This is a genomic window from Geodermatophilus sp. SYSU D00697 (assembly GCF_054050175.1).
In genome coordinates, this window is the sequence record NZ_JBJGYV010000015.1 from 56,493 (window position 1) to 113,064 (window position 56,572).

The 56,572-nt window shown below is 75.4% G+C and carries 57 protein-coding genes and 1 pseudogene (1 of these 58 running past the window's edge); 19 read left to right on the forward strand and 39 right to left on the reverse strand.

Annotated elements, in window-relative coordinates:
• Positions 1-87: 87 nt before the first annotated feature.
• The 5 genes and pseudogenes from ACI79C_RS14455 to rpsP form a co-directional block, all read right to left on the reverse strand.
• Positions 88-609: pseudogene (locus tag ACI79C_RS14455) on the reverse strand (NUDIX hydrolase); the annotation flags it as partial.
• The gene (gene trmD / locus ACI79C_RS14460) at positions 581-1,312 is read right to left on the reverse strand and encodes a tRNA (guanosine(37)-N1)-methyltransferase TrmD (RefSeq protein WP_456946357.1); all 732 of its coding nucleotides are present in this window, start codon (positions 1,310-1,312) and stop codon (positions 581-583) included. The pseudogene ACI79C_RS14455 and the gene trmD, both read right to left, overlap by 29 nt.
• 4 nt (positions 1,313-1,316) lie before the next feature.
• The gene (gene rimM / locus ACI79C_RS14465) at positions 1,317-1,865 is read right to left on the reverse strand and encodes a ribosome maturation factor RimM (RefSeq protein ID WP_456946358.1); all 549 of its coding nucleotides are present in this window, start codon (positions 1,863-1,865) and stop codon (positions 1,317-1,319) included.
• Positions 1,866-1,892: 27 nt separating this feature from the next.
• Complete coding sequence (locus ACI79C_RS14470; protein ID WP_012949998.1) at positions 1,893-2,129, reverse strand: RNA-binding protein; 237 nt, start codon at positions 2,127-2,129, stop codon at positions 1,893-1,895.
• Positions 2,130-2,132: 3 nt separating this feature from the next.
• A complete protein-coding gene (gene rpsP, locus ACI79C_RS14475; protein WP_456946359.1) occupies positions 2,133-2,567 on the reverse strand; it encodes a 30S ribosomal protein S16 in 435 nt (144 codons plus the stop codon).
• Between the two features lie 158 nt (positions 2,568-2,725).
• Between rpsP and ACI79C_RS14480 the strand changes: the two genes are divergently transcribed.
• On the forward strand, positions 2,726-3,124 hold the full coding sequence (locus ACI79C_RS14480; RefSeq protein WP_456946360.1) for a VOC family protein: 399 nt from the start codon (positions 2,726-2,728) through the stop codon (positions 3,122-3,124).
• A gap of 98 nt (positions 3,125-3,222) precedes the next feature.
• Here ACI79C_RS14480 and ACI79C_RS14485 read toward each other — a convergent pair whose 3' ends face one another.
• The 3 genes from ACI79C_RS14485 to ffh all read right to left on the reverse strand — a co-directional run bounded on the left by ACI79C_RS14485 (position 3,223) and on the right by ffh (position 7,749).
• On the reverse strand, positions 3,223-4,980 hold the full coding sequence (locus ACI79C_RS14485) for a proline--tRNA ligase (RefSeq protein WP_456946361.1): 1,758 nt from the start codon (positions 4,978-4,980) through the stop codon (positions 3,223-3,225).
• A gap of 92 nt (positions 4,981-5,072) precedes the next feature.
• Positions 5,073-6,155 carry an amidohydrolase family protein gene (locus ACI79C_RS14490; protein ID WP_456946362.1) on the reverse strand — a complete coding sequence of 361 codons (1,083 nt, stop codon included), beginning with the start codon at positions 6,153-6,155 and terminating at the stop codon, positions 5,073-5,075.
• 19 nt (positions 6,156-6,174) lie between these two features.
• On the reverse strand, positions 6,175-7,749 hold the full coding sequence (gene ffh, locus ACI79C_RS14495; protein ID WP_456946363.1) for a signal recognition particle protein: 1,575 nt from the start codon (positions 7,747-7,749) through the stop codon (positions 6,175-6,177).
• A gap of 313 nt (positions 7,750-8,062) precedes the next feature.
• On the opposite strand from ffh, the gene ACI79C_RS14500 reads away from it, so the two are divergent.
• A complete protein-coding gene (locus ACI79C_RS14500; protein ID WP_456946364.1) occupies positions 8,063-8,497 on the forward strand; it encodes a hypothetical protein in 435 nt (144 codons plus the stop codon).
• A complete protein-coding gene (locus tag ACI79C_RS14505) occupies positions 8,494-9,543 on the forward strand; it encodes a baeRF3 domain-containing protein (RefSeq protein WP_456946365.1) in 1,050 nt (349 codons plus the stop codon). Before ACI79C_RS14500 ends, ACI79C_RS14505 begins: the two co-directional genes overlap by 4 nt.
• A 6-nt stretch (positions 9,544-9,549) precedes the next feature.
• Here ACI79C_RS14505 and ACI79C_RS14510 read toward each other — a convergent pair whose 3' ends face one another.
• From ACI79C_RS14510 to ACI79C_RS14525, 4 genes are all read right to left on the reverse strand, one after another.
• Entirely contained in the window at positions 9,550-9,771 is a 222-nt protein-coding gene (locus ACI79C_RS14510; protein ID WP_456946366.1) for a hypothetical protein, read from the reverse strand.
• A gap of 83 nt (positions 9,772-9,854) precedes the next feature.
• Positions 9,855-12,239, reverse strand: coding sequence for a [protein-PII] uridylyltransferase (locus tag ACI79C_RS14515; protein ID WP_456946367.1), 2,385 nt, complete (start codon positions 12,237-12,239; stop codon positions 9,855-9,857).
• Positions 12,240-12,387: 148 nt separating this feature from the next.
• The gene (locus ACI79C_RS14520; protein WP_097208882.1) at positions 12,388-12,726 is read right to left on the reverse strand and encodes a P-II family nitrogen regulator; all 339 of its coding nucleotides are present in this window, start codon (positions 12,724-12,726) and stop codon (positions 12,388-12,390) included.
• Positions 12,723-14,108 (reverse strand): ammonium transporter, encoded by a 1,386-nt coding sequence (locus ACI79C_RS14525; protein ID WP_456946368.1) that lies wholly within the window; start codon positions 14,106-14,108, stop codon positions 12,723-12,725. Before ACI79C_RS14525 ends, ACI79C_RS14520 begins: the two co-directional genes overlap by 4 nt.
• 337 nt (positions 14,109-14,445) lie before the next feature.
• Here ACI79C_RS14525 and ACI79C_RS14530 point away from each other — a divergent pair, with 337 nt between their 5' ends.
• The 5 genes from ACI79C_RS14530 to ACI79C_RS14550 are packed head-to-tail and all read left to right on the forward strand — an operon-like array spanning position 14,446 to position 18,092.
• Positions 14,446-15,147 carry an energy-coupling factor ABC transporter permease gene (locus ACI79C_RS14530; RefSeq protein WP_456946369.1) on the forward strand — a complete coding sequence of 234 codons (702 nt, stop codon included), beginning with the start codon at positions 14,446-14,448 and terminating at the stop codon, positions 15,145-15,147.
• Complete coding sequence (locus ACI79C_RS14535; protein WP_456946370.1) at positions 15,144-15,470, forward strand: PDGLE domain-containing protein; 327 nt, start codon at positions 15,144-15,146, stop codon at positions 15,468-15,470. Before ACI79C_RS14530 ends, ACI79C_RS14535 begins: the two co-directional genes overlap by 4 nt.
• Position 15,471: 1 nt before the next feature.
• Entirely contained in the window at positions 15,472-16,254 is a 783-nt protein-coding gene (gene cbiQ / locus ACI79C_RS14540; protein ID WP_456946371.1) for a cobalt ECF transporter T component CbiQ, read from the forward strand.
• Positions 16,251-16,997: an energy-coupling factor ABC transporter ATP-binding protein gene (locus ACI79C_RS14545; protein ID WP_456946372.1), complete on the forward strand. Its 747-nt coding sequence runs from the start codon at positions 16,251-16,253 to the stop codon at positions 16,995-16,997. The genes cbiQ and ACI79C_RS14545 overlap by 4 nt, the downstream gene beginning before the upstream one ends.
• A 30-nt stretch (positions 16,998-17,027) precedes the next feature.
• Positions 17,028-18,092, forward strand: a complete 1,065-nt coding sequence (locus ACI79C_RS14550) for a threonine aldolase family protein (protein ID WP_456946373.1) — start codon at positions 17,028-17,030, stop codon at positions 18,090-18,092.
• Between the two features lie 129 nt (positions 18,093-18,221).
• Here ACI79C_RS14550 and ftsY read toward each other — a convergent pair whose 3' ends face one another.
• Positions 18,222-19,433 (reverse strand): signal recognition particle-docking protein FtsY, encoded by a 1,212-nt coding sequence (gene ftsY / locus ACI79C_RS14555; RefSeq protein WP_456946374.1) that lies wholly within the window; start codon positions 19,431-19,433, stop codon positions 18,222-18,224.
• 72 nt (positions 19,434-19,505) lie between these two features.
• On the opposite strand from ftsY, the gene ACI79C_RS14560 reads away from it, so the two are divergent.
• Entirely contained in the window at positions 19,506-21,185 is a 1,680-nt protein-coding gene (locus ACI79C_RS14560) for an alkaline phosphatase D family protein (protein WP_456946375.1), read from the forward strand.
• A gap of 4 nt (positions 21,186-21,189) precedes the next feature.
• On the forward strand, positions 21,190-21,993 hold the full coding sequence (locus tag ACI79C_RS14565) for an endonuclease/exonuclease/phosphatase family protein (protein ID WP_456946376.1): 804 nt from the start codon (positions 21,190-21,192) through the stop codon (positions 21,991-21,993).
• A gap of 26 nt (positions 21,994-22,019) precedes the next feature.
• Here ACI79C_RS14565 and smc read toward each other — a convergent pair whose 3' ends face one another.
• The 12 genes from smc to ACI79C_RS14625 form a co-directional block, all read right to left on the reverse strand.
• Positions 22,020-25,592: a chromosome segregation protein SMC gene (gene smc / locus ACI79C_RS14570; RefSeq protein WP_456946377.1), complete on the reverse strand. Its 3,573-nt coding sequence runs from the start codon at positions 25,590-25,592 to the stop codon at positions 22,020-22,022.
• A gap of 80 nt (positions 25,593-25,672) precedes the next feature.
• Positions 25,673-25,864 (reverse strand): hypothetical protein, encoded by a 192-nt coding sequence (locus ACI79C_RS14575; protein ID WP_456946378.1) that lies wholly within the window; start codon positions 25,862-25,864, stop codon positions 25,673-25,675.
• Positions 25,865-26,013: 149 nt separating this feature from the next.
• Positions 26,014-26,283, reverse strand: coding sequence for an acylphosphatase (locus tag ACI79C_RS14580; RefSeq protein ID WP_456946379.1), 270 nt, complete (start codon positions 26,281-26,283; stop codon positions 26,014-26,016).
• Entirely contained in the window at positions 26,280-27,191 is a 912-nt protein-coding gene (mutM, locus tag ACI79C_RS14585) for a bifunctional DNA-formamidopyrimidine glycosylase/DNA-(apurinic or apyrimidinic site) lyase (RefSeq protein ID WP_456946380.1), read from the reverse strand. Before mutM ends, ACI79C_RS14580 begins: the two co-directional genes overlap by 4 nt.
• Positions 27,192-27,197: 6 nt before the next feature.
• Positions 27,198-28,007, reverse strand: a complete 810-nt coding sequence (gene rnc, locus ACI79C_RS14590; protein WP_456946381.1) for a ribonuclease III — start codon at positions 28,005-28,007, stop codon at positions 27,198-27,200.
• Positions 28,008-28,027: 20 nt separating this feature from the next.
• Entirely contained in the window at positions 28,028-28,207 is a 180-nt protein-coding gene (gene rpmF, locus ACI79C_RS14595; RefSeq protein ID WP_456922146.1) for a 50S ribosomal protein L32, read from the reverse strand.
• A 2-nt stretch (positions 28,208-28,209) separates the two neighbouring features.
• The gene (locus ACI79C_RS14600) at positions 28,210-28,857 is read right to left on the reverse strand and encodes a YceD family protein (RefSeq protein WP_456946382.1); all 648 of its coding nucleotides are present in this window, start codon (positions 28,855-28,857) and stop codon (positions 28,210-28,212) included.
• A gap of 144 nt (positions 28,858-29,001) precedes the next feature.
• Positions 29,002-29,694 carry a hypothetical protein gene (locus ACI79C_RS14605; RefSeq protein WP_456946383.1) on the reverse strand — a complete coding sequence of 231 codons (693 nt, stop codon included), beginning with the start codon at positions 29,692-29,694 and terminating at the stop codon, positions 29,002-29,004.
• Complete coding sequence (gene coaD, locus ACI79C_RS14610) at positions 29,691-30,176, reverse strand: pantetheine-phosphate adenylyltransferase (protein ID WP_456946384.1); 486 nt, start codon at positions 30,174-30,176, stop codon at positions 29,691-29,693. The genes ACI79C_RS14605 and coaD overlap by 4 nt, the downstream gene beginning before the upstream one ends.
• On the reverse strand, positions 30,173-30,727 hold the full coding sequence (rsmD, locus tag ACI79C_RS14615; RefSeq protein WP_456946385.1) for a 16S rRNA (guanine(966)-N(2))-methyltransferase RsmD: 555 nt from the start codon (positions 30,725-30,727) through the stop codon (positions 30,173-30,175). Before rsmD ends, coaD begins: the two co-directional genes overlap by 4 nt.
• Before the next feature lie 58 nt (positions 30,728-30,785).
• Positions 30,786-32,969: an ATP-dependent DNA helicase RecG gene (gene recG / locus ACI79C_RS14620; protein WP_456946386.1), complete on the reverse strand. Its 2,184-nt coding sequence runs from the start codon at positions 32,967-32,969 to the stop codon at positions 30,786-30,788.
• Entirely contained in the window at positions 32,969-34,567 is a 1,599-nt protein-coding gene (locus ACI79C_RS14625; protein WP_456946387.1) for a DAK2 domain-containing protein, read from the reverse strand. The genes recG and ACI79C_RS14625 overlap by 1 nt, the downstream gene beginning before the upstream one ends.
• A gap of 194 nt (positions 34,568-34,761) precedes the next feature.
• Between ACI79C_RS14625 and rpmB the strand changes: the two genes are divergently transcribed.
• Positions 34,762-34,944 carry a 50S ribosomal protein L28 gene (gene rpmB / locus ACI79C_RS14630; RefSeq protein WP_425283681.1) on the forward strand — a complete coding sequence of 61 codons (183 nt, stop codon included), beginning with the start codon at positions 34,762-34,764 and terminating at the stop codon, positions 34,942-34,944.
• Positions 34,945-35,172: 228 nt separating this feature from the next.
• Here rpmB and ACI79C_RS14635 read toward each other — a convergent pair whose 3' ends face one another.
• Genes ACI79C_RS14635 through ACI79C_RS14645 form a run of 3 tightly spaced genes read right to left on the reverse strand, consistent with a single transcriptional unit; the run spans position 35,173 to position 37,311 of the window.
• Positions 35,173-35,793, reverse strand: a complete 621-nt coding sequence (locus tag ACI79C_RS14635; protein WP_456946388.1) for a cytidylate kinase-like family protein — start codon at positions 35,791-35,793, stop codon at positions 35,173-35,175.
• The gene (locus tag ACI79C_RS14640) at positions 35,781-36,287 is read right to left on the reverse strand and encodes a GNAT family N-acetyltransferase (RefSeq protein ID WP_456946389.1); all 507 of its coding nucleotides are present in this window, start codon (positions 36,285-36,287) and stop codon (positions 35,781-35,783) included. The genes ACI79C_RS14635 and ACI79C_RS14640 overlap by 13 nt, the downstream gene beginning before the upstream one ends.
• Positions 36,271-37,311, reverse strand: coding sequence for a thiamine-phosphate kinase (locus tag ACI79C_RS14645; RefSeq protein ID WP_456946390.1), 1,041 nt, complete (start codon positions 37,309-37,311; stop codon positions 36,271-36,273). The genes ACI79C_RS14640 and ACI79C_RS14645 overlap by 17 nt, the downstream gene beginning before the upstream one ends.
• Before the next feature lie 92 nt (positions 37,312-37,403).
• On the opposite strand from ACI79C_RS14645, the gene ACI79C_RS14650 reads away from it, so the two are divergent.
• Together ACI79C_RS14650 and ACI79C_RS14655 are read left to right on the forward strand one after the other, a co-directional pair.
• Entirely contained in the window at positions 37,404-37,637 is a 234-nt protein-coding gene (locus ACI79C_RS14650) for an Lrp/AsnC ligand binding domain-containing protein (RefSeq protein WP_135140864.1), read from the forward strand.
• A gap of 92 nt (positions 37,638-37,729) precedes the next feature.
• Entirely contained in the window at positions 37,730-38,257 is a 528-nt protein-coding gene (locus ACI79C_RS14655) for a DUF3515 domain-containing protein (protein WP_456946391.1), read from the forward strand.
• Positions 38,258-38,261: 4 nt separating this feature from the next.
• Here ACI79C_RS14655 and ACI79C_RS14660 read toward each other — a convergent pair whose 3' ends face one another.
• On the reverse strand, positions 38,262-38,981 hold the full coding sequence (locus ACI79C_RS14660) for a hypothetical protein (protein ID WP_456946392.1): 720 nt from the start codon (positions 38,979-38,981) through the stop codon (positions 38,262-38,264).
• Positions 38,978-40,129: a D-alanine--D-alanine ligase family protein gene (locus ACI79C_RS14665; protein ID WP_456946393.1), complete on the reverse strand. Its 1,152-nt coding sequence runs from the start codon at positions 40,127-40,129 to the stop codon at positions 38,978-38,980. Before ACI79C_RS14665 ends, ACI79C_RS14660 begins: the two co-directional genes overlap by 4 nt.
• 98 nt (positions 40,130-40,227) lie before the next feature.
• On the opposite strand from ACI79C_RS14665, the gene ACI79C_RS14670 reads away from it, so the two are divergent.
• Positions 40,228-41,046: a CDP-alcohol phosphatidyltransferase family protein gene (locus ACI79C_RS14670; RefSeq protein ID WP_456946394.1), complete on the forward strand. Its 819-nt coding sequence runs from the start codon at positions 40,228-40,230 to the stop codon at positions 41,044-41,046.
• 3 nt (positions 41,047-41,049) lie between these two features.
• Here ACI79C_RS14670 and ACI79C_RS14675 read toward each other — a convergent pair whose 3' ends face one another.
• The 4 genes from ACI79C_RS14675 to ACI79C_RS14690 are packed head-to-tail and all read right to left on the reverse strand — an operon-like array spanning position 41,050 to position 45,717.
• Positions 41,050-42,705, reverse strand: coding sequence for a TIGR03767 family metallophosphoesterase (locus ACI79C_RS14675; protein WP_456946395.1), 1,656 nt, complete (start codon positions 42,703-42,705; stop codon positions 41,050-41,052).
• Entirely contained in the window at positions 42,702-43,895 is a 1,194-nt protein-coding gene (locus ACI79C_RS14680) for a cystathionine gamma-lyase (protein ID WP_456946396.1), read from the reverse strand. The genes ACI79C_RS14675 and ACI79C_RS14680 overlap by 4 nt, the downstream gene beginning before the upstream one ends.
• Positions 43,892-44,911 (reverse strand): NAD(P)H-dependent glycerol-3-phosphate dehydrogenase, encoded by a 1,020-nt coding sequence (locus ACI79C_RS14685; protein ID WP_456946397.1) that lies wholly within the window; start codon positions 44,909-44,911, stop codon positions 43,892-43,894. The genes ACI79C_RS14680 and ACI79C_RS14685 overlap by 4 nt, the downstream gene beginning before the upstream one ends.
• Complete coding sequence (locus ACI79C_RS14690; RefSeq protein ID WP_456946398.1) at positions 44,908-45,717, reverse strand: lysophospholipid acyltransferase family protein; 810 nt, start codon at positions 45,715-45,717, stop codon at positions 44,908-44,910. The genes ACI79C_RS14685 and ACI79C_RS14690 overlap by 4 nt, the downstream gene beginning before the upstream one ends.
• Positions 45,718-45,858: 141 nt before the next feature.
• Between ACI79C_RS14690 and cofC the strand changes: the two genes are divergently transcribed.
• The 3 genes from cofC to ACI79C_RS14705 are packed head-to-tail and all read left to right on the forward strand — an operon-like array spanning position 45,859 to position 49,533.
• A complete protein-coding gene (gene cofC, locus ACI79C_RS14695; RefSeq protein ID WP_456946399.1) occupies positions 45,859-46,506 on the forward strand; it encodes a 2-phospho-L-lactate guanylyltransferase in 648 nt (215 codons plus the stop codon).
• Positions 46,507-46,546: 40 nt separating this feature from the next.
• On the forward strand, positions 46,547-48,616 hold the full coding sequence (locus tag ACI79C_RS14700; protein WP_456946400.1) for an RNA degradosome polyphosphate kinase: 2,070 nt from the start codon (positions 46,547-46,549) through the stop codon (positions 48,614-48,616).
• Positions 48,616-49,533: an NUDIX hydrolase gene (locus ACI79C_RS14705; RefSeq protein WP_456946401.1), complete on the forward strand. Its 918-nt coding sequence runs from the start codon at positions 48,616-48,618 to the stop codon at positions 49,531-49,533. The genes ACI79C_RS14700 and ACI79C_RS14705 overlap by 1 nt, the downstream gene beginning before the upstream one ends.
• Before the next feature lie 101 nt (positions 49,534-49,634).
• On the opposite strand, the gene leuD is transcribed toward ACI79C_RS14705, so the two are convergent.
• Together leuD and leuC are read right to left on the reverse strand one after the other, a co-directional pair.
• Positions 49,635-50,240 (reverse strand): 3-isopropylmalate dehydratase small subunit, encoded by a 606-nt coding sequence (gene leuD / locus ACI79C_RS14710; RefSeq protein WP_456946402.1) that lies wholly within the window; start codon positions 50,238-50,240, stop codon positions 49,635-49,637.
• A 39-nt stretch (positions 50,241-50,279) separates the two neighbouring features.
• Positions 50,280-51,704 carry a 3-isopropylmalate dehydratase large subunit gene (gene leuC / locus ACI79C_RS14715; protein ID WP_456946403.1) on the reverse strand — a complete coding sequence of 475 codons (1,425 nt, stop codon included), beginning with the start codon at positions 51,702-51,704 and terminating at the stop codon, positions 50,280-50,282.
• A 99-nt stretch (positions 51,705-51,803) separates the two neighbouring features.
• Between leuC and ACI79C_RS14720 the strand changes: the two genes are divergently transcribed.
• Together ACI79C_RS14720 and ACI79C_RS14725 are read left to right on the forward strand one after the other, a co-directional pair.
• Positions 51,804-52,481, forward strand: coding sequence for an IclR family transcriptional regulator (locus ACI79C_RS14720; RefSeq protein ID WP_456946404.1), 678 nt, complete (start codon positions 51,804-51,806; stop codon positions 52,479-52,481).
• Positions 52,482-52,523: 42 nt separating this feature from the next.
• Positions 52,524-53,636, forward strand: coding sequence for a sulfite oxidase (locus ACI79C_RS14725; RefSeq protein ID WP_456946405.1), 1,113 nt, complete (start codon positions 52,524-52,526; stop codon positions 53,634-53,636).
• On the opposite strand, the gene ACI79C_RS14730 is transcribed toward ACI79C_RS14725, so the two are convergent.
• The 3 genes in view from ACI79C_RS14730 to galK are tightly spaced (at most 38 nt apart) and all read right to left on the reverse strand, a layout consistent with a single transcriptional unit that may run on beyond the window.
• Entirely contained in the window at positions 53,637-53,915 is a 279-nt protein-coding gene (locus ACI79C_RS14730) for a hypothetical protein (protein ID WP_456946406.1), read from the reverse strand. It abuts the gene before it with no gap.
• Positions 53,916-53,941: 26 nt separating this feature from the next.
• On the reverse strand, positions 53,942-55,624 hold the full coding sequence (locus tag ACI79C_RS14735) for a sodium:solute symporter family protein (RefSeq protein ID WP_456946407.1): 1,683 nt from the start codon (positions 55,622-55,624) through the stop codon (positions 53,942-53,944).
• Positions 55,625-55,662: 38 nt separating this feature from the next.
• Positions 55,663-56,572, reverse strand: partial view of a galactokinase gene (gene galK, locus ACI79C_RS14740; RefSeq protein WP_456946408.1) — the 3' portion only. 260 nt of this gene lie beyond the right edge of the window; the window shows 910 of its 1,170 coding nt (coding positions 261-1,170); its start codon lies off the right edge, out of view; the stop codon is at positions 55,663-55,665.

The following is a 56,572-nucleotide window of genomic DNA, read 5'->3' on the forward strand; positions in this document are numbered from 1 at the left end:
GGCTGTCCGATCCGGGGAGCTGCACTCCGGGAGGAGCTCCCGTCGAGGGACCGACGGTCCGCAGCAGCACTCTATGGTGCCACATCTTCAGCCGACGAAGCGCGGCGGCCCCGACCACGGCCCGGCCAGCAGCTCCGGCAGGAGGGTGGCCAGCTCCCGCGGCGCGAACGCCACGGCCTCCCCGGCGACCTCCGCGGCGCTCCACCAGCGGTGCGGCTCCTCGCCGAGGAGCTCCAGCTCCGTACGCCCCCGGGGGTCCACCTCGTGGACGACGTCGCGCAGCACGAAGAAGGTCTCGCGGGAGTCGATCTGGACCCCGGCGAAGGGGCCCACGTGTCGCCGGAACCACACCGGTCCCTCGAGCGCGGCGGGATCCACGTGCAGCCCGATCTCCTCGGCCAGCTCCCGGACGGCGGCGTCCCGGACGCTCTCCCCCGGCTCGACTCCGCCACCCGGCGTGTACCAGAACAACACCTCACCCGGCGGCACCGCGGGGTCGGTCAGCCGGGCACCGAGCAACAGCACCCGCCCCCCGGGGTCCAGCACGACCACCCGGGCCGTCGGGCGCACCCAGGGACGCTCAGCCACCGTCGAGGACGGCGCGCTCGCCGGGGGTCAGCGCGTCCTCGGGCAGGGCGGCCAGCAGGTCCGGACGACGGGTCGCGGTGCGCCGCAGCGACTCCGCGCGCCGCCACCGGGCGATGGCGGCGTGGTCGCCGGAGAGCAGCACCGGGGGGACGTCGTGGCCCCGCCAGGAGGCCGGCCGCGTGTAGGACGGCCCCTCCAGCAGGCCGTCGGCGTGCGAGTCGTACTCGACCGACTCCCGGTTGCCCACGACGCCGGGCAGGAGCCGGGTCACCGCCTCGACCATGACCAGCACCGCGGACTCCCCACCGGCGAGCACGTAGTCGCCGATGGAGACCTCCGACACCGGCCCGGCGTCGGCGGCCCAGTCGGCGACCCGCTGGTCGATGCCCTCGTACCGGCCGCAGGCGAAGACCAGGCCGGGTTCGGTGGCCCACTGCGCCGCCAGCGCCTGCGTGAACGGGCGCCCGGCGGGCGTGGGCACGACCAGCCGAGTGCCCGGTGGCCGGACGGCGTCCAGGGCGCGGCCCCACGGCTCGGGGCGCATGACCATGCCGGGTCCGCCGCCGTAGGGCGCGTCGTCGACGGTGCGGTGGACGTCGTCGGTCCACTGCCGCAGGTCGTGCACGCCGATGCTGACCAGCCCCCGCTCGGCGGCCTTGCCCAGCAGCGACTGGCGCAGCGGCGCCAGGTACTCGGGGAAGATCGTGATGACGTCGATCCGCATGGGTCTACAGCTCCAGCAGGCCCTCGGGCGGGTCGACCACGACGAACCCGCCGGCCAGGTCCACGGTGGGCACGATCGCCGCCACGAACGGGACCAGCAGCTCCCCGCCCTCGTCCCGGCGGACGACGAGCAGGTCGGCGCCCTCGTGCCGCACGGCGCTCACCTCGCCGAGGACGGTCTCGTCGGTCAGTCGGGCGGTGAGTCCGACCAGTTGGTGGTCGTAGTAGGCGTCGGGGTCCTCGAGCTGCGGCAGGTCGGCGACCGGGACGTGCAGCTCGGTGTTGCGCAGCTCCTCGGCCGCCTCGCGGCTGTCGACGACCCGGCCGTCGGGGCCCTCGAGGAGCAGCAGGAGGACGTCGCGGTGCCAGCGGCGGCCGGCGACGGTGAGCGGCCCGCGCGCGGCGGGCTCGGTGAGCAGGACGGCGCCGTCGGCGAACCGGAGGTCGGGGTCGTCGGTGCGGACCTCGACGGTCACCTCACCACGGACACCGTGGGGCCGGCCGATGCGGCCGACCACCACGGTGTCGGTGGGGTCGTTGGCGGCTGGGTCCATCGAAGAGCGAGCCCTCCGAGGGAGGGCTCAGCGCCCGTCGGTGTCGACGACGTCGACCCGCAGGCCCCGGCCGCCGACGCCGGTCATCACGGTGCGCAGCGCCTTGGCGGTGCGACCGCCGCGGCCGATGACCTTGCCGAGGTCGTCGGGGTGCACCCGCACCTCCAGGGTCTTGCCGCGCCGGTTGCTGAGCAGGTCGACCGTGACGTCCTCGGGGTGGTCGACGATGCCCTTGACCAGGTGCTCGAGCGCCTCTTCGAGCACGTCTTACTCGGCGGGCGTCTCGGCGGCGGCAGCCGCGTCGTCGGCCTGGGGAGCGGCCTTCTTCTTGGGGGTGGTCGCACCGGCGGCCGGCTCCTCGGCGCCGGCGTTGCGGACGGCCTCCTCGTAGAGGGCCTTCTTGTCCGGCTTCGGGGCGGCGACCTTCATGGGCGGCGGGGCCGGCTCGCCCTTGAACTTCTGCCAGTCACCGGTCACCCGGAAGATGGCGGCGACGGCCTCGGTCGGCTGCGCGCCGACACCCAGCCAGTACTGGGCGCGCTCGGAGTCGACCTCGATGAAGGACGGGTCCTCCTTCGGGTGGTACTTGCCGATCGTCTCGATCGAGCGGCCGTCCCGCTTGGTGCGGGCGTCGGCGACGACGATCCGGTAGTACGGCGCGCGCATCTTGCCCAGGCGCATGAGCTTGATCTTGGTGGCCACGGTGGCTCGTGTTCTCCTCGAACGCTTTCGTCGGTTGCTCGCCGGACGGACGCGTGGGGTACGCCGGGGCGGAGCCAGGGACACGGCCGGCAACGGTGAGAGGGCCGCCCACCGCCGTGTTCGACCGACCATCATGCCAGATCCCGCAGGATGGCCCCATGCCGAGGCGAGGCCTGCTGCACCACATCGAGGTCTGGGTCCCCGACCTGCCCCGCGCCGAGCGCTCCTGGGGCTGGCTGCTGACCGCGCTGGGGGCGCAGCCGTACCAGTCCTGGGTGCACGGCCGGTCATGGCGGTCGGGCGACGTCTACGTCGTGGTCGAGCAGTCCCCGGACCTGGGCGGGGCCGTCCACGAGCGCCGCTCCCCCGGCCTGAACCACCTCGCGTTCTGGGCCGGGACGGCAGCCGAGCTCGACGACCTGGTCGCGGAGGCGCCGTCCCACGGCTGGCGGCTGCTCTTCCCCGACCGGCACCCGTTCGCCGGCGGCCCGGAGCACCGCGCCGCCTACCTCGAGGACGCCGACGGGTACGAGGTGGAACTGGTCGCCGCCGAGTAGCTGCGGACGTCCTCCCCCACCGCAGCGCGTCCTCCCCCACCGCCCGCCGTGAGGGAGGACGCGCTGCGATCAGGTCACCTGATCCGAGCCGGGGTCCTTCAGCCGCGGACGGCGGCCAGCACGCGGGCCGCCGCCTCCCCGACCGGCACCTCCTCGCGCTGCCCGGTCGCGCGGTCCCGCAGCTCGAGCACGCCGTCGGCCAGGCCGCGGCCGACCGTGACGATCGTCGGCATCCCCAGCAGCTCGGCGTCCTTGAACTTCACCCCGGGCGAGACCTTCGGCCGGTCGTCGTAGAGGACGGTCAGCCCGGCGGCCTGCAGCTCCTGGGCGAGGGACTCGGCGGCCTCGAAGACCGCGGCGTCCTTGCCCGTGGCGACGAGGTGCACGTCGGCCGGAGCGATCTCGCGCGGCCAGACCAGGCCGAGCTCGTCGTGCGTGGACTCGGCGATCGCCGCCACGGCCCGCGAGACGCCGATGCCGTAGGAACCCATGGTGACCGTGACCAGCTTGCCGTTCTCGTCGAGCACCTTCAGCTCCAGCGCTTCGGCGTACTTGCGGCCGAGCTGGAAGATGTGGCCGATCTCGACGCCGCGGGCCAGTTCCAGCGGGCCGGAGCCGTCCGGGGCGAGGTCGCCGGGCAGCACCTCGGCGGCCTCGATCACGCCGTCCCAGGTGAAGTCCCGGCCGGCGACGAGGTCGAACACGTGCTTGCCCGGCTCGTTGGCCCCGGTGATCCAGCGGCTGCCGGGCACCACCCGCGGATCGACCAGGTAGCGGATGCCCGACTCGCTGTCGGCGCCGAGCACCTGCGGGCCGATGTAGCCCTTGACCAGCCGCGGGTGCTGCTCGAACTCGGTGAACGGCTCGACCTCCGCCGGCGCGACCTGGGCCTCCAGGCGCTTGGCGTCCAGCTCCCGGTCGCCGGGGATGCCGACGATCAGCGGCTCGCGCGTCCCGTCGGGGTGGACGAGGGTGACGACGACGTTCTTCAGCGTCGACGCGGCGGTGTACCCGGCGTCCGGGAACAGCTGCTGGCCGACGGCGACGAGGGTCTCGATGGTCGGGGTGTCCGGGGTGTCCTCGACGTGCGCCTCGGGCAGCCCGTCGAGGGGGATCTCGTCGGGGGCGACGGTGGTGACCGCCTCCACGTTGGCCGCGTAGCCGCCGGCCGAGCGGACGAAGGTGTCCTCGCCGATCTCGGTCGGGTGCAGGAACTCCTCGCTCCTGGACCCGCCCATCGCCCCGGACATCGCCGAGACGATCACGTACTCCAGCCCCAGCCGGTCGAAGATCCGGATGTAGGCGTCGCGGTGGGCGGCGTAGCTCTTGTCCAGGCCGGCGTCGTCGACGTCGAAGGAGTAGCTGTCCTTCATGGTGAACTCGCGGCCGCGCAGCAGGCCCGCCCGCGGCCGCGCCTCGTCGCGGTACTTGGTCTGGATCTGGTACAGCGACAGCGGGAGGTCCTTGTACGACGAGTACAGGTCCTTGACCAGGAGGGTGAACATCTCCTCGTGCGTGGGGCCGAGCAGGTGGTCGACGCCGCGACGGTCCTTGAGGCGGAAGAGGTTGTCGCCGTACTCGGTCCAGCGGCCGGTGGCCTCGTAGGGCTCGCGGGGCAGCAGCGCCGGGAAGTGCACCTCCTGCGCGCCCATCCGGTCCATCTCCTCGCGGATGACCCGCTCGACGTTGCGGAAGACCCGGTAGCCCAGCGGCAACCAGGTGAACCCGCCCGGCGCGGCCCGCCGGATGTAGCCCGCCCGGACCAGGAGGCGGTGGCTGGGGACCTCGGCGTCGGCCGGGTCGTCACGCAGGGTGCGCAGGAACAGGGTGGACATCCGCAGGAGCACGGAGCGCATTGTCGCCCTCCGGGCTCCACCCGCGGCCAGGTGCCCTCCCGCAGTCGCGCCGAGCCCGCTCCCGGTCCCCGTCGGCAGGGGTCCCGGACGGGTCAGTGGACGCGGCCGCGCAGGACGGTGAGCTGCGGGCGGGCGAGGGTGTCGAGGTCCGCGCGGGGGTCGCTGTCGTAGACCACCAGGTCGGCCGGCGCGCCCTCCTCGAGGCAGGGCAGGCCGAGCCAGTCCCGGGCCGACCACGACGCCGCGGCCAGCGCCGCCTCGGCCGGCAGGCCCGCCTCGGCCAGGGCGCGCACCTCGTCGGCGATGCGGCCGTGGTCGATCCCGCCGCCGGCGTCGGTGCCGGCGAAGACCGGGACACCGGCCTCGAACGCCGCCCGGACCACCGCCCCCGACGACGCGTACAGCCGCCGCATCGTGCTGGCGTAGGCCGGGAACTTCGCCTCACCCGCAGCGGCGAAGGACGGGAAGTTCTCCACGTTGACCAGCGTCGGGACGACGGCGGTGCCCCGCGCGGCCATCTCGCCGATGAGCTCCTCGGTCAGGCCGGTGCCGTGCTCGATGCAGTCGATGCCCGCGCGGACCAGGTCGGGCAGCGCGTCGGTGCCGAAGGTGTGCGCGGTGACCCGGGCACCCTCCTCGTGCGCGACCGCGATCGCGGCGGCGACCGCGTCGGCCGGCCACTCGGGTGCCAGGTCGCCGGCACCGCGGTCGATCCAGTCGCCGACGAGCTTCACCCAGCCGTCGCCGCGGCGGGCCTGCACGCGCACCTCGGCGGCGAGGTCTCCGGGCGCCAGCTCGACCGCCAGCCCGGGGATGTAGCGCCGCGGTGCCGCCAGGTGCCGACCGGCCCGGATGATCCGCGGCAGGTCCGGTTCGTCGTCCAGCGCGCGGGTGTCCACCGGTGAGCCGCAGTCGCGCAGCGCCAGCACGCCGGCGTCCCGCTCGGCGAGGGCCTGCTCGCGCAGCCCGGCGAGGTCCTCGACGTGCACGCCGCCGCGGCCGATGCCCACGTGGCAGTGGGCGTCGACCAGCCCCGGGACCAGCCACCCGCCGCGGCTGACGGTCTCCGCACCCGGGACCGACTCGAAGGTCAGCCGCCCGTCGCGGACCCACACGTCCCGGTGCTCGGCGTCGGGCAGCAGGACGCCGGCGAGGTGGAGCGCCGGGGTGCTCACCGCCCTGCGGGAGCCGGGGTCACGACCGGTCGTCCTTGAACTGGTCGAAGTTCAGCTTGGTGAGGTCGGGCAGGGCCTGGCCGGGCGGCAGCGTCGGCATGCCGCCGGGCATCCCACCGGGCAGGCCACCGCCGGGGAAGCCCGCGCCGGGTGGGAGGCCCGGGGCGCCCATCGGCCGGCGGGCGGGGCCGCCCTTGCCCTTCCCCTTGCCCTTCTTGCCCTTCTTCGACTGTGCCTGCATCTGGCGCCCGCGGGCCTTCTTCGACATCGGGCCCATGCCGGGCAGCCCCATGCTGCCGGCCATCTGGCCCATCATCTTCTGGGCCTGCGCGAAGCGCTCAAGGAGCTGGTTGACCTCGGTGACGGTCACGCCGGAGCCGTTGGCGATGCGCACCCGCCGCGACGCGTTGATGATCTTGGAGTTGACCCGCTCCTCCGGGGTCATCGACCGGATGATCGCCGCGGTGCGGTCCAGGTCGCGGTCGTCGACCTGCTTGAGCTGCTCCTTCATCGCGCCCGCCCCGGGCAGCATGCCCAGCAGGTTGGCGATCGGCCCCATCTTGCGGATGGCCATCATCTGCTCGAGGAAGTCCTCGAGGGTGAAGCCCTCCCGGGAGGCGAGCTTGCCGGCCATCTTCTCGGCCTGCTCGGCGTCGAAGGCCTGCTCGGCCTGCTCGATGAGGGTGAGCACGTCGCCCATCCCGAGGATGCGCGAGGCCATCCGCTCGGGGTGGAAGACGTCGAAGTCGGTGAGCTTCTCGCCGGTGGAGGCGAACATGATCGGCTGGCCGGTCACGTACCGCACCGACAGCGCGGCACCACCGCGGGCGTCGCCGTCGAGCTTGGTGAGGACGACGCCGGAGAAGCCGACCCCGTCGCGGAAGGCCTCGGCGGTCGTGACGGCGTCCTGACCGATCATCGCGTCGACGACGAACAGCGTCTCGTCCGGCTGCACGGCGTCGCGGATGCCGGCGGCCTGGGCCATCAGCTCCGCGTCGATGCCGAGCCGGCCGGCGGTGTCGACCACCACGACGTCGTGCATGGTGCGGCGGGCGTGCTCGATGGAGTCGGCCGCGACCCGGATGGGGTCGCCGATGCCGTTGCCCGGCTCGGGGGCGAAGACGTCGACCCCCGCCTGGCCGGCGACGATCGAGAGCTGGTTGACCGCGTTGGGCCGCTGCAGGTCGGCGGCCACCAGCAGCGGGGTGTGGCCCTGGCCCTTGAGCCAGCGGCCGAGCTTGCCGGCGAGCGTCGTCTTACCGGAGCCCTGCAGACCGGCCAGCATGATGACCGTCGGCGACTGCTTGGCGTAGCGCAGCCGGCGGGTCTCGCCGCCGAGGATCTCGATGAGCTCCTCGTTGACGATCTTGATGACCTGCTGGGCCGGGTTCAGGGCCTGCGAGACGTCGGCGCCGCGCGCCCGCTCCTTGACCGCGGTGATGAAGGCCCGCACCACCGGCAGCGCGACGTCGGCCTCCAGCAGCGCGATGCGGATCTCGCGCGCGGTGGCGTCGATGTCGGCGTCGGTGAGCCGGCCCTTGCCGCGCAGGCCGCTGAACACCTTGTCGAGGCGGTCGGAGAGGGTCTCGAACACAGCACGTCCTCAGCAGTTCTCGCGGGCGCGGCCGGCCGGTCGGACCGACCGGCTGCTCGGCTCCGGCACCGGGGGACCCCGGCACCGTCGCGCCACCTCCCGACCAGCCTAACGAGCGCCGGCCGGGTGCCGGCCGCACGAACGGCGGGACCCCCACGTGACAGGTGAAGCCTTTTTCACCTATGCTCGGTGGCGCGAGGGGAGTACCCACCCGCAGCAGCGATGCCGCCGCCCGTCAGTCCCGGCTCCGGCCCGGGCGCGGCCGGTCCTGACCGGACCGAGGGGAGACCTCGCCGCACCGCGGGAGACCCGCATGACCCTGCTCAGCCCCACCGTCCCGGCCCGCGTGCCCTCACCGGCGCCTCCGCCCCGGATGTCGAAGGGCGGCGCACCCCGCCTGCTCGCCGTCGTCCTCGACCGGGAGAGCGCCGTCGCCACCCTCGACGCGGCCTACGCCGCCGCGCGCGAGACCGGCCGCGAGGTGCACACCGCCCTGCTCCTGCCCCGGACGCCGTTCACGCTCGACGCGGCCCTGCTGGCACTCCTCGCCGAGGAGGCCGACCGCGAGGCCTGCGACCTCGTCACGCTGGCCGCACACCGCGCGGCCGCGGCCGGGGTACAGGCACGGATCAGCATCCACCGGCTCAGCGGGCTCCGCGGCCGGCGCCGGCAGCGGGTCCTCGACCGCGCGGTCGCCCGTCTGGCGCGGCGGCTCGACGCCGTCCCGGTGGGCTGGACGGCCCGGTGACCACCACAGCGGAGCGGATCGGCTGGCCCTCGCCCGAGCAGGTCGTCCTGCTGCAGTCGGTGCGCGACGACCCCTGCGTCTCCCTGCTGGCCACGACCACCCCGGCCTCCCGCATGACCGACACGGATGCCCAGCGGCTGCGCCGGCTGGCCGACGACGCCGCGGCCCGCCTCGTCGACGACGGCGCCCCCGGCGCCGCATCGCTGGTGGCCGCGCTGGACGAGGTGGTCGCGCGAGTGCGCACCGAGCCGACGGGGACGGGGATCGCGCTGTTCGTCAACCGCGCGGTCCGTGAGGTGGTGCGGCTGCCCGTGCCGGTGACCGACCGCGTCGTGGTCGACCCCACGTTCGCCACCCGCGACCTGGTGCGGGCCATGCACCGGACCCCCCGGCACGTGGTCCTGTTGCTGTCGGAGCGTGAGGCCCGGCTGCTCGAGGGCGTGGCCGACGACCTGCGCCCGCCGCCGCGCTCGGCCTTCCCGCTGAGGGCGGAGGACGTCCCGGGCGACGGTTTCCTGCGTCGCGTGGACCAGGCGCTGGGGACCTTCCTGCGGCTGCACCCGGCTCCACTGGTGCTCGTCGGCGCCGAGCGGACGCTGGCCCGCTTCCGTCGGGTGTCACGCAACACCGGGCGGTTGGCCGGGTCCGTCGCCGGCAACCTCACGCGATCGCCACTGGCGACGCTGGCCCCCAGGATCCGGCAGGTGCTGGAGGCCCATCTGCGCTCCCGTCAGGACGAGGCGCTGGCGCACCTGGACCGGCGCCGCTCCCGCCAGGCGGTGGTCGAGGGCATCGACGCGGCCTGGCTGGCCGCCCGCCGTGAGCGGCCCGAGATGCTGGCGGTCGAGGAGGGGTTCACCCACCCGGCGCGGCTGAGCCCCGACGGGGACTTCCTCACCCGTGCCGACGACGTGGACCACCCCGATGTGGTGGACGACGTGGTGGACGAGTTGATCGAGACGGTGCTGGTGCGTGGCGGATGGGTCGCGTTCGTACCCGACGGCGCGCTCGCCGAGCACGGCCGGGTGGCGCTCACCCTCCGGTGAGGGGACTCAGGCGGCGCGGCGCTGCGGGACGACCGCGGCGGTGACCGACGGAGCGGCGGAGAAGACCGCCGTCCCGCAGTCGGCGCAGGCCCACTCGGGGCACTCGCCCCCGTCGTCGGTGTGGCCGTCGACGCAGGGGGGCTGCACGAACTCCCGGTCGTCGCCACAGGCCGCACAGGGCCACACGCGCCCCTCGGCCGTCGCGATCTCCTCGGACCGGTTGCGCATGCGGGTCCCTCCCCCGGACGACGGGACCGTTCCGTCCCACTCCCCTCCGACGGTGCCACGGGGGTCCGACGGTCCCGGGGACCTCAGCCCGGCGTGTCCCCCGGCGCGGGCACCGGATCGGGCACCGCACCCCGCACCGCGGCCGCCAGCGCGGCGTCCACGCGGGCCCGCTGCTCGCCGTCGATGGGCACGCCCGAGGGGTTGCACACGTAGAAGTGGTCGGCCGCGTCGGCGCCGAGGGTCTCGATCCGCGCCGACGTCACGTCCAGCCCCTCGGCGGCGATCGCGGCGGTGAGCCGGTACAGCAGCCCCGCCCGGTCCCCGGCCCGCACCTCGACGATCCCGGTGGCGTCGCCGGTCACCTCTCCGTTGTGCCACGCGATGCGCGGCGGGGTCGCCCGGACGGCGTCCTGCCGGTAGTCGGCCTCGCGCTGCCGCAGCCGGTCGGCCAGCGGGAGCGTGCCCTCCAGGGCCGCCCGCACCGCGTCGGCCAGGATCGACGGGACCGGGACCCGCCCGAACCGCGGCCGGACGGCGAAGACCGCGGTCGCCCGCCCGCCGACCACGTTGACCTTCGCGGCCCGGACGTCGAGCTGGTTGAGCGCCAGCACCCCCGCCAGGCTGCTGAACAGCCCGTGCCGGTCCGGGGAGGTGAAGGTGACCTGCTGGCCGTCGGCGACGTCCTCCACGCCGACGCTCACCCCGCCGGCTCCCTCCAGCGGTGCGGACCACTGCGGTTCGGCGGCCTGCAGCACCGGCTCCGGGTCGCGGGCCGGCGTCCCGCCCAGCCGGGCCTGCACGCGGGCGACGAGGGCGGCGACGAGGTGGGCCTTCCACGGGCTCCACGCCGAGCTGCTGGTGGCCGCGCCGTCGGCCTGGGCCAGGGCGTGCAGCAGCTGCAGCAACGCCGGGTCGTGCCCGATGGTCGCCGCGACCCGGTCGATGGTGGCGCCGTCGTCGATGTCGCGGCGGGTGGCGGTGTCGGGCAGCAGCAGGTGGTGGCGCACCATCGCGGCCAGGGTCGCGACGTCGGCCTCGGAGAACCCCATCCGGGTGGCGATCCGCGCCGCGACCGGCTCCCCGACCTCGCTGTGGTCGCCGGGCCAGCCCTTGCCGATGTCGTGCAGCAGCGCGCCGACCAGCAGCAGGTCGGGCCGGTCGACGTCGCGGGTGAGTTCGGCCGCCGCGGCGGCGGCCTCCACCAGGTGCCGGTCGACGGTGAACCGGTGCCACGGGTGCCGCTGCGGCAGGGAGCGCACCCGGTCCCACTCGGGCAGCAGCCGCGACAGCAGCCCCTCCTGGTCCAGCTGCTCGAGCACCGCGACGGCGGAGCGGCCGCTGGCCAGCAGCCGGAGGAACGACCAGCGCACCTCGGCCGGCCACGGCTCCGGGAGCGGCGGCGCGTGCACCGCGAGGACCTTGAGCGTGTAGGGCGACAGCATCAGGTCCGCGCGGGCGGCGGCCGCCGCGCCGCGCAGCACCAGACCCGGGTCGGCGGCCGGGCGGGCGTCGCGGGCGAGGACGACCTCGTCCCCCTGGCGGACGACGCCCTCGGCCAGGGGCTCCCGGCGCACCCGGCGGTAGCGGCCGCGGGGACGGCGGACCAGGGAGGCCTCCACCCGCCGCCAGGTCTCGTCCGCGACGAAGGCCAGCCGGCGCCCGGCCAGGCTCACCTCGCGCAGCAGCGCGTCCTCGTCGGACAGCCCGAGCGCGACCGCGACCGGCCGCTGCTCCTGGCGGACGAGCACGTCGCCGGGTCGGCCCAGCCGCCGGCGCAGCTCGTCGCGGACGTCGAGCAGCAGCGCGTAGGCCTCCTCGGCCTCGGGGGAGGGCTCGTCGGCCAGCTGGGCCGCGGCCACCGCGCGCAGCACCTGCCCCTCGCGCAGTCCGCCGTAGGCCTCCTTGAGGTCGGGCTCGAGCAGGAAGGCGAGCTCGCCGACCTGCCGCGCGCGGCCGCGGCGCAGGTCGCGCAGCTGGGGCAGCAGCCGGGACGCCGACTGCCGCCAGCTGGCCAGCGTCGCCGTGCGCAGCGCGGCCGCGAGGTCGGCGTCGCCGGCCACCAGGCGCGCGTCGAGCAGGCCCAGGCCGGCCTTGACGTCGGTGGAGGCCACGCCGACGGCCTCGGCGACGGTGCGCACCGAGTGGTCCAGGCGCAGGCCCGCGTCCCAGATCGGGTACCAGATCGCGTCGGCGAGGGCGGCGATCTCCGGCCGGCCGTCGTGCACCAGCACCAGGTCGAGGTCCCCGTGCGGCGGGAACTCCCGGCGCCCCAGGCTGCCGACCGCGACGAGGGCGACCCCGTCGGTGCCGGTGCGGGGCTGGTCCCCTCCCCGCCCGCCCGAGCCGCGGCGCGGGCGGGACGGCGGCGTCCCGGTCACGGCCTCGTCCAGGAGGCCGGTCAGCCAGGCGTCGAGGACCTCCCCCCGCTCCGCCCGCGACAGTGCGGGCAGCGACCCGGTGTCCAGCACGACTCCCCCTCTCCTCGTGACTCGTCCGGGAACGGCACCGGCCGGGGTGGCGGGACCTCCCACCACCCCGGCCGGCGAGAGAGGACCTCCCTGCCCCCCACCGCCCGCAGGCTCGCGGCGGGCCCCTGCGGGGAGGCCGCCGACGCCCCTACAGGGCGTCGGCGCCGCGCTCACCGGTGCGGACCCGGACGATCTCGTCGATCGTCGTGACCCACACCTTCCCGTCGCCGATCTGGCCGGTGGACGCGGCCTCGACGATCGCGTCCACGACCCGGGCGGCGTCGATCTCGCCGACGACCACCTCGATCCGGACCTTGGGCACGAAGTCCACCTGGTACTCGGCCCCGCGGTAGACCTCGGTGTGACCCCGCTGGCGGCCGAAGCCCTGGACCTCGCTGACGGTCAGTCCCGCGATCCCGATCAGCTCGAGGGCGTTCTTGACGTCGTCGAGCTTGAACGGCTTGACGATGGCGGTGACGAGCTTCATGCCCGGATCCCTTCCGTGTTGCGAGCCACGGTCCGGTGCGCCGGGTCCTGCGCCGTGGCGTGGGCCTGAGTGGTGAGTGTCGCAGCGCCGCCGCCCCCGCCCCCGAGCGAGGCGAGGTCGTAGCCGGTCTCAGCGTGCACGGCGCCGTCGATGCCGCTGACCTCCTCCTCCTCAGTGATCCGGAAGCGCATCGTCTTGGCGACGGCGAACCCGATGACCAGGGTGAGGACGAAGGAGTAGACGAGCACCGCGAGGGCGCCGATGGCCTGCCGCCACAGCTGGTCGACACCGCCACCGTAGAAGAGGCCGTCGACACCGGCCGTGGTGGCCGAGGAGGCGAACAGGCCGACGGCGAGGGTGCCCCAGAGGCCGCCGACGAGGTGGACGCCGACGACGTCCAGGGAGTCGTCGTAGCCCAGCTTGTACTTCAGGCCGACCGCCAGGGCGCACACGACGCCGGCGACGAGCCCGACGACGATCGCCCCCAGCGGGGTGACCGACGAGCAGGCCGGGGTGATCGCCACCAGCCCCGCGACGACGCCGGAGGCCGCACCCAGGGAGGTGGCGTGCCCGTCGCGCAGCTTCTCCGTGAGCAGCCAGCCGAGGGTGGCCGCACCCGTGGCCGCCAGCGTGGTCACGAAGACCTCCGCGGCCTGGCCGTTGGCCGACAGGGCCGAGCCGGCGTTGAACCCGAACCAGCCGAACCACAGGATCCCGGCGCCGATCATGACCAGCGGCAGGTTGTGCGGACGCATCGGGTCGCGGCCGAAGCCCCGCCGCCTGCCCAGCACGAGGGCCAGCGCCAGGCCGGCGGCACCGGCGTTGATGTGCACCGCGGTGCCACCGGCGAAGTCGATGGCCAGCAGGTTGTTGGCGATCCAGCCACCGGTCTCGGACTCCGCCCCGTTGAAGGCGAAGACCCAGTGGGCCACCGGGAAGTAGACGACCGTCGCCCAGATGCCGGCGAAGACCATCCAGGGGCCGAAGCGGGCCCGGTCGGCGATGGCGCCGGAGATCAGCGCGACGGTGATGATCGCGAAGACCGCCTGGAAGGCGACGAAGGCCAGCGACGGGACGGTGAAGACGAGGTTCTCGGGCGCGAAGGCGGCGTCGAGTCCACCCGTGCCGATCAGCGAGGACAGGCCGAAGAACTCGAAGGGGTCACCCAGGAGGCCACCGCCGACGTCGTCGCCGAAGGCCATCGAGTAGCCGTAGAGCACCCAGAGCACGCCGATGAGGGCGAGTGCGCCGAAGCTCATCATCATCATGTTGAGGACGCTCTTCGCGCGGACCATGCCGCCGTAGAAGAGCGCCAGGCCGGGGGTCATGAACAGCACCAGGGCGGCGCTGGCGAGAACCCAGGCGGTGTCGCCGGTGTCCACGGCAACCTCCTGACGGATCGGTGTGGCGGAGCCACGGGAGCGGCCGGGACTGACGACCCGGGCCGAGGGTCTGGACCGTCCCCCTCGGGCGAGGGGCGACGTGGCGTTCACCGTGCCGCCCGCCTGTTTCGCCAGGCGGCACGCCGCTGTTTCCGGACGGTGAACTCCGGCCCGCGTGTCCGGCGCCCGTGTTCCAGTCGTGTTGCACGGGCCCGGCGGGTGACCCCGGTCACGGACCCGGCCGCTTGTTGCAAGCCATGTGCAATTGCCAACCGACTGCAATAAGGTCGGTCCCGGTCGCCCGATGGCGGGTGGCCGGAGTCTGCGAGGAGGCAGCGTGCACGTTCCCGACGGGTTCCTCGACGCCCCGACGTCGGTCGCGACCGGCGCGGTTGCCGCCGGGGCCGTGGCGGTGGCCCTCAAGGGCGCCCGGCGTGAGCTCGACGAGCGCACCGCCCCCCTGGCCGGCCTCACCGCCGCCTTCGTCTTCGCCGTGCAGATGATGAACTTCCCGGTCGGCGCCGGGACCAGCGGGCACCTCATCGGCGGCGCGCTCACCGCCGTCCTCGTCGGCCCCTGGACGGCGGTGCTGTGCATGACCGTCGTCCTGCTGGTGCAAGCGGTCCTCTTCGCCGACGGCGGGCTGACGGCGCTGGGCACCAACGTGACGCTGATGGCGGTCGTCGCGGTCGGCGCCGCGTACGGCGTCTTCCGCCTGCTGACCGCCGTCCTGCCGCGGACCCGCACCGGGGTGCTGGCCGCCGCGGGCGCGGGCGCCTTCCTCTCGGTGCCCGTGGCGGCGCTGGCGTTCGTGGCCCTGTTCGCCGTGGGCGGTGTCGCCGACGTCCCGGTCGGCACGGTGGCCGCCACGATGGGCGGCATCCACGTGCTCATCGGCATCGGCGAGGCGGTGATCACCGTCGCGGTGCTCGCCGCCGTCCTCACCGTCCGGCCGGACCTCGTGTGGGGTGCCCGACGGCTGCGCACCGCCGCCGACCTCGCCCCGCGTCCCACCGCTCCCGTGGGAGGTGCCCGGTGACCACGTCCCGGCGGAGCCGCGGCTTCCTGCTCGTCGGCGTCCTGGTCGCCCTCCTGGTGGCCGGGGTCGGCAGCTACTACGCGAGCGCGCACCCCGACGGCCTGGAGTGGTCGGCCGAGCAGGAGGGCTTCCTGGACACGGCCCGCGACAGCGCCACAGCCGACTCCCCGCTGGCCGACTACGCCGTCGCAGGCATCGACGACGGCCGGCTCTCCGGCGGGCTGGCCGGGATCGCCGGGGTCGCGGTCACGCTCGTGCTGGCCGGCGGGCTGACCCTGCTGGTGCGCCGGCGCGGCCGCGACACCGCCGACGCGACCGACTGAGGTGGGCGCCGGGCACGGCGGCGCGCTGGGTGCCGCCTACGTGGCAGGGACGACCCCGGCCCACCGGCTCGAGCCGCACCTGAAGCTGGTCGCGGTCCTCGGCTTCGCCGTCGTGGTGGTGGCGACCCCGGTGCACGCGCCGTGGGCGTGGGCCGCCTACGGCGGCTACCTGGCGCTCGTCCTCGGTGCGGCGGCCGTGGCCCGCGTCCCGCCGGGCCGGCTGGCCCGCAGCCTGGCCGTGGAGACCCCCTTCGTCCTGTTCGCGCTGCTGCTGCCGGTGGTCGCGCAGGGACCGCGGATCGAGGTCGCCGGGCTCTCCCTGTCCCAGAGCGGACTCGTCGCCGCCGGCGGGCTGCTGGCCAAGGCGACGCTGTCGGTGCTGGCCGCCACCGTGCTGGCGGCCACCACCGAGCCGCGGGCCCTGCTGCGCGGTCTGGAGCGGCTGCGGCTGCCGTCGGTCCTCGTGCAGATCCTCATGTTCATGTTCCGCTACGCCGACGTCGTCGGCGGCGAGTTGCGGCGGATGCGCGTGGCGCGGGAGTCCCGCGGGTTCCGCGGTCGCCACCTGGGGGCGCTGCGGGTGCTGGGCCCGGCCGCCGGGTCGCTGTTCATCCGCTCCTACGAGCGGGGTGAGCGGGTGCACCTGGCGATGCTGTCGCGCGGCTACACCGGCCGGATGCCCTCCGCCCCGGCGCCCGCCGTGGCCGCGCAGTCCTGGCTCGCCGCCCTCGCCCTCCCGGTGGCTGCCGGCGCCGTCCTGGCGTCTGGTCTGCTTCTCGGGTGAGCGCCCCGCCCTCCCTGGACGTCGAGGACCTCGCCTACGCCTACCCCGACGGGCACCAGGCCCTGTTCGGGGTGGACCTGCGCATCGAGCGCGGCGAGCGGGTGGCCCTGCTCGGGCCCAACGGTGCCGGCAAGACCACGCTGGTGCTGCACCTCAACGGCATCCTGCGGGGCGGGCGTGGCACGGTGACCGTCGCCGGGCTGCCGGTCGACCAGCGGCACCTGCAGGAGATCCGCCGGCGGGTCGGCGTGGTCTTCCAGGACCCCGACGACCAGCTGTTCATGCCCACCGTCGGCGAGGACGTGGCCTTCGGCCCGCGCAACCTCGGGCTGCCCGAGGCGGAGGTCGCCGCCCGCGTGGCCGCGGCCCTGGAGCAGGTCGGCATGGCCGGCGTCGCCGACCGCCCGCCGCACCACCTCTCCTTCGGGCAGCGCCGCCGGGTCGCCGTCGCGACGGTCCTGTCGATGCACCCGGAGATCCTGGTGCTGGACGAACCGTCGTCCAACCTGGACCCGGCGGGCCGCCGCGAGCTGGCCGAGGTCCTGGAGGCCCTGCCGGTGACGATGCTGATGGTCACCCACGACCTGCCCTACGCCCTGCAGCTGTGCCCGCGCTCGGTCGTGCTCGACGGCGGGGTCGTGGTCGCCGACGGGCCGACCCGCGAGCTGCTCGCCGACACCGAGCTGCTGCACCGCCACCGGCTGGAGCTGCCCTTCGGGTTCGACCCGAAGGCGGTGCCCTGACCCGACCGCGGCCTCGGCGAGACTGACCCGGTGGACGACGACCTCCTCGCCCTGCGCGCCTCCTGCGACCGGTCCCTGAGCGGCCACGGCGAGTGGCGGGCCCGGGACCTGATGGCCACGATCCCGGCGGACACGGCGCTGGACCGCTACGGCGACGGCGGCGTGGTCGCCGACCTGGAGGCGGAGGTGGCCGGGGTGCTCGGCCTGCCGGCGGCCGTCTACGTGCCCAGCGGCGTGATGGCCCAGCAGGCGGTGCTGCGCGTGCACGCCGACCGGCGCGGCCGGCGCACCGTGGTCTTCCACCCCGAGTGCCACCTCGCCCGCCACGAGGAGCAGGCGCTCGAGCGCCTGCACGGCATGGTCGGCCGCCCCGTCGGCGACCGGGACCGGCCGCTGCTGCGGGCCGACCTCGACGGGGTCGCCGAGCACCCGGCCGCGCTGCTGGTCGAGCTGCCCCAGCGCGACCTCGGCGGCCGCCTCCCCGCGTGGGACGACGTCGTGGCGCAGGCCGCCTGGGCGCGGGAGCGCGGCGCGGCCGCCCACCTCGACGGCGCCCGGCTCTGGGAGGCCTCGGCCGGGTACGACCGCTCCCCCACCGAGATCGCCGCCCTGTTCGACACCGTCTACGTCAGCTTCTACAAGGGGCTCGGCGCGCTGGCCGGCTGCTGCCTGGCGGGGCCGGCCGACGTCGTGGCCGAGGTGCGGGAGTGGCGGCGCCGGATGGGCGGCACGGTGTTCGGCATGTGGCCCGGGGCGGCGTCGGCCCTGACCTGCCTGCGCCGCCGGCTGCCGCTGATGCCCGCCTACCTGCGCCGTGCGCGCGAGGTCGCCGACGCGGTGCGCGACCTGCCCGGCGTCACCGTCGTCCCCGACCCGCCGGAGACGCCGATGCTGCACCTGCTGCTGCGCACGACGCCGGAGGCGTTCGCGGCGGCCGCCCGGGTCCTGGCGGTCGAGCACGGGCTGTGGACCTGGCCGCGGGCGACCCCCACGGGCGACCCCGGCGTCGTGCGGGTGGAGCTGTCGGTCGGCGACGCGACGACGGCGCTGCGCGACGAGGAGGTCCGCACCGCGGTGGCGGCGCTGACCCGCTGAAGGAGGACCCCCTCCTTCTCAGCCCTCGCACGCTCGGGCCGAGCCGCGGGAGGGGGCCGGGGAGGACGGGCGGCCCCGTCCAGGGCACCGCCCCGAGCCTGCCGGCGGTGGCGAGGACGGGGTCCTCTCTCAGTCCGCCCCGCCGACCAGCGCCTCGGCGAAGGCCTCCGGCTCGAACGGCGCCAGGTCGTCGGCTCCCTCGCCGAGCCCGACGAGCTTCACCGGGATGCCGAGCTCCCGCTGCACGGAGACGACGATGCCGCCCTTGGCGGTGCCGTCGAGCTTGGTGAGGACGACGCCGGTGACGTCGACGGCGTCGGTGAACACGCGGGCCTGCACGACACCGTTCTGGCCGGTCGTCGCGTCGAGCACGAGCAGCACCTCGGTCACCGGGGACTGCTTCTCCACGACCCGCTTGATCTTGCCGAGCTCGTCCATGAGCCCGCCCTTGGTGTGCAGCCGCCCCGCGGTGTCGACCACCACGGTGTCCACCTCGGCCTCCACGCCGGTGCGCACGGCCTCGAAGGCGACCGACGCCGGGTCCGCGCCCTCGCGGCCCCGCACGGTCAGGACGCCGACCCGCTCACCCCACGTCTCCAGCTGGTCGGCCGCCGCGGCGCGGAAGGTGTCGGCCGCGCCGAGCACCACGCTCTTCCCGTCGCCGACGAGCGCCCGGGCGATCTTGCCGACCGTCGTCGTCTTGCCCGCCCCGTTGACGCCGACGACCAGGACGACGCCGGGGCGGCCCTCGCGCCGGTCGACGCCCAGGTGGCGGTCGAGGTCCGGGCCGAGGACGGCGGTGAGCTCCCGCACCAGCAGCCGGCGCAGGTCGGCCCCGGAGGCGGTGGCCAGCACCATCGACTGGGTCCGCAGCCGGTCGACGATCTGCTGCGTGGCGGCCACGCCGACGTCGGCGGCCAGCAGCGTCTCCTCGACCTCCTCCCAGTCGTCCTCGGTGAGCTTCTCGCGGGCGAGGACGGTCAGCAGGCCGCGACCGAGCGAGGACTGCGAACGGGCCAGCCGCGAGCGCAGCCGGACCAGGCGGCCCGCCGACGGCGGCGGGGTCTCGAAGACCAGCCCCGGCTCGGGCTCGGCGGGCGGCAGCGGGGCGGGCGGCGCAGCCGGCGCCTCCGGTGGCTCGACCGTCCCCTGCCCGCTGGCCGTCGCGCCGGACGGGCGCGGTTCCTCGGTCGGCGCCGGCGGGCGCGGACGGGTCAGCGTCGTACCGGCGGCGGCGTCGTCGTCCAGGCGGGTGGTCCGCCGGCCGCGACCGACGAGGAGGCTGACCCCGAGGACCAGGGCGACGACGAGGATCGCGACCGCGATCAGCACGAACTCCATGGCCGACAGTCTCCCAGCACCCGGCTCGCCGGGACTGGGCGATACACAGGTCCGTGGGCCAGGCTGTGCGGCATGCCCCTGCCCGGCCGGGAGTCCCCGGTCCTCCTCCTCGGTCCGCTGCTGCGGCACGTCGACCCGGTGTCGGCCACCGTCTGGGTCGAGACCGACCGCCCCTGCGAGGTCGAGGTGCTCGGCCGGCGGGCCCGCACCTTCACCGTGGCCGGCCACTGCTACGCCCTGGTCGTCGTGGAGGGACTCGAGCCGGGCAGCACCACGCCGTACGAGGTGCACCTCGACGGCGAGCGGGTGTGGCCGGAGGCGACCTCGCGCTCCCCCACCAGCCGGATCCGCACCCCGGGCCGCCCCGGACCCTTCCGGATCGCCTTCGGCTCCTGCCGCTACGCCACCCCCAGCACCGTGGACGCGGCCGAGGCCATCCCGCCCGACGCGCTGGACACCTACGCCGCGCACCTGGCCGGGCAGCCGGAGCACACCTGGCCCGACGCCCTCGTGCTGCTCGGCGACCAGGTGTACGCCGACGAGCTGACGACGGCGACCCGCTCCTGGCTGGCGCTGCGCCGCGAGGAGCACACCCCCGAGGGCGCCCAGGTCGCGGACTTCGAGGAGTACACCCGCCTCTACGCGGAGTCCTGGAGCGATCCCCAGGTCCGCTGGCTGCTGTCGACGATCCCGTCCTCGATGATCTTCGACGACCACGAGATGATCGACGACTGGAACACCTCGGCGGCCTGGCGCCGGGAGACCACCGGGGAGGACTGGTGGGAGGGCCGGATCGACGGCGGGCTGGTCAGCTACTGGGTCTACCAGCACCTGGGGAACCTCAGCCCGCAGGAGCTGGCCGAGAACCGGACCTGGCAGGCGGTCGGCGAGTCCCCCGACGACGCCGAGCCGGTGCTGCGGGCGATGGCCCGGGCGGCCGACAGCGACCCGCGGTCGGTCCGCTGGAGCTACGTGCGCCACTGGGGTGAGGCGCGGATGGTGATGATCGACAGCCGCGCCGGCCGGGTCCTCGACGAGCACGACCGCAAGATGCTCGACGACGACGAGTTCGCCTGGGTGGAGGCGGCGATGCACCGCGCGGTCGAGGAGGGCGTCGAGCACCTGATCCTGGGCACGTCCCTGCCCTGGCTGCTGCCCCATGCCATCCACGAGATCGAGCGGTGGAACGAGACACTCAACCGGCGCCACCTCGGCGGACCGGTCGGCTGGCTGTCGGAGAAGCTGCGCCAGGCCGCCGACCTCGAGCACTGGGCCGCGTTCGGGGACTCCTTCGAGCGGCTGGGGAGGGCCCTGGCCGCGATCGCCCGCGGTGAGCACGGCCGGGCACCGGCGACCGCGCTGGTCCTCTCCGGCGACGTCCACCACGCCTACGCCGCCGAGCTGGTGCGGCCCACCGGCCTCACCACCCGGGTGCACCAGCTGACCGTCTCCCCGCTGCACAACCAGGCGCCACACCCCATCAAGGTCGGGTTCCGGATCGGCTGGAGCCGCTGGGCGCGGCGGCTGACGACCGGGATCGCCCGGCTGGGCCGGGTCCAGCCCTCCGAGCTGGACTGGGCCAAGGTCACCGGCCCGTGGTTCGGCAACCAGCTGGGTGAGCTGGTGCTCCACGACCGCGAGGCCCGCTTCCGGTTGTTCGTCTGCGAACGCGACCGGCTCGGGGAGGAGTCCCTGCGGGAGGTCGCCGACCTGCCGCTGTCCGACCCCGTCTCCGCGGAGGTGACAGGCTGAACGGGTGACGCGACCCGCTCCCACCCCGGGGCAGCCGCCGATCCACGTGCGGCTGGCCACCTTCAACACCCACCACGCCGTCGGGGACGACGGCCGCCACGACCTCGCCCGGCTGGCCAAGGTGATCGCCGCGGTCGACGCCGACGTCGTCTGCCTGCAGGAGGTGGACCGGCGCTTCGGCGACCGCAGCGAGGACGTCGACCAGGCGCTGCTCCTCTCCCGGGCGCTGGAGATGCACCTGGCGTGGGGGCCGGCGATCGACGAGCCGCGCGGCGGCGAGGACGCCGTGCGGCGCCAGTACGGCAACGCGCTGCTGTCGCGGCGGCCGATCCGGGGCGACGCCGTCCACCGGCTCCCCGGCGACGGCGAGCCGCGCAGCGCCCTGCGCGTGCGGGTCGAGCTCGACGGCGGGGCGCTGTGGGTGACCACCACCCACCTGTCCACGCGCCCGCCCGAGCAGCGGGCGGCGCAGGCCGAGACGCTCGCGGACCTGCACGCCGACCCGGCCGAGGCCGCTGTCCTGGTCGGCGACTTCAACGCCGAGCCCGGCTCCCCGGAGCTGGCCGTGCTGCAGGCGCGGTTCGCCGACGCCTGGGAGCTCGCCCGCGAGCGCGACGACCGGGCCGGGTGGCGGTTCTGGCAGCACGCCCAGGGCCGCACCCACCCCGCCCGGCGCCCCCACCAGCGGATCGACCACGTGTGGGTCACCCCGGGGATCGAGGTCGCGGCGGCGCGGGTGCTCGACGGTGCCGGCGCGTCGGACCACCTGCCGCTCGTGGTCGACCTGGAGGTCCCCGCCGTCTCGTGACACCTGCGGTGTCGGGTGGCGCCGCCTCAGGCGGACTCGGCCTCGGGCTCCCGGAGGCGCTGGCTGATGACGCCGGTGATCCCGTCGCCGCGCATGCTCACGCCGTAGAGGGCGTCGGCGATCTCCATCGTCCGCTTCTGGTGCGTGATGACGATCAGCTGCGAGGTCGACCGCAGCTGCTCGACCAGGGTGAGCAGCCGGCCGAGGTTCACGTCGTCCAGCGCCGCCTCGACCTCGTCGAGGACGTAGAACGGCGAGGGCCGGGCGCGGAAGATCGCCACCAGCAGCGCGACGGCGGTCAGCGAGCGCTCGCCGCCCGACAGCAGCGACAGCCGCTTGACCTTCTTGCCCGGGGGGCGGGCCTCGATCTCGACACCGGTGGTGAGCAGGTCCTCGGGGTCGGTCAGGTACAGCCGGCCCGAGCCGCCCGGGAACAAGGTGGCGAAGACCTGCTCGAACTCCCGCTGCACGTCGGCGAAGGCGGAGGCGAACACGTCGTGGATCCGCTCGTCGACCTCCCGGACGACGGTCAGCAGGTCCCGGCGGGTCGCCTTGAGGTCCTCCAACTGCGTGGCGAGGAAGGTGTGCCGCTCCTCCAGGGCCGCGAACTCCTCCAGCGCCAGCGGGTTCACCTTGCCGAGGGTGGCCAGGTCGCGCTCGGCCCTGGCGGCGCGGCGCTCCTGAGCGGCGCGGTCGTAGGGCACCGGCTGCGGCTCGGGCTCCCCCGCCGCCTGGGCGGCGGCCACCTGGGCGGGCGTGGGTGGCACGGCGGCGGCGGGGCCGTACTCGGCCAGCAGCGTCGGCAGGTCGACGCCGTACTCCTCGGCGGCCCGGCCCTCGAGGGTCTCGATCCGGTACCGCTGCTCGGCGCGGGCGACCTCGTCGCGGTGCACCTCGTCGGTCAGCCGCTCCAGCTCGGCGGTGGCCGCACGGACCGCCGTCCGGACCTCCAGCAGCTCGGCCTCCCGCGCGGTGCGGACCCGGGCCAGCTCGTCGCGCTCGGCAGCGGCACGGGCGAGGCTGGCGGCCAGCGCGGTCAGCGCCGTGTCCGCTCCCGCGCGCACCCGGGCGGCCACCTGCGCGCCCCGCTGGCGAGCCAGCCGGGCCGCCGCGGCCCGCTCGCGGGCGGCTCGCTCCTGGCGGGCCTGGCGTCGCAGCGACTCGGCCCGGCCGGACAGCGCGCGGGCACGCTCCTCGGCGGTGCGGACCGCCAGCCGCGCCTCGGTCTCGGCCTGCCGCGCGGCGGCGGCCTCCAGGCGCAGGCGGTCGCGGGCAGCGGGGTCGGGCTCCTCCTCCACCGGCGCTGCCTCGGCCTCGGCGAGCCGGAGCTCGAGGTCGCCCAGCGCGGCCTGCGCCTGCTCCAGCGCCTGCTCGGCGCGGACCCGCGCGGCGGCGGACCGCTCGGCCTCCGCGGCGGCCGAGCGGGCGGCGGCACCCAGCTCGGCCAGCTGCGCGGCGACGGCGGAGCGGGTGCGGTCGGCCGCCTGCCGCGCGGCCAGGGTGGTGTCGACGTCGGCCGAGCGCTCCCGTGCCGTGTCCCGCGCCGCGGCCAGCCGGTCGGCGAGGTCCGCGGCGCGCGCGGCGGCGGCGGTCAGCTCCCGCTCGGCCTCGTCGACCCGGGCGCGGACCTCCAGGCCCGAGGGGGCGTTGGCCTGCCCGCCGACCGCCCAGTCGGCGCCGACCAGGTCGCCATCGGCGGTCACCGCCCGCACCCGTGGGTGGGTGCCCACCAGCGCCACGGCGGCGGCCAGGTCGGGCACGACCGCGACCCGGTCCAGGGCTCGGGCCAGCGCGGGCCGCAGCTCCTCGGGAGCCGTCACGAGGTCCAGCGCCCAGCGCGTGCCCTCGGGCAGCTGGGGCCAGCCCTCACGGGGCAGCGCGGGCAGACCGCCGGTCACGAGCAGCCCGGCGCGGCCGCCGTCGACGTCCCTGAGGTGGGCGAGCACGGCCGCGGCCCCGGCGACACCGTCGACGACCAGCGCGTCGGCCATGCCGGCCAGGGCGGCGGCCAGCGGCACCTCGGCGCCGGGCTCGACGGCGAGCCGCTCGGTCACCGGGCCGAGCACGCCAGGCAGGCCGGCGGCCAGCGCCGCGGCGGACCCGTCGACCGGGGCCAGGCCCAGGGCCAGGGCGTCGCGGCGGGCCTGCCAGGACGCGCGGTCCCGCTCGGCGGCCCGTTCGGCGGCGGCCAGCTCGGTCACCACCCTGGCGGCCTCCGCGTGCGCGGCGACGGCGTCGGAGTGGGCGGTGACCAGGACGACGTCGGTGTCCTCCTGGGAGGCGACCTCGTCGCGGCGCTCGGCCAGGCGCTCGGCGGCGACCTCCGCACGGTCGGCGGCCTCCCCGGCGGCCAGTGCCAGCCGCTCGATCTCCGCCTCGCCGGCCGTGACGCGCGACCGCGCGGCGGCGACCTCCCCGGACAGCCGGGCCAGGCCCTCGCGGCGGTCGGCCAGCGCCCGCGCGGCGGCGACCCAGGCGCGCTCGGCCTCGGCCAGCGCGGCCTCGGTCTCGGTGCGGGCGGTGACCGCGGTGGCCAGCCGGCTCCGCTCGGCCTCCAGCCCGGCGGCGAGCTCGGCCTCGGTGGCGGCGACCCGGTCGGCCTCGGCCTCCAGCTGCTCGGGGTCCCGGCCGCCGGTCGTCGGAGCCGGGACCGCCGAGAGGTGCCGGTGGCGCTCGGCGGCCAGCTGGGCGACGCCGCGGAACCGCTCGGCCAGCGCCGACAGCCGGTACCAGGTCTCCTGCGCCGCGCTCAGCAGCGGGGCGTTGGTGGCGAGCTCGGCCTCCAGGGCCGCCTCGCGGGTCGACGTCCGGACGAGCTCCGCCTCGACGACGGCACGCCGCTGGCGGGCGGCGGTCTCGTCGGCGACGTCCTCGTCCAGGGCGTCACGCAGCTGCACCAGGTCGTCGGCGAGCAGCCGCAGGCGGGCGTCGCGCAGGTCGGCCTGGACGCCGGCGGCGCGGCGGGCCACCTCGGCCTGCCGGCCCAGCGGCTTGAGCTGGCGGCGCAGCTCGGCGGTGAGGTCCCCGAGCCGGTCGAGGTTGGCCTGCATCGCGTCGAGCTTGCGGAGCGCCTTCTCCTTGCGCTTGCGGTGCTTGAGGACTCCGGCGGCCTCCTCGACGAAGGCGCGGCGGTCCTCCGGGCGGCCGGAGAGGACGGCGTCGAGCTGCCCCTGCCCCACGATGACGTGCATCTCGCGGCCGATGCCGGAGTCGCTGAGCAGCTCCTGGACGTCGAGCAGCCGCACCTTGTCGCCGTTGATCTCGTACTCGCTCTCACCGGAGCGGTACATCCGGCGGGTGATCGAGACCTCGGTGTACTCGATCGGCAGCACGCCGTCGGCGTTGTCGATGGTGAGGGTGACCTCGGCCCGGCCGAGCGCCGGGCGGCCGGCGGTGCCGGCGAAGATGACGTCCTCCATCTTGCCGCCGCGCAGGCTCTTGGCCCCCTGCTCACCGAGGACCCAGGCGATGGCGTCGACGACGTTGGACTTCCCGGAGCCGTTGGGGCCGACGACGGCGGTGATCCCCGGCTCGAGGCGCAGGGTCGTCGTGGACGCGAAGGACTTGAAGCCCTTGAGCGTCAGGCTCGACAGGTGCACAGGCTCAGTGGGAGGGCCCCGTCCCTCTCACCCCTCGCGCGCTCGGGGCGAGCCTCCGGACGGGGCCGGGGCTCCGCTCGTCAGGCGAGCGCCGGCTCGGCGTTGTCGCCGGCCATGCTGAGCAGCTCGTGGGCGATGGCTGCGTCACGCTGAGCGCGCAGCTGCTGCAGTTCCTGCTCCAGCCGGCGCACCTTGGCCCGCAGGACGGCGTTCTCCTCGACTACTCGGAGCTCCGCGGGGGTGACGACGTGACCGAACAGGGCCTTGGCCATGGCGGGAACGGCCTTTCGACTGCGTTGAGGGATGACCTGCGCCCCGTACGACGGTCGGCGCGGTCCGTGTGTTCCCAGGGTGACAGGCCAGGTCACGCAGGTCAACGCCGACCCTGCACAGGTCACGTGTCGGGGGGATGTCGCGTTCGTCACCCTGTGGTGAAGTCGGTGCCGCCCCGGGCCGGTTCGTCCCGGACGTCGACCCCGGTGACCGCGCCGGGCGCCCCCGGGCCGTCCAGATCGGCCAGGACGGCAGCCACCGCGGCGTCCTCCCCCTCGAGGACGACCTCGACCCGCCCGTCCGGCAGGTTGGTCGCCGAGCCCGCCAGCCCCGCGGCCTCGGCCCGGCCGCGCACGAACCACCGGTAGCCGACCCCCTGGACCGAGCCGGACACCACGGCGACCGCGCGGCGCGTCACCGCCGGGCCGCCCGCGTCCCGGCGGCCGCCCGGCGCGCGCGGGGGCGCGGCTGGCAGGACGGGCAGCTGTAGCTCGACCGGTTCATGAACGACTCGCGGACGATCGGCGTGCCGCAGCGGGGGCAGGGGCGGTCCTCCTGGCCGTAGACGGCGAGGAACCGGGAGAAGTAGCCGCTCTGGCCGTTGACGTCGACGTACAGCGAGTCGAAGGAGGTCCCGCCCTGCGCCAGGGCCTCCCCGAGCACGTCGCGGACACCGCCGAGCAGGTCCTCGACCTGGGCGCGGGTCAGCTTGTCGGTGGGGCGGGCGCCGTGCAGGCGGGCCCGCCACAGCGCCTCGTCGGCGTAGATGTTGCCGACCCCGCCGATCAGCGTCTGGTCCAGCAGCGCCCGCTTGACCTCGGTGCGCCGCCGCCGCAGGGCCGCGCTGAACCCGGCGGTGTCGAAGGAGTCGTCGAGGGGGTCGATGGCGATGTGCGCCAGCCGCGACGGGAGCCCGGCCGCGTCGCTCCCCCCGGCCTCCTCGACCGCCAGCCCGCCGAAGGTGCGCTGGTCGACGAACCGCAGCTCGCGGCCGCCGTCGGTGAAGGTGAAGCGCGCCCGCAGGTGCGTCTCGTCGGGCTGGGACGGCTTCTCGACCAGCAGCTGGCCGCTCATCCCCAGGTGCGCGACCAGCGCGGCACCGACCGGGGTGCCGTCGGGCTCGGCGAGCGGCAGCCACAGGTACTTGCCGCGGCGGCGGGCCGCGGTGAGCGTGCGGCCGGTCAGCGCCGCGACGAAGTGGTCGGTGCCCTCCAGGTGCCGGCGCACCGCGCGCGGGTGGGTCACCTCGACGGAGGCGACGGTGCGCCCGGCGGCCCAGCGCTCCAGGCCGCGCCGGACCACCTCGACCTCGGGCAGCTCGGGCACGGCGGGTCAGCCCTCGGCGGGTGCGGCCGACGCGGGGTCACCGTCGGCGGGCGACGCGGACAGTGCGCGCCACGCCGCCTCGGCGGCCTCCTGCTCGGCGGCCTTCTTCGTGCGGCCCGACCCGCGGCCGCGGACGGTGCCGTCGAGGACGACGTCCGCGCTGAAGGTCTTCGCGTGGTCGGGGCCCTCGTCCTGGACCACGTAGGTCGGGGCACCCAGGCCGAGGGCGGCGCCGAGCTCCTGCAGGCTGGTCTTCCAGTCCAGTCCGGCGCCACGGGTGGCGGCCTGGTCCAGGAGCGGGTCGAACAACCGGTGCACGATGGCGGCCGCGGCGTCCAGGCCGAGACCGACGTGGACGGCGCCGATCAGCGCCTCGACCGCGTCGGCGAGGATCGAGTCCTTCTCCCGGCCGCCGGTGGTCTCCTCACCGCGCCCGAGCAGCAGGTGCGGGCCGAGGCCGCCGGCGCCGAGCCGCCGCGCCACCCCCGCCAGGGAGGTCATGTTGACCACCGAGGCGCGCAGCTTCGCCAGCCGGCCCTCGGGCAGCTCGGGGTGGCGGCGGTACAGCTCGTCGGTGACGACCAGGCCGAGCACCGAGTCCCCGAGGAACTCCAGGCGCTCGTTGGTGGGCAGCCCGCCGTTCTCGTACGCGTAGGACCGGTGGGTCAACGCCAACGCCAGCAGGCCGCCGGGCAACTCGACGCCCAGGGCGTCGCGGAGCCAGGCGGCCGACCGTTCGGCGTGTGCCTGCCCCGCCGGCGAGCGGCCGGGAGCCCCTCCCGGTGCGGGTGGGGTCCCGGTGACCGACGTCGCCACGGCGGGCCGACTCGTGGCGGTCAGACCGAGAGGACCTGACGGCCCTCGTACTGGCCGCAGTTCGGGCAGGCCTGGTGCGGCGGCTTGAGCTCGCCACAGGCCCGGTTCGGGCACGGCGAGAGCGTGGGAGCGGACGCCTTCCACTGCGAGCGACGCATGCGGGTGTTGGCGCGGGACATCTTCCGCTTCGGGACGGCCACGGTCAGTTCTCCTCTGGGTTGTCCGCACCGGGGGTGCCCGGTTCGGAAGCGAATCGGTCGGCCTGCGAGGCACCGAAGCGTTGTGCCAGTCCGGCCCAGCGCGGGTCGAGCACCTCGTGGGTGTGGTCGGCCGGCAGGTCGTCGAGCCGCTGACCGCAGTCCACGCACAGCCCCGAGCAGTCCTCGGTGCAGGTGGGCGCCAGCGGCAGGCTGAGGACGACGAGGTCGCGGACCATCGGCTCGAGGTCGAGGTGGTCGGCCTCGACCCGCCGGACCTCGTCCTCCTCGCTGGTGGCCTCGGTGGTGCTGCCCTCGTAGGCGAACAGCTCCTGGACGTCGAGCTGGAGGGTGTCCTCGACCGGCTCCAGGCACCGCGCGCACGAGCCGACCAGCGGGACCTCCACGTCACCGGAGACCAGCACGCCCTCCATCACCGACTCCAGCCGCAGCCGGAGCTGGACCTGCGCCCCCTCGGGGACGCCGATCAGCTCCACCTTCCAGTCCGCGGGAGCCGGGATGGTCCGGTCCAGCTCCTGCAGGGAGCCGGCCCGTCGACCCAGTTCCCGCAGGTCCACGCGCCAGGGGTTGGCAGCGGGGCGCCGGGCGTCCGGGGACGCGGCGCCGGAGCGGGGCGGCTGAGCGGCAGGCATGTCGGTACTCGCGGTAGGCAGCGGGGAGGGGCCGGCCGGGGCGCGAGGCCTCCGGCGGTCGACCGGAGAACCAGCCTACCCGATGCCCGGACGGCGCCGTCCGCGCCGACCGGGTGAGGCCACCCACCCGCCGGCGGTCCTCCTTCAGGACTCCCGGAGCGCGGAGCGGGCCTTCTCCACCGAGCGCACCATGCGCTCGAGGGTGGCACCGAAGTCGGCCAGCCGGGTGTCGACGTACTGGTCGACCTCCGCGCGCATGCGGGCGACGTCGGCAGCGGTCTGCGCACCGAGCTCGTCGGCTCGGCTGACCGCGCCGCGGTAGACCTCGGTCTCGCTGATGAGCCGCTCGTGCTCGGCCGCGGCCGCGGCGAGGACCTCGGCGTGCTGGGCCTGGGCGTCGGCCAGCACCGCCTCGTGGTGCTGGCGGGCCTCCGCCACGATCCGCTCGGCCTCCTCCTCGGCCTGCGCCAGCAGCTCCTCGGCCTCGGCCTGTGCCCGGGCGAGGAGCTCGTCGCGCTGCCGACGGGCGGTGCCGAGGATCTCCTCGCGCTGCCGCCGGGCGGAGCCGACCACCTGCTCGCTCTCGCTGCGGGTCCGACCGGTCAGCCGCTCGGCCTCGGCCTGCGCCTGCTGGAGGATCTCGGTGCGCTGCTCGACGATCGCGCCGGCCTTGTGCACCTCCTCGGGGAGGTTCTCCCGGAGGTCGTCGAGCAGGTCGAGCAGGACGTCGCGGGGGACCATGCACGAGCCACCGGACATCGGCACGTTGCGGGCGTTCTCGATGACGCTGCTGAGCTCGTCGACGGTCTCGTACAGCCGGTACACGACCTCCGTCACGACACACCCCGCTCCCGGTGGGCCAGCAGCCGCGCGTGCACGGCCTTGGGGACGAGGCTGGAGACGTCCCCGCCGAAGGTGGCGATCTGCTTGACCAGGCTCGAGGACAGGTGCCCGACCTGCGGCGCGGTGGGCACGAACAGCGTCTCCACGCCGGCCAGCTCCCGGTTCATCTGCGCCATCTGCAGCTCGTATTCGAAGTCGCTGACCGCCCGCAGCCCCTTCACGATCACCGGGATGTCGTGGTCCCGGCAGTAGTCGACCAACAGCCCCTGGAAGCTGTCGACGGTGACGTTGGGCAGGCCTGCGACGGCGTCCCGGAGCAGCTCCATGCGCTCGTCGACGGTGAACAGGCCGGCCTTGCCGGGGTTGACCAGCACGGCGACCACCAGCTCGTCGTACAGCGCCGCGGCGCGGTTGATGACGTCGACGTGGCCGTTGGTGACCGGGTCGAACGAGCCGGGGCAGACCGCGCGCCTCACGGACAGCGACCGTACCGGAGCACGGCCTCCCCGTAGCGGCGGTCGCGCAGTCCGCGCAGGGGTGTCGGCCACTCCCAGGGCTCCTCGCGGGACGAGCGCTCGACCACGACCACGGCGTCTGGCGCCAGCCACTCCCCCGCGACCAGCGCCTCGAGGACGGCGAGGACCTCCGCCACCGGCGTGGCGTAGGGCGGGTCGGCGAGCACGAGGTCGAACCGGGCCGGCGGCGGCCCGGCCACCACGGTGGGCACCGACCCGGCGACCACCCGCCCGCCGGGCAGGCCGACGGCGGCCAGGTTGGCCTCGAGCACCGGCAGCACGCGCGGCCCGGACTCGACGAACACCACCTGCTGCGCGCCCCGGCTCAGCGCCTCCAGCCCGAGGGCACCGGAGCCGGCGTAGAGGTCCAGGACCGTGGCGCCCTCGAGGTCCAGCAGCGTGGAGAGGCTGTTGAACATGCCCTCCCGGGCGCGGTCGCCGGTGGGCCGCACCCCCGACGGCGGGACCTTGAGCCGCCGTCCACGGGCGACCCCGGAGATCAGCCGGGTCACGGCTCCGTCCCGGGGCCCGCCCCGAGCCCGCGGGGGGTGCGGAGGTCGGGGTCCTCCCTCATGCCTTCTCCAGGTACGTGGCCCGCTCGTCGGTGGCCAGCGCGGCGACCTCCATCGCCAGCCCCGGGAAGTCGGCCAGGCCGCGCTCGGTCGACAGCAGCGCGCTCGCCTCGACGCGGGCCTCGGCGATGAGCTCCTCGTCCTCGAGCAGCGACAGCAGGCGGACCCCCGACCGGTTGCCGGACTGCGCGGCGCCGAGCACGTCGCCCTCGCGGCGGGTCTCGAGGTCGAGGCGGGCCAGCTCGAAGCCGTCGGAGGTGGCGGCGACCGAGGCCAGCCGCTGACCGGTGGCCGAGGCGCTGGGCGCCTCGCTCACCAGGAGGCACAGCCCCTCGTGCCTGCCGCGCGCGACGCGGCCCCGCAGCTGGTGCAGCTGGCTGACGCCGAAGCGGTCGGCGTCCATCACCACCATGACGGTGGCGTTGGGGACGTCGACGCCGACCTCGACCACGGTGGTGGCGACCAGCACGTCGACCTCCGCCGCGGCGAAGGCCCGCATCCGGGCCTCCTTCTCCTCGGGCGTGAGCCGGCCGTGCAGCACCTCCAGCCGCAGCCCGGCCAGCGGGCCCTCGCGCAGCGCCTCGGCGACGTCGAGGACCGCCAGCGGCGGGCGGCGGTCCGACGTCGCCTCCTCGGCCGGCGCACCGTCGGCGTCGTCGGGCTCCTCCTCGGCACCGGCGTCCTCACCGATCCGCGGGCAGACGACGTAGGCCTGCCGCCCGGCGGCCACCTCCTCGCGCAGCCGCTCCCACGCCCGGTCCAGCCAGGCCGGCTTCTCCCGCACCGGGACCACGGAGCTGCGCACGCCGCCGCGGCCGCTGGGCAGCTGGCGCAGCGTGGAGGTCTCCAGGTCGCCGTAGACGGTCATCGCGACGGTGCGCGGGATGGGCGTGGCGGTCATGACCAGCACGTGCGGCGGCCGGTTCCCCTTGGCCCGCAGCGCGTCGCGCTGCTCGACGCCGAAGCGGTGCTGCTCGTCGACGACGACCAGGCCGAGGTCGGCGAACTCCACGGTCTCCTGCAGCAGCGCATGGGTGCCGACGACGATGCCGGCCCGGCCCTCGGCGACCTCGGCCAGCGCCGCGCGCCGGGCGGCGGCCTTGAGCGAGCCGGTGAGCAGGGTGACGCGGGTCCCGGCCGGGTCGCCGTCGAGCTCACCGGCGCGGCCGAGGGGACCCAGCAGCGCGCGGATGCCCCGGGCGTGCTGCGCGGCCAGCACCTCGGTGGGCGCCAGCAGCGCGGCCTGGCCGCCGGAGTCGACGACCTGTGCCATCGCCCGCAGCGCGACGACGGTCTTGCCCGACCCCACCTCCCCCTGCAGCAGCCGGTGCATCGGCTGCTCCCGGGACAGCTCCGCGGCCAGCTCCTCCCCCACCTCGCGCTGCCCCTCGGTGAGGGCGAACGGGAGCGCGGCGTCGACGGCGTCGAGCAGGCCGCCGGGGCGGCGCGGCCGGGCCACGCCGGGCTCGAGCGCAGCGGCCCGGCGCCGCGCGGCGAGGGTCAGCTGGAGGGTCAGCGCCTCGTCCCACTTGAGCCGGTGCTCGGCGTGCTCGACGTCCTCGGCCGAGGTCGGCCGGTGGATGTCCAGCAGCGCCGCGGGCAGGCTCGGCAGGCCGTGCCGGGCGCGGATCTCCTCGGGCAGCGGGTCGTCGACGAACCCGAAACCGCCCCCGGCGTCGAGCAGCAGCTTCACCGAGCGCTGGATCACCCAGCTGGAGACGTCCTTGGTGGCCGGGTAGATCGGGATGAGCGCGCGCGCCCAGTCCTCGTCGTCGTCACCGGTCATGAGGTGGCAGTCGGGGTGGGCGAACTGCTTGGCGTTGCGGTACTCGCCGACCGTGCCGGCGAACAGCCCCCAGGCGCCCTCCCGGAGGTTGGCGTGCCTGCGGTTGAAGAACACCAGCTGCATGGAGCCCGCGCCGTCGCCGACGGTGACCTCGGTGAGGCTGCCGGGGCGGTTGCGCATCTTCCGCGTGGTGACCTTGCGCACCTGGGCGAGGACGGTGACGCGGTCGCCGACCTGGAGGTCCTCGAGCTTGGTCATCTCCCCGCGGCGGGCGTAGCGGCGCGGGTAGTGCCGCAGCAGGTCGCGGACGGTGTACAGCCCCAGCGACTCCCCCATCGCCTTCGCCGTCTTCGCGCCGAGCACCCGGTCGAGCCGGGTCGTCATCTCGACCGCCATCACTCCACCCCCACCTGGAGCGGGACCACGCCGGGCCCGACGTCGTAGCGGGTCACCTCGACCAGCGGGTGGGTCGTGGCGACGTGGGCGCAGACGGCCGCGCCGAGCGCCGGGTCGGGGCCGACGACGAGGGTCACCAGCTCCCCGCCGGCCGAGAGCATCCGGTCCAGCAGCTCGCAGGAGACCCCGGCGAGGTCCTCCCCGATGAGCACCACGTCGCCCTCCGCGGAGCCGAGGACGTCACCGCGCCGGCAGGGTCCGGCGCTGGTCAGGGCCTCCTGCTCGGCCAGGGTGACCTCGGCCCAGCGGGTGGCGGCGGCTGCCTCGGCCATCGTGATGACGTCGTCGGAGAAGCGGCGCGAGGGGTCGGCGACGGCGATCGCGGCCAGCCCCTGCAGCGGCGAGCGGGTCGGGACGACGGCCACGTCGCGGTCGGCCTCGCGGGCGCGCTCGGCGGCGCGGGCGGCCGGCGCGGTCAGGGCCGCGTCGTTGGGCAGGACGACGACCGTGGCGGCGGCCGAGTCGATGATCGCGGCGAGCACGTCGTCCTCGGTGACGCCGTCCGGACCGCACGGGACCACCCGGACGCCCTCCCCGGCGAACAGCCCGGCCAGCCCCTCGCCGGACACGATCGCGACGACCGCCCGCGCTCCCGGCACCGGAGCCGGGGGGCGCACCGGCGCCAGCGGGGTGACCGAGATCCGGTACGGGCGGCCCGCCTCGATCCCGGCCTCGATCGCGGCGCCGACGTCGGTGGTGTGGACGTGCACGTTCCACTCCCGGCCCGACGGGGTGTCCACGCCCACCACCACCAGGCTGTCGCCGAGCGCGGCGAGCCGGTCCTGCAGCCGGGTCACGGTCGCCTCGTCGCTGTCGGCCAGCAGGTACTGCACCTCGCTGCCCGGGCCCGCCGGCGGCTGGTGCGGCCGGTCGCCGCCGTGGTCGTGGTCGTGGGCGGCGACGACCAGCGGGGGGCGGGCCGGCTCGACCCCGGTGACCGTGGCGACCAGCGCGTCGAGCACCAGGCAGAGCCCGGCGCCTCCGGCGTCGACGACGCCCGCCTCGCGCAGTGCGGCCAGTTGCCCGGGTGTGGCCTCGAGGGCGGCGCGGGCACCGTCGGCCGCCGCCCGGACGACGTCGGCGAGCTCGCCGCGGCCCTCGGCGACCGCCGCCACCGCGGCCTCACCGCCGGCGCGGGCCACGGTGAGGAAGGTGCCCTCCTCGGGGTCGGCGACCGCGGCGTAGGCGGCGTCGGCGGCCTTCTGCAGCGCGGCGGCGAACGTCGGCCCGTCGGCGGGACCGGCGTCGGTGAGCTGGTCGGCCAGCCCGCGGAGGAGCTGGGCGAGGATCGTGCCGGAGTTGCCGCGGGCGCCGAGCACCGCGCCGCGGGCCAGCGGGGCCCACGCCGGCTCGGCGCTCCCCCGCTCCTCGAGCTCGGCGAGGGCCGCCCGGGCGGTCAGCAGGAGGTTCGTGCCGGTGTCCCCGTCGGGCACGGGGAAGACGTTGAGGTCGTCGAGCCGCCCGCGGGACGCGGACAGGCCGGCGACCGCGGCCCGGCACCACTGACCGACCGCGGCGTCGTCGAGCGCCCGCAGCACGAGGCGGAGGGTACCCAGGTGGGCCGACACGGCCCGGGCGACGACCCGTCCGGGCGGGGCCGCGACGGCGGTTCCCGGCAGGCGCGGCGACGGCCGCGACGGGAAGCGGTTAGACTGGCCGACGGTCTTGTGCGGGCGCGTGTCGCGCACCGCTCGTCTGAACGATTCTCTGGGAGTGATCCACCGTGGCTGCCGTGTGCGATGTCTGTGGCAAGGGGCCCGGTTTCGGTATGTCGGTGTCTCACTCGCACCGCCGCACGCCGCGCCGTTGGAACCCGAACATCCAGTCCGTGCGGGCGCTGGTCGCCCCCGGCAACCGTCGCCGGATCAACGCGTGCACCTCGTGCATCCGCGCCGGCAAGGTCGTCCGCGCCTGACGCGACGACCGCACCGAACACCCCGGCCCCGGCCGGGCGAGGACCCCGGAGGTCGACGACCTCCGGGGTCCTCCGCTGTCTCCACCGCCGTCCTCCCGGACGGCACCACGGCCAGGAGCCGTCCCCGGCCGACTGAGCCGCTGCCGGATGTCCCGGTCGGGGGGCCTCCGCCCCGCGACCGGTCCACCCGCGGCCTCGCGCCGTCCCCGGCGTCGAACCGGGCTCCCGTCAGATCCCGCGGGCGCGGGCGGCGGTGACCACCAGGTCGACGACCGCGTCCAGCGGCAGCGCGGTGCTGTCGACGACCAGGTGGTAGAGCGCCGGCGAGGCCGGGTCGCACCGGTAGAAGTGCCGCACGTAGGCCTCCCGCGCGGCGTCGTTGGCCGCCATCTCCCGCCGCACCTCCTCGCGCGGCCGGCCGCTGCGCGCCACCGCGGACGCCAGCCGGCGCTCGGGCGGACCGTCGAGCCGTACGTGCAGGGCGTCAGCGCGGTCGCCGAGGACCAGCGCCGCCGCCCGGCCGAGGACCACACCGCCGGGCCCGTCGGCGATCTCGCCCAGGACGCGCTCGGTCTGCTGCCGGAAGGCGCGCTCGTCCGGCAGCTGGGTGACCGGCACCACGCCGCCGACCGGGTCGGGCATCGTGCCGAGGGAGGCCACCAGGCGCCAGAGCCCACGGGCGACCTTCTCGTCGTTGGCCTCCGCCTCGCTCAGCGGGACGCCGAGCCGGCCGGCCACCTGCGCCGGGATCGCCCGGTCGTGGAAGGTCAGCCCGAGCCGCTCGGCGACCGCGGTGCCGACCTCCGCACCGGCGGCCCCGTACGCGGCCGAGATCGTCACGATGCCCACGCCCGCTCCTCCCCACCCGGTGGCGGCAGCTCCTTGCCCAGGAACACCGCCCCGGGCGCCTCGGCGTAGACGCCGTAACCGGCGACCGGTGTGTACCCCAGGGCGGCGTAGAGGGCCAGCGCCTCGGGCTGCCGGTCACCGGAGTTGAGCACCACCGCCCGGTGGCCCGCCGCGGCCGCGGTGCGCTCCAACTCCGCCATGAGCAGCTGCGCGAGCCCGCGGCGTCGGAACGCCGGCTCGACGTACACCCGCTTGACCTCGACCACACCCTCGTCGTGCACCCGCCACGCACCGCACCCGGCGGGGACGCCGTCCACCTCGGCGACGAGGAACAGCCCGGCCGGCGGCGCGAACTCCGCGGGGTCCACGACGGCCCCGTCCGGCCCGCCGTAGCGGGTGACGTACTCCTGCTGGACCCGCGCGACCAGCCGGCGCGCGACCGGGTCGTCGTAGGGCACCGCGCGCAGCACGGCCGCCTCACCGGAAGTGGACATGCCCGGTCCCTCCCGCGCCGACGGCCTCGGCCACCTCGGCGGCCGGCACGCCGTCCACCCGCACGCCCGGGGACCCCTTCGCCGCCCGGACCGTGCCGATCGCCGTCCACCCGGCGGGCAGCGTCGTCCGCTTCGGGAAGGTGGCCAGGAACGCGTGGTCCTCACCCCCGGTGAGGACCCACGCCAGCGGGTCCCCGCCCAGTGCCGCCGCGACCTGCTGCATCGGCCCGGGGGGCTCGAGGGTGGCCCGCACCAGCGCGGCGCGGTCGACGTCCACCACCACGCCGCTGTCGTCGGCCAGGTGCCCGGCGTCGGCCAGCAGGCCGTCGCTGACGTCGCACATCGCCGTCGCGCCGGCGTCTGCCGCGGCCGGGCCGGCGGCGTAGGGCGGCGCCGGTCGCCGGTGCGCGGCCACCGCCGCCGCGGGGCTGGTGAACCCCCGCCGCAGCACCGCCAGCCCGCAGGCCGACCAGCCCAGCCGGCCGGCCAGGGCGAGCACGTCGCCCGGCCGGGCGCCGGAGCGCAGCACCGGGGCCCGCCCGCCGAGGTCGCCGAGGGCGGTCACCGAGAGGACGACGCCGGAGCTGTCCGGCGCCGCGGAGACGGTGTCCCCGCCGACGACGGCCGCGCCCAGCGGCGCGCACTCCTCGGCCAGCCCCGTGGCGACGCCCTCCAGCCAGGCGGTCGAGGTGTCCGGCGGGCAGGCCAGCCCCACCAGGAGTGCGGTCGTGACGCCGCCCATCGCGGCGACGTCGGCCAGGTTGGCCGCCGCCGCCTTGTGCCCGACGTCCTCCGCCGACGACCAGTCCCGCCGGAAGTGCCGGCCCTCCACCAGGACGTCGGTGGTCGCCACCACCCGGCCGTCGGGGACGCGCAGCACCGCTGCGTCGTCCCCCGGGCCGACCTCGGCGACCCGCGCCGTGCCCGACCGGGACAGCACCCGCGCGATCACCCCGAACTCGCCGACGACCCGCACGCTGTCGGCCGGGTCGTCCCGGGGCACCAGGGGACGGGGACGAGTCACCGGTCCCCCTCCCCCGCTGAGGTAGGTTGCCGAACTGTCCGCCCGCCGGTGCGGACGCCGCATCGGCAGCGCTGCCCGAGGAAAGGTCTCCCGTGGTCCACGCCTACATCCTCATCCAGACCGAAGTCGGCAAGGCCGCCCAGGTCGCGTCGACGATCAGCCAGATCTCGGGCGTGACCAAGGCCGAGGACGTGACCGGTCCCTACGACGTCATCGTGCGGGCCGAGGCCGAGACCGTCGACGAGCTCGGCCGCCTCGTGGTCGCGCGGGTGCAGTCGGTCGACGGCATCACCCGCACGCTCACCTGCCCCGTCGTCAACATCTGACCGCGCTGACCGAGCAGCCCCCGGACGACGCGCCGGCCCCCGAGGGGCGGCCGGCCCGTCCCGACGACCCGCTGCGGCGGATCTCCCTGGTCGTGACGGTGGTCGCCGTCCCGCTGGTCGTCGTCCTGCTGGTGCTCACGCGGGTCCTCGGGGACGACGGCGGCACCGGGGGCGACGGCGGGTCCGGGGTCGCCGAGGTCGAGGGCGCCCCGTCGACCGGCCGCGCGGACCTGCCACCGTTGCCGGTGGAGGTGCCGCCGGTGACCCCGGAGGCCGACGCGTCCTGCCCCGCGCTGATGTCCGCGCTGCCGCTGGATCTGACCGGGGAGCCCTCCCGCCCGGTGCAGTCCGACAGCCCGTTCGCCTACGCGTGGGGCGACCCCGCGATCGTGCTGGTGTGCGGCGTCGACCGTCCGGCGGGGCTGGAGGCGACCTCCCCGCTGATCCAGATCAACGGCGTGAACTGGTTCGTCGACACCAGCGACCCCGACGTCGTCGTCTGGACCACCGTGGACCGGGCCGTCCACGTGCAGGTCACCGTCTCGGCCGACACCGACAGCGCCCCGGTCACCGCCCTCGGGCCGGTCATCAACGACGCCCTCCCGGCCCAGCAGCCCTGACCGGTCAGGACGGCGGCAGCCGCTCCAGCTGGGCCTCGAGCACCGCGTGCACCTCCTGGGAGGCCGCGGTGACCGAGTCGGCGACCGCGGTCACGCCGACGCTGTACACGCCGTGCCCGCACCAGGCGAACGCCGCCGGCCCGGACAGCCCGGCGGCCGGCTCGGCGTCCTCCACGGTGAGCAGCCGGCAGCCGCCGGGCAGGTGCGGCGGGTCCTCCCGCAGCACGCCGTCGTAGAGCTCCGCCTCGTTCTCGGCGAGGTCGCGCGCGTAGTCACCGGCGCCGGAGCGGGTCGCGAACTGGTTGACGAAGACGCTGGTCACCGGTCCGGTCCCGGCGCTCCAGACCCGCTCCCAGCCGAAGCGGTAGCCGTAGTCCTCCAGCACCTGGCGCTCCCGGTCGGGGTCCTCGCCGTAGGCGGCCACGTCCTCGGCGGACTTCTCCCCCGCGGGCGGGGAGAGGTCGGTGTCGGGCACCCGGGGCAGGCCGGAGGGCACGGTGGTGACCACCAGCTCCTGCAGCTCCTCCGGGTCCGACGGCGTCGGCCCGGCCGGCACCGCGGTCGCCACGCCCTCGACGGCGGTGGCACAGCCGCAGAGGGCGGACGCCAGCACCGCCAGCAGCGGGGCCGCCCGGACCAGCCGAGCGGGCAGCCGGGCCGCCCGGACCAGCCGGGCCGGCAGCAGCGCCGTCCCGCCCCGCCGGGCCGGCACCGGCGGGGTCACCTCCCCGCGCCGCCGTCCACGGCGGGGGTGACCGCCGGGCGGGCCGTGGCCAGCGCGGCCGTGACGAGCCGGTCGACGAGCTCGGCGAAGCCCACCCCGGTCGCCGCCCACATCCGGGGGTACATCGAGATCGGGGTGAACCCGGGCAGGGTGTTCACCTCGTTGACGACGAGCCGGTCGGCGCCGTCGGGGCCGGTGCCGAGGAAGAAGTCGACGCGGGCCAGGCCCGAGCAGTCCAGCGCCAGGTAGGCGCGGCACGCGGCCTCCTGGACCGCCCGGGTCTGCTCAGGGGTGAGCTGCGCCGGGACGTCGAACTCGGCGGCATCCTCGAGGTACTTGGCACTGAAGTCGTACCAGTCGGTGCCCGGCCGCAGCCGGATCTCGGCGGGCAGGCTGGCCTCGGGCAGCCCGCCGTCGGGCCCGGCCAGCACACCGCACTCGATCTCCCGGCCCGGGACGGCGGCCTCGACGACGACCTTCGCGTCGATGTCCGCCGCGGTGGCGACGGCCGCGGGGAACTGCGCCCAGTCGGTGACCTTGCTGATCCCGATGCTGGACCCGGCGCGGGAGGGCTTGACGAAGACCGGCAGGCCCAGCCGCTCCCGGGCCGCCGGGTCGAGCACGTCCGGGTCGGCCGCCAGTGCCCCGCCGGCGTCGCGGAGCACCACGTGGTCGCCCTGCGCCAGCCCGGCCGCGGCCAGCAGCTTCTTGGTGAACTCCTTGTCCATCGACGCCGCGCTGGCGAAGACCCCCGACCCCACGTAGGGCAGGCCGGTCATCTCCAGCAGGCCCTGGATCGTGCCGTCCTCGCCGTAGGCGCCGTGCAGCACGGGGAAGACGACGTCGAGCTCGATGCGCGAGCCGCTGCCGTCCAGGCGGACCAGCCCCCTGCCGGCGGGGTCGCCCACCAGGGTCACCGCCGTCCCGCCGGTGACCTCGGGCAGCTCGCCCTCGACGATGGCCAGCCGCAGCTCGGGGTCGGGCAGCACCCACCCGCCCTCGCGGGTGATGCCGACGGGGACCACGTCGTACCGGTCGGGGTCCAGCGCCGCGAGGACGGCCCCGGCGGAGACGCAGGAGATCGAGTGTTCCGCGCTGCGGCCGCCGAAGACGACGGCGATGCGCAGCTTGCCTGCCTGTCCGCTCATCGCGGCCGACACTAGTGGAGCCGCCGGCAGCTCCCCCGGCGACCGGCGGACCGCGTGCGGCAGCGCTGCGGTCCCGGCGGTGTGGGAACCTCGACGCGATGCGCGAGAACGTGGCCGCCCGACCCGGAGAGGGCCTCCCGGGGACGACCGCCGGTGGCGAGGGCCGCCGGGCGGTCCACCCGCGTGGGCTGCGGCTGGCCGGTGCCGCCGTCCACCTCTACACCGCCAGCGGCACGGTGCTCGCGCTGCTGATCGTGCTCGCGGCCTTCGACGGCAACGCGGTCACCGCCCTGTGGCTGGGCCTCGCGGCGCTGGTCGTCGACGGCACCGACGGGATGCTGGCCCGGCGGATGCGGGTCAAGGAGACCATCCCCTGGTTCGACGGCGCCCGGCTCGACGACATCGTCGACTACCTGACCTACGCCTTCGCGCCGGTGGTCCTGCTGTGGACCACCGGCTCGCTGCCCGCCGGCGCGCTCGGGTGGGTCGTCGCCGCGCTGCCGCTGCTGGCCTCGAGCTACCAGTTCTGCCGGGTCGACGCGAAGACCGAGGACCACACCTTCCTCGGGTTCCCCAGCTACTGGAACGTGGTGGCCTTCTACGCCGTCGTCCTGGACCTGGGCCCCGCGACGATCGCCGCCGTGCTGGTGGTCTGCTCCGTGCTGGTGTTCGTCCCGGTGCGCTACCTGTACCCGTCGCGGACGCAGGCCCTGCAGGGGCTGAGCCTGGCACTGACCGCCGTCTGGCTGGGCACCTACGCCCTGCTGCTGGTCCAGGTGCCCGACCCGCACCCGGTGGTCGTCGCGCTGTCGCTGGCCTACCTGGTGTACTACGTGGGCATCAGCGGCTGGCTCACCGCGCGGGCGGCGCACCGGCGCCGGCGGGAGGACCGCACCGCGCGCCTGGCCGCCGGCTGACCCTCAGCGTCTGAGCGGCGAGCGCAGCACCAGCTCGACGTTGCGGTCCTGCGGCCCCCCGGCCAGCCCGGCGTCGAGCCCGGCCCACGGCACGTTCGCCGACAGCTCCCGGTGCAGCGAGGCCAGCCCGGCGGGCTCCCGCGCGGCCGGGTCCAGCGGGGAGGGCGGCCGCGCCGGGCTGTCGTGGTCGACCATCGTGCAGACCAGCGACAGCGTGCCGTCGCCGTTGTCGAGGAACTCCACCAGCCGCGCCTGCCCGGGCCAGTCGACGACCGCGCAGGTGGTGACCTCCCAGAAGCCCCGGCCGGCCTCCTCCGGGTGCGCCCACGGGCGCACCTCGCTCACGTGGGTGTGCCCGTTGAGCCACAGCACCACGTTGGGGAAGCGGTGCAGCAGCGCGACCAGCTCCGGGCCGCCCAGGACGCCGGCCTCCGCGGCCGGCCGCGGGTGCCAGGGGTCGTCCCGGTGCAGCGTGGAGGACCCGTGGTGGGAGATGACGACGACCAGCCGGTCGGCGTTGCCGGTGGCCACCCGGGTGCCGTCGGGCTCGACCACCACCGAGGACACCTCGCGCAGCCGCTCGGCCAGCCAGCGGGCCTGGGCAGGGTCCAGCGAGCCGTCGCCGCCCCCGGTGATGCGGGTGGTGTCCAGGCACACCACCCGGACGCCGGGCAGCCCGTCCCACGCGTAGTAGGCGGTGCCGTCGCGCAGGTTGGCCTCGGTGAACCCGTGGCCGGCCGGCTCGCCCCCGTCGGCGAGGTGGGCGGCGACGAACTCCCGGCGGTCGATGAACCGGCGCCCGGCCAGGGGGGTGATCGTGCGCGCCCCGGCCGTGGTGAAGACCTCGGAGGAGTGGGTGAACAGCCGCAGCGCGTCGTCCAGCGGCACCTCCGGTGCCAGCTCCACCGGCTTGCGGTCGGCGAGCAGGAGGCCGCCCAGGGCCGGGGTCGGGACGCCGACCCCGGCGATCAGCGCCTCGTGGTTGCCGTGGCAGCCCAGCCACGGCAGGCGCAGCCCCTGCGCGGCGAACGAGGCGAACGCCGCCTCCAGCAGCCCCGGACGGTCGGGGAAGCCGTGCCGGGCGCGGTAGATGTCCGGCTCGGGGTCGTCGCCCTCGGGGCGCCAGAAGAGGTCGTGCGGCCAGCCGGCGGCCTGCACGCCGTCGTAGGCGGACAGGCCGGCCCCGGGGGACACCCGACCGCCGCGGAGGACGGCGAGGAAGAGCTCGAGCTCGTTCCACTGGGCGTTGTCGATCGCGTCCCCGGTGGTGACCACCACCTGCAGCGGGTGCCCGGTGCGCGGGCCGCCGGAGAGCCCGTTGAGCGTCCGGACCAGCGCGTCGATCGCGTGCGCGGTGATCGCCTCCTGCGGCCGGTGCATCGGCACCAGGGCGCGCATCCGCGGGTCGGCGAAGTGCCCGTTGAAGAACTCGAAGCGGGCCGGGGAGCAGACGTCGGCCAGCTGCACGTCGGTGACGTGCGCCAGGCAGGCCAGGGGCCGCACCCCGGTGCGCGGCGGCTCCCAGGTGGAGCCGACCAGTTCCCGGCGGGTGCGGTGCGGCTCCCCGGGGTGCCAGGCGAGCGCGTGGTAGTCGGTGTCGCGGCCCCGGCGCAGCACCGGGCCCGCGCCGAGCACCCGCTCCAGCGTCGTGCGGCTCACAGGAGGTCGAGCGCGGCGGCGAGGTCGGCGACGAGGTCGGCGGTGTCCTCGATGCCGCAGGAGAAGCGGACGAAGCCCGCCGGGACCGCGTCCCCGCCCCACTGGGCCCGCCGGTCGACCGTGCTGTGCACCCCGCCGAAGCTGGTGGCCGCCGTCCACAGCCGGCTGGCGGCCACCACCTGACGCACCGCGGCCTCGTCGGCCAGCTGGGCGCACAGCACGCCGTTCGGGCGCAGCATCTGGCGAGTGGCCAGGTCGTACGACGGGTCGCCGGGGCGCCACGGCCAGCGCAGGCCGGTCACCGCCGGGTGGGCGGCCAGCAGGTCGGCCACGGCCGCCGCGGTGGCGGCCTGCCGGGCCAGCCGCAGGTCCAGCGTGCTCATCGAGCGGTGCCCGAGCCAGGCCTCGAAGGGGCCCGGGGTGCCCCCGGTGTGGTCCCGGAAGGCCTTGAGCCGGGCCCACAGCTCCTCGTCGGCGGTGCTGACGTGGCCGAGCAGCAGGTCGCTGTGCCCGGTCAGCGCCTTGGTGTCGCTACCGACGGTGAGGTCGGCGCCCAGCTCCAGCGGCCGCTGCCCGAGCGGCGTGGCGGTGGTGTTGTCGACGGCCAGGACGGCCCCGGCGGCGCGGGTGGCCTGCGCGACCGCGGTGATGTCGCAGACGTCGAGCTGCGGGTTGCTCGGCGTCTCCAGCAGGACCAGCGCGGCGCCCTCGAGGTCCCCGCGGGCAGCGACCGCCTCGATCTCCGGTGTCGGGACGTACTCCACGCGGACGCCGAAGCGCGCGAGCTCCTCGCGGGCCAGCAGCCGGGTCGCGTAGTAGCCGTCCGAGGGGAGCACGACGCGGTCCCCCGCCCGCGCGCAGGCCAGCACCGCGGCGCTGATCGCGGCCATGCCGGTGGCGAAGGACAGGCAGCGGCCGCCGTCCAGCTCGCCGACGGCGGCCTCGAAGACCCGCAGCGTCGGGTGCTCGGTGCGCGCGTAGGCGTCCGCTCCCCCGGCCCGGGGCGGTGCGTCCCCCAGGTGGTACGGGGCGGCGAAGACCGGCGAGGGACGCAGCGGCGCCCCGGGGACGGCGTCCGCCTCGCCGGCCCGGACCGACCGGGTGCCGTCCCCCCAGGCGGACCCCGCTCCCCCGGCCGCGTCCTTGGACGGTCGGCTCCCCCCGGCTCCGCTCGGGTTGCCGTCGCTCACTCCGGCTTCGCTTCGCGGGACATGATCTCCTTCACCATCTGCGTCGCCGGCACGTCCTCGTGGCAGACGCGCACGACGGCCTCGGTGAGCGGCATGTCGACCCCGTGCGCGCGGGCCAGGTCGAGGACGGGGCGGCAGCTCTTGACGCCCTCGGCGACCTGGCGGGTGGTCTGCTGGACCTCCTCCAGCGTCATCCCCCGTCCCAGCTTCTCCCCGAAGGTGCGGTTGCGCGACAGCGGCGAGCTGCAGGTGGCCACCAGGTCGCCCAGGCCCGCCAGCCCGGCGAACGTGGTCAGCTCCGCGCCGAGCGCGGTGCCCAGCCGGGCGGTCTCGGCCAGCCCGCGGGTGATCAGGGACGCGCGGGTGTTGTCCCCGAAGCCCATCCCCTCGGTGATGCCGCAGGCCAGCGCGATCACGTTCTTCACCGCCCCGCCGATCTCGCAGCCGACCAGGTCGCGGTTGGTGTAGGGCCGCAGGTAGGGCGTGTGGCAGGCGGCCTGGACCTGCGCGGCGCGCTCGTGGTCGGTGCAGGCGATGACGGTCGCGGCCGGCTGCTCCTCGGCGATCTCCCGCGCCAGGTTCGGGCCCGACAGCGCCGCCACGCGGTCGGCACCGGCCCCGGTGACCTCGCAGATCACCTGGCTCATCCGCTTGGTGCTGCCCAGCTCGATGCCCTTCATCAGCGACAGCAGGACCGCGTCGTCGGGCAGCAGCGGTGCCCACTCGACGAGGTTGTCCCGCAGCGACTGGGAGGGCACGGCGAGGACGACGATCTCCGCGTCGCGCAGCGCCTCCTCGGGGTCGGCGGTGGCCCGCAGCCGCTCCGGCAGCCGGATGCCGGGCAGGTAGTCCGGGTTCTCCCGCGTCTCGGTGATGACCTGGGCCAGCTCCGGCCGCCGCGCGTGGAGGGTGACCGCGCAGCCGGCGTCTGCGAGCACCTTGCCGAACGTCGTCCCCCACGACCCGGCGCCGAGGACGGCGGCCCGCGTGCCGGGCTCCCGTGCGGGCTGGCTCACGCGGCGCTCCCCGGCAGCTGGTCGGGCCGGCTGCGCTGCGGACGCGGCGCGAACGTCGCCGGCGCCGGCTCACCGCGCAGCTCGGCGAGCTGGTCCCGGACGGCGGACATCATCCGGTCGGTGACCTCGCGCAGCAGCTCTGCGCCCAGGGGCCGGCCGGCGCGGACCTGCGCGCGCAGGTCCGCGAGGTCCAGCGGCTCGCCGACCAGGTAGTCGGCGGGCACCCGCAGCCGCAGGTGGAGCTTCTTGGCGTGGTAGTCGTGCAGCCGCTGCGGCCCCCACTGGGCCACCGGCAGCACGACCGCGTCGGTGGTGAGCGCCAGGCGGGCCACGCCGGTGCGCGCCTCCATCGGCCACCAGTCGGGATCGCGGGTGACCGAGCCCTCCGGGTAGATGACGACGACGTTGCCGCGGGCCAGGTCGGCCTCCGCGGCGGTCAGCGAGGCGCGGGCGTCGGCCGAGCCGCGGGCCACCGGGATCTGGCCGGCGCCGCGGAGGATGCGCCCGACCACGCCGGTGAACACCGAGGCCTTGGCCAGGAAGTGCGGGACGCGGCCGCAGTCCCAGACCAGCCGCGCGCAGGCCAGCGGGTCGAGGACCGAGACGTGGTTGGCCACCACGATGACCGGCCCGGTGCGGGGGAACCGCTCGGCGTGCCGGTAGCGCACCCGGAACAGCAGGGAGACCAGCGGGTAGACGACGGCGACACACAGGGCCAGTGCCGGCGGGATCCGCCCGCGCGTGCGCCACCGCGACGGCGGACCTCCCGGTCGGCGCGCGATCCCCGGGGACCGGTCCTGGGTCACCGGCGCCCTCCCTCCTGCCTCTCCCGCGGCCTGCCGCCGCGGGACGTGATCTGCGCCCATGATCGGGCCTGGGCCCGTCCCCGCGCTGCACCGGGTCCCCGGCGCGGGAGCAGCGCCCCCTCCCGAGGCCGGTGTGGTCACATGGGACCCGTGTCAGGGTGGTCGGTCGTCGTCCCGGCGAAACGGCTCGCCGTCGCCAAGACCCGGCTGACCCCGCTGACCGCCTCCCTCGGCGGCCCGCCGGGCTCCGCCCACGCCGAGCTGGTGCTGGCCCTGCTGGCCGACACCGTGTCGGCCGCGCTCGCCTCGGCCGCCGTCGCCGAGGTCCTGGTGGTCACCGACGAGCCGCGGGCGGCCGCCGCGGTCACCGCGCTGGGCGCGCGGACGGTGCCCGACGAGCCCGACCGCGGCCTGAACCCCGCGCTCGCCCACGGCGCCCGCGCCGCCGGCAGCCGCACGGTCGCGGCGCTGTCCTCCGACCTCCCGGCACTGCGCCCCGACGAGCTGACCGCCGCGCTGACCGCGGCCGGGACGGCGCCGCGCTGCTTCGTCGCCGACGCGCAGGGCACCGGGACGACACTGCTCACCGCCGCCGGCACCGACCTCGCCCCCGCGTTCGGGGCCGGGTCGGCCGGGCGGCACCGCGCCGGCGGCGCGGTGGAGCTCACCGGGAGCTGGCCCGGGCTGGCCCGGGACGTCGACACGGCCGCCGACCTGGCCGCGGCCGTGGCCCTCGGTGTGGGCGAGCACACCGGCGCCCTGCTGGCCGGGACCCTCGAACGCCCCTGAGCGTTGCCCGCAGTTCACCTTGCTGCGGCACGATGACCGCGTGCCCTCCACCCGATCCGGCGTCCCGTCCGAGCGGTACATCAACCGCGAGCTGTCCTGGCTGGACTTCAACGCCCGCGTCCTCGAGCTGGCCGAGGACGACTCCCTGCCGCTCCTGGAGCGGGTGAAGTTCCTCGCGATCTTCGCCAGCAACCTCGACGAGTTCTACATGGTGCGGATCGCCGGCCTGAAGCGCCGGCAGAGCACCGGGCTCACCGTCCGCTCCCCCGACGGGCTCACCATCCGCGAGCAGCTCGCGCGGGTGACCGAGCGGACCCGCGAGCTCGTGCACCGGCACGGCGACGTGTTCACCAAGGACATCACCCCGCGGCTGGAGGACGCCGGGATCCGCATCGTGCACTGGGACGACCTGGCCGACGTCGAGGCCAAGCGGCTGCGCGAGTACTTCCGCGACCAGGTCTTCCCGGTGCTCACCCCGCTGGCCGTCGACCCGGCCCACCCGTTCCCCTACATCAGCGGGCTCTCGCTCAACCTCGCCGTCTCGGTGCGCGACCCCGACACCGGGGCGCCGCGGTTCGCCCGGCTCAAGGTGCCCAACAACGTCCCGCGGTTCGTGCCGGTGGGGGCGCCCGACTCCGAGGCGACCTTCCTGCCGCTCGAGGACCTCATCGCCGCCCACCTGCCGCAGCTGTTCCCCGGCCTCGACGTGCTCGACCACCACCTGTTCCGCGTCACCCGCAACGCCGACCTGGAGGTGGAGGAGGACCGCGACGAGGACCTGCTGCAGGCCCTGGAGCGCGAGCTGGCCCGGCGCCGCTTCGGCCCCGCGGTGCGCCTCGAGGTCGCCGAGTCGATGGACCCCCGGATCCTCCAGGTCCTGATCAACGAGCTGGAGGTCGACAAGGAGGACGTCGTCCAGGTGCCCGGCCTGCTCGACCTGGCCGCGCTGTGGGCGCTGGTCGACCTCGACCGCCCGGAGCTCAAGGACGAGCCGTTCGTGCCGGCCACCCACCCCCGGCTGTCGGAGGGGGAGACGCCCATGAGCGTGTTCGCCACGCTGCGGGAGGGCGACGTGCTCGTCCACCACCCGTACCAGTCGTTCGCGACCAGCGTGCAGCGCTTCATCGAGCAGGCCGCCGCCGACCCGAACGTGCTGGCCATCAAGCAGACGCTCTACCGCACCTCCGGCGACTCCCCGATCGTGAACGCCCTCATCGACGCGGCCGAGGCCGGCAAGCAGGTCGTCGTCCTCGTGGAGATCAAGGCCCGCTTCGACGAGGAGGCCAACATCAGCTGGGCCCGCTCGCTGGAGCGGGCCGGCTGCCACGTCGTCTACGGGCTGGTCGGGCTGAAGACGCACTGCAAGACGGCGCTGGTGGTGCGTCGCGAGGGCGGCGTCATCCGCCGCTACTGCCACATCGGCACGGGGAACTACAACCCGAAGACCGCGCGCCTCTACGAGGACCTCGGCATCCTGACCGCCGACCCGCGGGTGGGCGCCGACCTCACCGACCTGTTCAACACCCTCACCGGCTACTCGCGGCAGACGACCTACCGCCGGCTGATGGTGGCGCCGCACGGGGTCCGCGCCGGGCTGGTGGAGAAGATCCGCCGCGAGGCCCGGCACGCCCGGGAAGGCCGACCGGCCGGCATCCGGATCAAGGTCAACTCGCTGGTCGACGAGCAGGTCATCGACGCGCTGTACGAAGCCTCGGCGGCGGGCGTCCCGGTGGAGCTGTTCATCCGCGGCATCTGCTCGCTGCGGCCCGGAGTCCCGGGCCTGTCTGAGAACGTGCGGGTGCGCTCGATCGTCGGCCGCTTCCTCGAGCACTCGCGGGTGATGCACTTCCGCAACGCGGGCGAGGGCGAGTGGTGGATCGGCAGCGCCGACCTCATGCACCGCAACCTCGACCGTCGGGTGGAGGTGCTGCTGCAGGTCTGCGACGAGCAGGCGCACCGCACCCTGGAGGACGTCTTCGACCGGGCCATGGCCGAGGACGTCCGCTGCTGGGAGCTGGGGCCCGACGCCACCTGGACCCGCCAGGAGGGGCGGGACTACCAGGCGGGGCTCATGGCGACGGCCACCGAGCAGGCGAGCGGGGCCGGCTGATGCTCGTCCGCGCCGCGGGCGGGGCGCTGTGGCGGCCGGCCGCCGACGGGAGCGTCGAGACGGCGGTGGTGCACCGCCCCAAGTACGACGACTGGTCGCTGCCCAAGGGCAAGCTCGACGCCGGTGAGCACGCGCTGACCGCCGCCGTCCGCGAGGCCGTCGAGGAGACGGGGCTGGCCGTCGTGGCCGGGCGGCGCAGCGTGCGGACCGAGTACGAGGTCGCCGAGGGTCCCAAGCGCGTCGACTACTGGCTCATGCGGGTGGCCGGCGGGGAGTTCACGGCCAACTCCGAGGTCGACGACCTGCGCTGGCTGTCCGTGGAGGACGCCGCCGAGCAGGTGAGCCACGACGCGGACCGCGCGGTGCTCGCCGACCTCGCGCGCACCGACGTCCCCCGGGAGCCGACCCTGCTGCTGGTGCGGCACGGCCGGGCCGGGGACAAGTCGGAGTGGGACGGCCCCGACGACCTGCGGCCCCTGGACGCCAAGGGTCGCCGGCAGGCCGCGCGGCTGGCCGAGGTGCTGCCGTTGTTCGCCCCGACCGCGGTGCTGACCGCGCGGCGCACCCGCTGCCGGGAGACCGTGCAGCCGCTGGCCGATCGGCTCGGCCTCCCGGTGGAGGACTGTCCGGAGCTCGGGGAGGTCGAGTTCAGCGCCGACCCGGGGGCGGGCCTCGCCGTCGTCGAGCGGCTGCTGGAGGCGCGCGAGGAACCCGGGGTGACCATCGTCTGCAGCCAGGGCGGGGCGATCCCGTCGGTCCTGCTGAGCCTGGGCGTCCGCTGGGCCGGGGTGGCCGGGCGCCTGCACCCGCCGGCGGCGAAGGGCAGCGTGTGGGCCCTGGCCGGCCGGCCGGGGGCGCTGGCGGCCGACTACTACCGCCACTTCGACCCCGACCCCGACGACGCCGCCCCCCGCTGAGCCGCGATAGGGGCGAGGACGACCTGTGCGTCCCCGCCCCTCCGGCCCCGTCCAGGGCACCGCCGCGAGCTGGCGAGCGGTGGGGAGGACGGGGCCGCTCCTCAGGCGGGGAGGGCGGGCTGCGCCTTCGGCAGCCAGGGCTTGCGGGCCGCCTCGTAGGCCTCGATGTCGGCCAGGTGCCGCTCGGTCAGGCCGACGTCGTCGAGCCCCTCCAGCAGCCGCCAGCGGGTGTAGTCGTCGATCTCGAACGGCACGGTGACGCCTGCGTAGCGGACCTCCTTGGCCTCGAGGTCCACGGTCACCTCGGTGGCCGGGTCGGCCTCGATCGCCTTCCACAGCGCCTCGACGTCGGCCTGCGGCAGCAGCACGGTGAGCAGCCCGGCCTTGGTCGAGTTGTTGCGGAAGATGTCGGCGAACCGGGAGCTGATCACCGCGCGGAACCCGCCGTCCATGAGCGCCCACACGGCGTGCTCGCGGGACGAGCCGGTGCCGAAGTCCGGCCCGGCGACCAGGATCGAGGCGTCCGCGTACTCGGGCTTGTTGAGCACGAAGTCCGGCTCGTTGGTGCGCCAGGCGACGAACAGGCCGTCCTCGAACCCGGTGCGGGTGATCCGCTTGAGGTACTCGGCCGGGATGATCTGGTCGGTGTCGACGTTGGTCCGCCGCAGCGGGGCCGCGGTGCCGGTGTGGGTGGTGAACGCGTCCATCGGGGTCAGACTCCCTGTCTGGGGTGGCGGGGCGGGTGGTCAGACAGCAGCAGGGACGTCGGCGTCGGCCAGGTCGGCCGGGGCGGTCAGGCGGCCGGTGAGCGCGGTGGCCGCGGCGACGGCGGGGCTGACCAGGTGGGTGCGGCCGCCCTTGCCCTGCCGGCCCTGGAAGTTCCGGTTGCTCGTGGAGGCCGAGCGCTCCCCCGGCTTGAGCTGGTCGGGGTTCATGCCCAGGCACATCGAGCAGCCCGCCCCCCGCCACTCGGCGCCGGCCTCGAGGAACACCTGGTCCAGGCCCTCGGCCTCGGCCTGGGCCTTGACCGCGACCGACCCCGGGACGACGAGCATCCGGGTGTCCGGGTCGATCCTCTTGCCGCGCAGCAGCTCGGCGGCGACGCGCAGGTCCTCGATCCGGCCGTTCGTGCAGGACCCGAGGAAGACGGTGTCGACCTCGATCTCGCGCAGCGGGGTGCCCGGCGTCAGGCCCATGTAGGCCAGCGCGCCCTCCACGTCGCGCCGGTCGTTCTCGTCGGCGAAGGCCGACGGGTCGGGCACCCGCTCGGAGATGGGCAGCCCCTGGCCCGGGTTGGTCCCCCAGGTGACGAACGGCGTCAGCGTCGCGGCGTCGATGCGCACCTCGCGGTCGAAGACGGCGCCCTCGTCGGTGCGCAGCGTCGACCAGTACTCGACCGCGGCGTCCCAGTCGGCGCCCTGCGGGGCGTGCGGCCTGCCCCGGAGGAAGTCGAACGTCGTCTGGTCGGGGGCGATCAGCCCGGCCTTGGCGCCGGCCTCGATCGACATGTTGCAGATCGTCATGCGGGCTTCCATCGAGAGCTTCTCGATGGCGCTGCCGCGGTACTCGATGACGTGGCCCTGACCACCGCCGGTGCCGATCTCGGCGATGACGGCGAGGATGACGTCCTTGGCCGAGACGCCCGGGGGCAGCTCGCCGTCGACGGTGACCGCCATCTGCTTGGGCCGGTACTGCGGCAGCGTCTGCGTGGCCAGCACGTGCTCGACCTCGCTGGTGCCGATGCCGAAGGCCAGCGCGCCGAACGCCCCGTGGGTGGAGGTGTGGCTGTCGCCGCACACGATCGTCATGCCCGGCTGGGTCAGCCCGAGCTGCGGGCCGATGACGTGCACGATGCCCTGGTCGCGGTCGCCCATCGGGGCCAGCCGGATGCCGAACTCGGCCGCGTTGCGGCGCAGCGCCTCGACCTGCGCGCGGCTGATCGGGTCGGCGATCGGCGCGAGGATGTCCAGCGTCGGGACGTTGTGGTCCTCGGTGGCCATCGTGAGGTCCGGACGGCGCACGGTGCGCCCGGCCGCCCGGAGGCCGTCGAAGGCCTGGGGGCTGGTCACCTCGTGGACGAGGTGCAGGTCGATGAAGAGCAGGTCCGGCTCGCCCGCGGCGCTGCGCACGACGTGGGCGTCGTAGACCTTCTCCGCCAGGGTCTTCGGCACGGCTGGTCCCTCCTGGGTCCGGATCTCACTGCGGCCTGCTGGCCATCCCATGATGTGGGATGAGAGTATTGCTGTGTGGGACAGCCTAACCCCGTCGCCGTGCTGGACAAAGCAGTGGCCATCCTCCGCGCCGTCGCCGCGGAGCCGGCGACCCTCGCCGAGCTGGTCGAGCGCACCGGCCTGCCGCGCGCGACGGCGCACCGGCTGGCGGTGGCACTGGAGGGGCACCGCCTGGTCCGCCGCACGACCGCCGGGGCGTGGGCGCCCGGCCCGGGTCTGGCCGAGCTGGGCCGCGGCACCGCCGACCTCGCCGAGATCGCCGGCCGGCACCTGGCCACGCTGCGGGACGCCAGCGGGGAGAGCGCCCAGTTCTACGTGCGCGACGGCGCCACCCGCGTCTGCCTGGCCGCCGCCGAGCGCTCCTCGGGGCTGCGCGACACCGTCCCCGTGGGGGCGCGGCTGCCCATGACCGCCGGCTCGGCCGCCCACGCGCTGCTGGCCTTCGCCCCGGCCGACGAGGTCACCCCGCTGCTGCCGGCGGCGAGCTTCACCGCCCGCACGCTGCTCGACGTCCGCCGGCGGGGCTGGGCGCACAGCATCGCCGAGCGCGAGCCCGGTGTGGCGTCGCTGTCGGCGCCGGTGCGCGATGCCGCAGGTGGGGTGCTGGGCGCGGTCTCCATCTCCGGTCCGGTGGAGCGGCTGGGCCGCCGCCCCTCCCCCGAGGTGGTCGGCGCCGTGCTGGAGGCGGCCGGCGCCATCTCCCGCGCCGCACGCTGAACGACCCTTCCCCGGCACGACGGGCGGGCGTACACACCTGTCATGAGCCTGACCGACGTGTCCACCCGCGGCCGCTCCCGCATCGCCGAGCCCGGGGAGGGCATCGGCCTGGACGAGCTGGCCCTGGCCACCCGCAACCACGGGATGCCGCTGGAGGCGCTGCGCTACGACGTCACGCCACCCGGCCTGCACTACGTGCTCACCCACTACGACATCCCCGCCGTCGACCCCACCGGGTGGCGGCTGGAGGTCGGCGGGGCGGTCGAGCGGCCGCTGCGGCTCGACCTCGACGCGCTGCGGAGCCGGCCGGCCGTCACCGCGCGCGTGCTGCTGGAGTGCGCCGGCAACGGCCGCGCCCGGCTCGAGCCCCGGCCGGTCAGCCAGCCGTGGCTGCTGGAGGCGGTCGGCTCGGCCGAGTGGACCGGCACCCCGCTGGCACCGCTGCTCGAGGAGGCCGGTCCCTCCTCCGCCGCCGTCGACGTGGCCTTCACCGGCGCCGACCACGGCCTCGAGCGCGGCGTCGAGCAGGACTACACGCGGGGCCTGTCGCTGGCCGAGGCGTGCCGCCCCGACGTGCTGCTCGTGTGGGCGATGAACGGGGCGCCGCTGCCGCCCCAGCACGGCGCTCCGCTGCGGCTGCTGGTCCCCGGCTGGTACGGCATGGCGCAGGTCAAGTGGCTGACCCGCATCGAGGTCCTCGACCGGCCCTTCGACGGGTTCCAGAACGCCACGGCCTACCGGCTCAAGGTCGACGCGGACGACGCCGGCGAGCCGGTGACCCGGATCGCCCCGCGGGCGCTGATGACTCCCCCCGGCTTCCCGGACTTCATGACCCGCGAGCGCTTCTGCCGCCCCGGGCCGGTGACGCTGACCGGGCGGGCCTGGTCGGGCCGGGCGCCGGTGACCTCCGTGGAGGTCAGCCCGGACGGCGGGCGCAGCTGGGTCGAGGCCGACCTGGCGCCCCCCGACCCGGCGCACCCGTTCGCCTGGCGGGCCTGGGTCCTGCCGTGGACCGCCGAGCCGGGCAGCTACGAGTTCGTCGTCCGTGCCAGTGACGCGGTCGGCGCGCAGCCCACCGAGCAACCGTGGAACCGGCAGGGCATGGCCAACAACCTCGTGCAGCGGGTGCCGGTGACGGTCCTCGACGGGTCCTGATCAGTGCACCGGCCGGTCGTCGTCGGCGGGGCGCTCCTCCACGACGACCGGGCGCAGCCGCGACCAGAGCCCGAAGGCGGCGGCGAAGACCAGCATCGCGATGCCGACCCACAGGTTGGCGTTGAAGTCGCCGGTCTTGGCCCGTTCGGCCTCGTCGTTGGCGAACAGGCCCATGAGGACCAGGACGACGCCGTAGAACCCGATCAGGCCGGCGATGACGTTGCGGACGTCGAAGGCGCCGGCCCGGCGCTCGTCGGGCTGCTGTCCGGTGCTGCTCACGTGCGGCTCCTCTGCGGGTGCGGCGCTCATCGGAAGACCACGTTGAGGATGATGACCATGACCAGCGAGATCCCCGCCAGCTTGGTCGGCGACTGGTACCAGGGCAACCGGTGCGCCTCCGGGTCGGTCCGCTGCTCGCGGGGGGTCTCGGAGTACACCAGCCCGGCCAGCTCGGCCACCGGCTTGGGCGCGGTGACCATCGTGACGGCGACACTGACCACGATGTCGACGACGAAGGCGGCGCTGGCCGCCACGAAGCTGGCGCCCTGGCCGCTGAGCGGGATCACGCCGACCGATGCCGCGCCCAGCGCGTCCTCGCTGAGCACGGCGACGAGGACGGCGCCGAGCGTGCCGGACACCAGACCGGCCCAGCCCGCGGTCGGCGTCATCCGCTTCCAGAACATGCCGAGGATGAAGGTGGCGAACAGCGGCGCGTTGAAGAAGCCGAACAGCGTCTGCAGGTAGTCCATCAGGTTGCTGTAGCCCGACGCGATCAGCGCCGTCCCGATGGCGACCACAGTCGCGCCGACCGTCGCCCACCGGCCGACCCGCAGGTAGTACCCGTCGGGCCGGTCCTTCTTCACGTACTGCTGCCACAGGTCGTAGCTGAAGACGGTGTTGAAGGCCGAGATGTTGGCCGCCATGCCGGCCATGAACGCGGCCAGCAGGCCGGCGATGGCGACGCCGAGCAGCCCGTTGGGCAGCACGTCCCGGATCAGCCCGAGCATCGCGTCGTTGTACTGCAGGCTGCTGTCCTGACCGGCCTTGAGCTGCTGGATCTCCGGCACCAGGATGCCGGCGATGATGCCCGGGATGACCACGATGAACGGCACGAACATCTTCGGGAACGAGCCGATGATCGGCGTGCTCCGGGCCGCGGACATCGACTTGGTCGCCATGGCGCGCTGCACCTCGACGAAGTTCGTCGTCCAGTAGCCGAACGAGAGCACGAAGCCCAGGCCGAACACGATCCCGACGACCGACCACACCGGGTTCTCGAAGGTCGACAGCTCGCTGCCGGGCCAGGACCGCAGCTGCTCCTCGTTGCCGGCCGCGGTGACCTGGTCGATCAGCCCGCCGATCCCGCCGACCCGGTGCAGGCCGATGAGGGTGACCGGCAGCAGCGCGGCCACGATGACGAAGAACTGCAGGACCTCGTTGTAGATGGCCGCCGACAGCCCGCCGAGGGTGATGTAGCTGAGCACCACCGCGGCGGCCACGATCAGCGAGATCCACAACGGCCAGCCCAGCAGCGACTCGACGATGGTCGCGAGCAGGAACAGGTTGATGCCGGCGATGAGCACCTGGGCCAGCGCGAAGGACAGCGCGTTGACCAGGTGCGCGCCGGTGCCGAACCGCCGGCGCATGAACTCCGGGACGCTGCGGACCTTCGACCCGTAGTAGAAGGGCATCATCACCACGCCCAGGAAGAGCATGGCGGGCACCGCACCGACCCAGAAGTAGTGCATGGTCGGCATGCCGTACTGGGCGCCGTTGGCCGACATCCCGATGATCTCGACCGCGCCGAGGTTCGCCGAGATGAACGCCAGCCCGGTCACCCACGCCGGCAGGGAGCGCCCGGAGAGGAAGAAGTCCAGGCTGTCGGAGACGCGGCGGCGGGCCGCGAAGCCGATCAGCAGGACGACGGCGAAGTAGACGGCGACCAGCAGGTAGTCGACGACGTTCGCATCGAGGCGCAGGGCGTCCACGGGGGCTGACCTCCGGTCTCGGGTCGGGTGGGACGGGCTCAGCTGAGCCGGTGGGCCCCCGGAGACGGCACGACAGCGAAGGTCCGCGGCGCGCTGTACCCCTCCTGCGCGAATCGACCCGTGATCGTCGTCGCGACGTCACTGGTCAGCGCCGCGTCGACGAGCACGATGGCGCTGCCGCCGAAACCGCCGCCCACCATGCGGGCCCCGAGGGCGCCGGCCTCCAGCGCGGTGGCCACGCAGGTGTCGAGCTCGACCGTGGAGATCTGGAAGTCGTCGCGCAGGGACGCGTGCCCCGCGGTCAGCACGGGCCCGATCGCCCCCGGACCGTCGGTCCCGCGCAGGAGCGCGACGACGTCGAGGACACGGGCGTTCTCGGTGACGATGTGCCGGGCGCGCCGCAGCAGGACCGCTCCCTCGGGCGTGCCGTCGTCCAGGGCGGCGAGGGCGGCGACGTCCGGGACGTCGCGCAGGGCGGCCACCCCGAGCCGCTCGGCGGCCTGCTCGCACTCCCGGCGGCGGTCCCCGTATCCGCCGGTGGCATGGTCGTGCGTCGTCCCGGTGTCGACGACGAGCAGCTCCAGGCCGGCGGCCGCGAGGTCGAGGGGCACCTGCTCGCAGCTGCGGTCGCGGGTGTCCAGGAAGAGCGCGTGGCCCGCCGTGCACAGCAGCGACGCGGACTGGTCGAGGATCCCCGTCGGCGCACCCACGAAGTCGTTCTCGGCCCGCCGGGCGACGTCGACCAGGTCGGCGACCGCGAGGTCGGGTGCGGCCAGGTCACGCAGCGCCAGGGCGACCGAGCACGACAGGGCGGCGGATGACGACAGGCCCATGCCCGCCGGGACGTCGCCGTCGACCAGCACGCTCACCCCGCCGGGCACCCGGTCCCGCAGCGCGTCGACGACCCCGGCCGGGTAGCCGGCCCAGCCGCCCGGGCGGCCCGGCGCG

Coding starts and splice junctions, on each gene's coding strand:
- trmD (WP_456946357.1), bottom strand. CDS start 1,312: ATGCGGATCGACGTCATCACGATCTTCCCCGAGTACCTGGCGCCGCTG.
- rimM (WP_456946358.1), bottom strand. CDS start 1,865: ATGGACCCAGCCGCCAACGACCCCACCGACACCGTGGTGGTCGGCCGC.
- ACI79C_RS14480 (WP_456946360.1), top strand. CDS start 2,726: ATGCCGAGGCGAGGCCTGCTGCACCACATCGAGGTCTGGGTCCCCGAC.
- ACI79C_RS14485 (WP_456946361.1), bottom strand. CDS start 4,980: ATGCGCTCCGTGCTCCTGCGGATGTCCACCCTGTTCCTGCGCACCCTG.
- ACI79C_RS14500 (WP_456946364.1), top strand. CDS start 8,063: ATGACCCTGCTCAGCCCCACCGTCCCGGCCCGCGTGCCCTCACCGGCG.
- ACI79C_RS14510 (WP_456946366.1), bottom strand. CDS start 9,771: ATGCGCAACCGGTCCGAGGAGATCGCGACGGCCGAGGGGCGCGTGTGG.
- ACI79C_RS14520 (WP_097208882.1), bottom strand. CDS start 12,726: ATGAAGCTCGTCACCGCCATCGTCAAGCCGTTCAAGCTCGACGACGTC.
- ftsY (WP_456946374.1), bottom strand. CDS start 19,433: ATGGAGTTCGTGCTGATCGCGGTCGCGATCCTCGTCGTCGCCCTGGTC.
- ACI79C_RS14560 (WP_456946375.1), top strand. CDS start 19,506: ATGCCCCTGCCCGGCCGGGAGTCCCCGGTCCTCCTCCTCGGTCCGCTG.
- ACI79C_RS14575 (WP_456946378.1), bottom strand. CDS start 25,864: ATGGCCAAGGCCCTGTTCGGTCACGTCGTCACCCCCGCGGAGCTCCGA.
- ACI79C_RS14600 (WP_456946382.1), bottom strand. CDS start 28,857: ATGCCTGCCGCTCAGCCGCCCCGCTCCGGCGCCGCGTCCCCGGACGCC.
- recG (WP_456946386.1), bottom strand. CDS start 32,969: ATGGCGGTCGAGATGACGACCCGGCTCGACCGGGTGCTCGGCGCGAAG.
- ACI79C_RS14640 (WP_456946389.1), bottom strand. CDS start 36,287: ATGTCCACTTCCGGTGAGGCGGCCGTGCTGCGCGCGGTGCCCTACGAC.
- ACI79C_RS14665 (WP_456946393.1), bottom strand. CDS start 40,129: ATGAGCGGACAGGCAGGCAAGCTGCGCATCGCCGTCGTCTTCGGCGGC.
- ACI79C_RS14670 (WP_456946394.1), top strand. CDS start 40,228: ATGCGCGAGAACGTGGCCGCCCGACCCGGAGAGGGCCTCCCGGGGACG.
- cofC (WP_456946399.1), top strand. CDS start 45,859: ATGGGACCCGTGTCAGGGTGGTCGGTCGTCGTCCCGGCGAAACGGCTC.
- ACI79C_RS14705 (WP_456946401.1), top strand. CDS start 48,616: ATGCTCGTCCGCGCCGCGGGCGGGGCGCTGTGGCGGCCGGCCGCCGAC.
- leuD (WP_456946402.1), bottom strand. CDS start 50,240: ATGGACGCGTTCACCACCCACACCGGCACCGCGGCCCCGCTGCGGCGG.
- ACI79C_RS14725 (WP_456946405.1), top strand. CDS start 52,524: ATGAGCCTGACCGACGTGTCCACCCGCGGCCGCTCCCGCATCGCCGAG.